This is a genomic window from Streptomyces avidinii (assembly GCF_014650695.1).
Lineage (GTDB): Bacteria > Actinomycetota > Actinomycetes > Streptomycetales > Streptomycetaceae > Streptomyces > Streptomyces avidinii.
Window position 1 is genome coordinate 87,201 of record NZ_BMVL01000010.1, and the last position, 53,392, is coordinate 140,592.

The 53,392-nt window shown below is 72.0% G+C and carries 56 protein-coding genes; 37 read left to right on the forward strand and 19 right to left on the reverse strand.

All coding sequences use genetic code 11. The features are described from left to right. Positions 1–147 precede the first annotated feature (147 nt). From IE257_RS25075 to IE257_RS25120, 10 genes are all read left to right on the forward strand, one after another. On the forward strand, positions 148–1,074 hold the full coding sequence (locus tag IE257_RS25075; protein WP_189972195.1) for a GNAT family N-acetyltransferase: 927 nt from the start codon (positions 148–150) through the stop codon (positions 1,072–1,074). 107 nt (positions 1,075–1,181) lie between these two features. After that, entirely contained in the window at positions 1,182–2,813 is a 1,632-nt protein-coding gene (locus IE257_RS25080; RefSeq protein ID WP_189972196.1) for a peptide ABC transporter substrate-binding protein, read from the forward strand. Between the two features lie 31 nt (positions 2,814–2,844). Beyond that, complete coding sequence (locus IE257_RS25085; RefSeq protein ID WP_189972197.1) at positions 2,845–3,768, forward strand: ABC transporter permease; 924 nt, start codon at positions 2,845–2,847, stop codon at positions 3,766–3,768. Beyond that, on the forward strand, positions 3,761–4,774 hold the full coding sequence (locus IE257_RS25090) for an ABC transporter permease (RefSeq protein WP_189972198.1): 1,014 nt from the start codon (positions 3,761–3,763) through the stop codon (positions 4,772–4,774). Before IE257_RS25085 ends, IE257_RS25090 begins: the two co-directional genes overlap by 8 nt. A 12-nt stretch (positions 4,775–4,786) precedes the next feature. Then, positions 4,787–5,770, forward strand: coding sequence for an ABC transporter ATP-binding protein (locus tag IE257_RS25095; protein WP_189972199.1), 984 nt, complete (start codon positions 4,787–4,789; stop codon positions 5,768–5,770). Then, a complete protein-coding gene (locus IE257_RS25100; protein WP_189972200.1) occupies positions 5,763–6,857 on the forward strand; it encodes an ABC transporter ATP-binding protein in 1,095 nt (364 codons plus the stop codon). The genes IE257_RS25095 and IE257_RS25100 overlap by 8 nt, the downstream gene beginning before the upstream one ends. A 351-nt stretch (positions 6,858–7,208) precedes the next feature. After that, on the forward strand, positions 7,209–7,403 hold the full coding sequence (locus tag IE257_RS25105) for a hypothetical protein (protein WP_030012369.1): 195 nt from the start codon (positions 7,209–7,211) through the stop codon (positions 7,401–7,403). A gap of 24 nt (positions 7,404–7,427) precedes the next feature. Next, on the forward strand, positions 7,428–8,321 hold the full coding sequence (gene mshB / locus IE257_RS25110) for an N-acetyl-1-D-myo-inositol-2-amino-2-deoxy-alpha-D-glucopyranoside deacetylase (RefSeq protein ID WP_189972201.1): 894 nt from the start codon (positions 7,428–7,430) through the stop codon (positions 8,319–8,321). Continuing rightward, on the forward strand, positions 8,318–8,701 hold the full coding sequence (locus IE257_RS25115) for a DUF6113 family protein (protein ID WP_189972202.1): 384 nt from the start codon (positions 8,318–8,320) through the stop codon (positions 8,699–8,701). The genes mshB and IE257_RS25115 overlap by 4 nt, the downstream gene beginning before the upstream one ends. Before the next feature lie 205 nt (positions 8,702–8,906). After that, a complete protein-coding gene (locus IE257_RS25120) occupies positions 8,907–10,913 on the forward strand; it encodes a peptidoglycan binding domain-containing protein (protein WP_189972203.1) in 2,007 nt (668 codons plus the stop codon). A gap of 118 nt (positions 10,914–11,031) precedes the next feature. Here the strand turns inward: IE257_RS25120 and IE257_RS25125 are convergent, their stop codons facing one another. Both IE257_RS25125 and IE257_RS25130 read right to left on the reverse strand, forming a co-directional pair. Next, positions 11,032–11,826: a transglutaminase family protein gene (locus IE257_RS25125; protein WP_229920648.1), complete on the reverse strand. Its 795-nt coding sequence runs from the start codon at positions 11,824–11,826 to the stop codon at positions 11,032–11,034. After that, a complete protein-coding gene (locus IE257_RS25130; RefSeq protein ID WP_189972205.1) occupies positions 11,823–12,809 on the reverse strand; it encodes a GNAT family N-acetyltransferase in 987 nt (328 codons plus the stop codon). The genes IE257_RS25125 and IE257_RS25130 overlap by 4 nt, the downstream gene beginning before the upstream one ends. 117 nt (positions 12,810–12,926) lie before the next feature. On the opposite strand from IE257_RS25130, the gene fdxA reads away from it, so the two are divergent. Beyond that, on the forward strand, positions 12,927–13,256 hold the full coding sequence (fdxA, locus tag IE257_RS25135) for a ferredoxin (protein ID WP_030011906.1): 330 nt from the start codon (positions 12,927–12,929) through the stop codon (positions 13,254–13,256). A gap of 108 nt (positions 13,257–13,364) precedes the next feature. Then, positions 13,365–14,459: a succinyldiaminopimelate transaminase gene (gene dapC, locus IE257_RS25140; RefSeq protein ID WP_189972206.1), complete on the forward strand. Its 1,095-nt coding sequence runs from the start codon at positions 13,365–13,367 to the stop codon at positions 14,457–14,459. A gap of 78 nt (positions 14,460–14,537) precedes the next feature. Here the strand turns inward: dapC and IE257_RS25145 are convergent, their stop codons facing one another. Next, positions 14,538–14,882 carry an ATP-binding protein gene (locus tag IE257_RS25145; RefSeq protein WP_189972207.1) on the reverse strand — a complete coding sequence of 115 codons (345 nt, stop codon included), beginning with the start codon at positions 14,880–14,882 and terminating at the stop codon, positions 14,538–14,540. Positions 14,883–15,134: 252 nt separating this feature from the next. Next, entirely contained in the window at positions 15,135–16,115 is a 981-nt protein-coding gene (locus IE257_RS25150) for a hypothetical protein (protein WP_189972208.1), read from the reverse strand. 87 nt (positions 16,116–16,202) lie between these two features. On the opposite strand from IE257_RS25150, the gene dapE reads away from it, so the two are divergent. Next, positions 16,203–17,282 carry a succinyl-diaminopimelate desuccinylase gene (gene dapE / locus IE257_RS25155; protein ID WP_189972209.1) on the forward strand — a complete coding sequence of 360 codons (1,080 nt, stop codon included), beginning with the start codon at positions 16,203–16,205 and terminating at the stop codon, positions 17,280–17,282. A 64-nt stretch (positions 17,283–17,346) separates the two neighbouring features. Further along, positions 17,347–18,114 (forward strand): LOG family protein, encoded by a 768-nt coding sequence (locus IE257_RS25160; protein ID WP_189972210.1) that lies wholly within the window; start codon positions 17,347–17,349, stop codon positions 18,112–18,114. 113 nt (positions 18,115–18,227) lie between these two features. On the opposite strand, the gene folP is transcribed toward IE257_RS25160, so the two are convergent. Then, positions 18,228–19,088, reverse strand: coding sequence for a dihydropteroate synthase (gene folP / locus IE257_RS25165; protein ID WP_189972211.1), 861 nt, complete (start codon positions 19,086–19,088; stop codon positions 18,228–18,230). A gap of 76 nt (positions 19,089–19,164) precedes the next feature. On the opposite strand from folP, the gene IE257_RS25170 reads away from it, so the two are divergent. Then, positions 19,165–19,524 carry a DivIVA domain-containing protein gene (locus IE257_RS25170; protein ID WP_189972212.1) on the forward strand — a complete coding sequence of 120 codons (360 nt, stop codon included), beginning with the start codon at positions 19,165–19,167 and terminating at the stop codon, positions 19,522–19,524. Then, entirely contained in the window at positions 19,521–20,105 is a 585-nt protein-coding gene (locus IE257_RS25175; RefSeq protein WP_189972213.1) for a DNA-3-methyladenine glycosylase I, read from the forward strand. Before IE257_RS25170 ends, IE257_RS25175 begins: the two co-directional genes overlap by 4 nt. 29 nt (positions 20,106–20,134) lie before the next feature. On the opposite strand, the gene chcB is transcribed toward IE257_RS25175, so the two are convergent. Beyond that, positions 20,135–20,938 (reverse strand): 2-cyclohexenylcarbonyl CoA isomerase, encoded by an 804-nt coding sequence (gene chcB / locus IE257_RS25180; protein ID WP_189972214.1) that lies wholly within the window; start codon positions 20,936–20,938, stop codon positions 20,135–20,137. Positions 20,939–21,271: 333 nt separating this feature from the next. Here chcB and IE257_RS25185 point away from each other — a divergent pair, with 333 nt between their 5' ends. Together IE257_RS25185 and IE257_RS25190 are read left to right on the forward strand one after the other, a co-directional pair. Continuing rightward, positions 21,272–21,439 (forward strand): DUF3117 domain-containing protein, encoded by a 168-nt coding sequence (locus tag IE257_RS25185; RefSeq protein ID WP_003966491.1) that lies wholly within the window; start codon positions 21,272–21,274, stop codon positions 21,437–21,439. A 129-nt stretch (positions 21,440–21,568) separates the two neighbouring features. Beyond that, the gene (locus IE257_RS25190; RefSeq protein ID WP_189972215.1) at positions 21,569–22,186 is read left to right on the forward strand and encodes a hypothetical protein; all 618 of its coding nucleotides are present in this window, start codon (positions 21,569–21,571) and stop codon (positions 22,184–22,186) included. A 49-nt stretch (positions 22,187–22,235) separates the two neighbouring features. On the opposite strand, the gene IE257_RS25195 is transcribed toward IE257_RS25190, so the two are convergent. Continuing rightward, positions 22,236–22,898 carry an O-methyltransferase gene (locus IE257_RS25195; protein WP_030385883.1) on the reverse strand — a complete coding sequence of 221 codons (663 nt, stop codon included), beginning with the start codon at positions 22,896–22,898 and terminating at the stop codon, positions 22,236–22,238. 178 nt (positions 22,899–23,076) lie between these two features. Here IE257_RS25195 and sigE point away from each other — a divergent pair, with 178 nt between their 5' ends. From sigE to IE257_RS25220, 5 genes are all read left to right on the forward strand, one after another. Beyond that, complete coding sequence (sigE, locus tag IE257_RS25200) at positions 23,077–23,856, forward strand: RNA polymerase sigma factor SigE (protein ID WP_189972216.1); 780 nt, start codon at positions 23,077–23,079, stop codon at positions 23,854–23,856. After that, positions 23,853–24,509: a zf-HC2 domain-containing protein gene (locus IE257_RS25205; protein ID WP_189972217.1), complete on the forward strand. Its 657-nt coding sequence runs from the start codon at positions 23,853–23,855 to the stop codon at positions 24,507–24,509. The genes sigE and IE257_RS25205 overlap by 4 nt, the downstream gene beginning before the upstream one ends. A gap of 54 nt (positions 24,510–24,563) precedes the next feature. Continuing rightward, positions 24,564–25,943: a S1C family serine protease gene (locus tag IE257_RS25210; protein WP_189972218.1), complete on the forward strand. Its 1,380-nt coding sequence runs from the start codon at positions 24,564–24,566 to the stop codon at positions 25,941–25,943. A gap of 118 nt (positions 25,944–26,061) precedes the next feature. Then, entirely contained in the window at positions 26,062–26,511 is a 450-nt protein-coding gene (locus tag IE257_RS25215) for a sec-independent translocase (protein WP_189972219.1), read from the forward strand. A 139-nt stretch (positions 26,512–26,650) separates the two neighbouring features. After that, positions 26,651–27,379, forward strand: a complete 729-nt coding sequence (locus tag IE257_RS25220; RefSeq protein ID WP_189972220.1) for a hypothetical protein — start codon at positions 26,651–26,653, stop codon at positions 27,377–27,379. 110 nt (positions 27,380–27,489) lie between these two features. On the opposite strand, the gene IE257_RS25225 is transcribed toward IE257_RS25220, so the two are convergent. The 3 genes from IE257_RS25225 to IE257_RS25235 all read right to left on the reverse strand — a co-directional run bounded on the left by IE257_RS25225 (position 27,490) and on the right by IE257_RS25235 (position 30,647). After that, positions 27,490–28,650 (reverse strand): Mrp/NBP35 family ATP-binding protein, encoded by a 1,161-nt coding sequence (locus IE257_RS25225; RefSeq protein ID WP_189972221.1) that lies wholly within the window; start codon positions 28,648–28,650, stop codon positions 27,490–27,492. A gap of 43 nt (positions 28,651–28,693) precedes the next feature. Then, a complete protein-coding gene (locus IE257_RS25230) occupies positions 28,694–29,269 on the reverse strand; it encodes a DUF1003 domain-containing protein (protein WP_372453137.1) in 576 nt (191 codons plus the stop codon). A 106-nt stretch (positions 29,270–29,375) separates the two neighbouring features. After that, entirely contained in the window at positions 29,376–30,647 is a 1,272-nt protein-coding gene (locus IE257_RS25235; protein ID WP_189972222.1) for a magnesium transporter MgtE N-terminal domain-containing protein, read from the reverse strand. Positions 30,648–30,834: 187 nt separating this feature from the next. Between IE257_RS25235 and IE257_RS25240 the strand changes: the two genes are divergently transcribed. Next, on the forward strand, positions 30,835–31,626 hold the full coding sequence (locus IE257_RS25240; protein ID WP_229920649.1) for a hypothetical protein: 792 nt from the start codon (positions 30,835–30,837) through the stop codon (positions 31,624–31,626). A gap of 2 nt (positions 31,627–31,628) precedes the next feature. Here the strand turns inward: IE257_RS25240 and IE257_RS25245 are convergent, their stop codons facing one another. Together IE257_RS25245 and IE257_RS25250 are read right to left on the reverse strand one after the other, a co-directional pair. Beyond that, positions 31,629–32,144, reverse strand: coding sequence for a hypothetical protein (locus tag IE257_RS25245; protein WP_189972223.1), 516 nt, complete (start codon positions 32,142–32,144; stop codon positions 31,629–31,631). A 58-nt stretch (positions 32,145–32,202) separates the two neighbouring features. After that, the gene (locus tag IE257_RS25250) at positions 32,203–33,318 is read right to left on the reverse strand and encodes a magnesium and cobalt transport protein CorA (RefSeq protein ID WP_189972224.1); all 1,116 of its coding nucleotides are present in this window, start codon (positions 33,316–33,318) and stop codon (positions 32,203–32,205) included. A 390-nt stretch (positions 33,319–33,708) separates the two neighbouring features. Between IE257_RS25250 and IE257_RS25255 the strand changes: the two genes are divergently transcribed. From IE257_RS25255 to IE257_RS25270, 4 genes are all read left to right on the forward strand, one after another. Beyond that, a complete protein-coding gene (locus IE257_RS25255; RefSeq protein WP_079406035.1) occupies positions 33,709–34,293 on the forward strand; it encodes a suppressor of fused domain protein in 585 nt (194 codons plus the stop codon). A 59-nt stretch (positions 34,294–34,352) separates the two neighbouring features. Continuing rightward, positions 34,353–34,997, forward strand: coding sequence for a DUF6758 family protein (locus tag IE257_RS25260; protein ID WP_189972225.1), 645 nt, complete (start codon positions 34,353–34,355; stop codon positions 34,995–34,997). Between the two features lie 62 nt (positions 34,998–35,059). Then, complete coding sequence (locus tag IE257_RS25265; RefSeq protein WP_189972226.1) at positions 35,060–35,923, forward strand: PHP domain-containing protein; 864 nt, start codon at positions 35,060–35,062, stop codon at positions 35,921–35,923. 75 nt (positions 35,924–35,998) lie between these two features. Next, positions 35,999–36,604 (forward strand): MarC family protein, encoded by a 606-nt coding sequence (locus tag IE257_RS25270; RefSeq protein WP_189972227.1) that lies wholly within the window; start codon positions 35,999–36,001, stop codon positions 36,602–36,604. 73 nt (positions 36,605–36,677) lie between these two features. On the opposite strand, the gene IE257_RS25275 is transcribed toward IE257_RS25270, so the two are convergent. The 3 genes from IE257_RS25275 to IE257_RS25285 form a co-directional block, all read right to left on the reverse strand. Further along, positions 36,678–36,830 (reverse strand): DUF8834 family protein, encoded by a 153-nt coding sequence (locus tag IE257_RS25275; protein ID WP_189972228.1) that lies wholly within the window; start codon positions 36,828–36,830, stop codon positions 36,678–36,680. A gap of 93 nt (positions 36,831–36,923) precedes the next feature. Continuing rightward, complete coding sequence (locus IE257_RS25280; protein ID WP_189972229.1) at positions 36,924–37,784, reverse strand: alpha/beta fold hydrolase; 861 nt, start codon at positions 37,782–37,784, stop codon at positions 36,924–36,926. Positions 37,785–37,891: 107 nt separating this feature from the next. Beyond that, positions 37,892–39,835 (reverse strand): DEAD/DEAH box helicase, encoded by a 1,944-nt coding sequence (locus tag IE257_RS25285; RefSeq protein WP_229920650.1) that lies wholly within the window; start codon positions 39,833–39,835, stop codon positions 37,892–37,894. Between the two features lie 471 nt (positions 39,836–40,306). On the opposite strand from IE257_RS25285, the gene IE257_RS25290 reads away from it, so the two are divergent. Further along, the gene (locus IE257_RS25290; RefSeq protein WP_189972230.1) at positions 40,307–41,065 is read left to right on the forward strand and encodes a ferritin-like fold-containing protein; all 759 of its coding nucleotides are present in this window, start codon (positions 40,307–40,309) and stop codon (positions 41,063–41,065) included. 125 nt (positions 41,066–41,190) lie between these two features. Here the strand turns inward: IE257_RS25290 and IE257_RS25295 are convergent, their stop codons facing one another. The 4 genes from IE257_RS25295 to IE257_RS25310 all read right to left on the reverse strand — a co-directional run bounded on the left by IE257_RS25295 (position 41,191) and on the right by IE257_RS25310 (position 43,029). Further along, positions 41,191–41,493, reverse strand: a complete 303-nt coding sequence (locus tag IE257_RS25295; RefSeq protein ID WP_372453130.1) for a hypothetical protein — start codon at positions 41,491–41,493, stop codon at positions 41,191–41,193. Between the two features lie 109 nt (positions 41,494–41,602). Continuing rightward, entirely contained in the window at positions 41,603–41,830 is a 228-nt protein-coding gene (locus tag IE257_RS25300) for a DUF3107 domain-containing protein (protein ID WP_030011334.1), read from the reverse strand. A 161-nt stretch (positions 41,831–41,991) separates the two neighbouring features. Beyond that, complete coding sequence (locus tag IE257_RS25305) at positions 41,992–42,630, reverse strand: TetR/AcrR family transcriptional regulator (RefSeq protein ID WP_030385903.1); 639 nt, start codon at positions 42,628–42,630, stop codon at positions 41,992–41,994. A gap of 183 nt (positions 42,631–42,813) precedes the next feature. Next, positions 42,814–43,029, reverse strand: coding sequence for an Rv3202a family protein (locus tag IE257_RS25310; RefSeq protein ID WP_052873867.1), 216 nt, complete (start codon positions 43,027–43,029; stop codon positions 42,814–42,816). 148 nt (positions 43,030–43,177) lie between these two features. Here IE257_RS25310 and IE257_RS25315 point away from each other — a divergent pair, with 148 nt between their 5' ends. The 8 genes from IE257_RS25315 to IE257_RS25345 all read left to right on the forward strand — a co-directional run bounded on the left by IE257_RS25315 (position 43,178) and on the right by IE257_RS25345 (position 53,238). Beyond that, complete coding sequence (locus IE257_RS25315; protein ID WP_189972231.1) at positions 43,178–44,173, forward strand: alpha/beta fold hydrolase; 996 nt, start codon at positions 43,178–43,180, stop codon at positions 44,171–44,173. 5 nt (positions 44,174–44,178) lie between these two features. Further along, positions 44,179–45,594: a DUF3152 domain-containing protein gene (locus tag IE257_RS25320; RefSeq protein ID WP_189972232.1), complete on the forward strand. Its 1,416-nt coding sequence runs from the start codon at positions 44,179–44,181 to the stop codon at positions 45,592–45,594. 79 nt (positions 45,595–45,673) lie between these two features. After that, on the forward strand, positions 45,674–45,769 hold the full coding sequence (locus tag IE257_RS39515) for an Ms4533A family Cys-rich leader peptide (protein WP_372453129.1): 96 nt from the start codon (positions 45,674–45,676) through the stop codon (positions 45,767–45,769). A gap of 174 nt (positions 45,770–45,943) precedes the next feature. Further along, entirely contained in the window at positions 45,944–47,695 is a 1,752-nt protein-coding gene (locus tag IE257_RS25325) for an ABC transporter substrate-binding protein (RefSeq protein WP_189972233.1), read from the forward strand. Between the two features lie 2 nt (positions 47,696–47,697). Beyond that, positions 47,698–48,690: an ABC transporter permease gene (locus IE257_RS25330; RefSeq protein ID WP_372453136.1), complete on the forward strand. Its 993-nt coding sequence runs from the start codon at positions 47,698–47,700 to the stop codon at positions 48,688–48,690. Further along, positions 48,687–49,703, forward strand: coding sequence for an ABC transporter permease (locus IE257_RS25335; RefSeq protein ID WP_229920651.1), 1,017 nt, complete (start codon positions 48,687–48,689; stop codon positions 49,701–49,703). The genes IE257_RS25330 and IE257_RS25335 overlap by 4 nt, the downstream gene beginning before the upstream one ends. Further along, complete coding sequence (locus IE257_RS25340; RefSeq protein WP_373301862.1) at positions 49,700–51,463, forward strand: dipeptide ABC transporter ATP-binding protein; 1,764 nt, start codon at positions 49,700–49,702, stop codon at positions 51,461–51,463. Before IE257_RS25335 ends, IE257_RS25340 begins: the two co-directional genes overlap by 4 nt. 164 nt (positions 51,464–51,627) lie before the next feature. Next, positions 51,628–53,238 (forward strand): DUF3492 domain-containing protein, encoded by a 1,611-nt coding sequence (locus tag IE257_RS25345; RefSeq protein ID WP_189972235.1) that lies wholly within the window; start codon positions 51,628–51,630, stop codon positions 53,236–53,238. Positions 53,239–53,392: the final 154 nt, after the last annotated feature.

Here is a 53,392-nt window from a genome sequence, read left to right on the forward strand (position 1 = left end):
CGGCCGCTTTCCGTCGTGGGCCCGGGCGACGCGCCCTGCGGGGCCGCGGCCGGCGCCATCCGGGCGCTCACCCCCCGGGGGGCGGTTCCCGCCCGGCACTGCGGAAACCGGTTGCGGCCCCGGGAGCCGGGGACGGAGAGTGACGGCATGACCCTCACCGTACGGCCCGCCGGGCCCGGGGACGCGTCCGACATCTGCGCCCTGCTCAATGCCGTCGACATGATCGAGATCGGCCGCCCGGAGACCGATCTCGGAACCGTCGAGTCCGATCTCAACGCCCCCGACGTGGACCTGGCCACCGATTCCTGGCTCGCCCACCAGGACGGCCGGCTCGTGGCCTACGCCCTCGTCTGGGCGGACTCCGGCCCGGGCCGCGTCGATGGGGACCACTACGTACTGCCCGGCCACTCCGAGGCCGCCGTCCTGCTGCTGGAGCGCATGGAGGCCCGGGCCCGGGAGCTGACCGCCGGTCAGGGCGTCCTGAGACTCCAGCTGAACGTGGAGCCCACCCTCGACCTGCCCCTCCTCACCGGGCGCGGCTACCGCACGATCCGCCGCTACCAGGTCATGACCCGCTCACTGGCACCGGACGCCGACCCGGCGCCGACCCCTCCGACCGGGCTCGCCCTGCGCCACTGCGGCGACGACGAGGCCGACCGCCGCCGCGCCCACGCCCTGGTCGAGCGGACCTTCGCCGCGCACTTCGGCCATGTGGACCGCCCGTACGAGAACTGGCTCGACCACATGGACGGCCGCAAGCTCGACTGGTCGCTGGTGTGGATCGCGAGCCTGCCCGGCCACGGCGACGCGGCCGTGCTGCTGACCCGGGACGACCGCACGAGCATGGCCTGGGTCAGCCACATCGGGGTGGCCGAGGAGGTGCGCGGCCGCGGCATCGGGGGCTTCCTGCTGCGGCACGGCTTCGCCGTGTACGCCGGGCGCGGCCGGGACACCGTAGGCCTCGGCGTCGACACGCACAACGCGACCGGCGCGCTCGCGCTGTACGAGGCGCACGGCATGGGCCTGCACTACGCGGTCGACTCCTGGGAGCTGGCTTTGCACCCCCAGGGGTGACAGGGGCGTGACGCGCGGGTGCAATCGGTCCAACCATGAGTGCACGGGACCCCACATAGGGTGACATTGGCCCCTAAGCGAGTCTTGGGATCCCTAGGAGGCACTCCATGCGCGGAGCCACCCACGCCAAGTGGGCCGCAGGTGCGGTGGCCGTCGCCCTCGCGGCGACGGCCTGCGGCGGCGGAAGCGACAGCGGCGGGGGTGGTGGCGAGGCGGGCATCGTCAGCTCCTCGTGGGGTGACCCGCAGAACCCGCTGGAGCCGGCCAACACCAATGAGGTGCAGGGCGGCAAGGTCCTCGACATGCTCTTCCGGGGGCTCAAGCGCTACGACCCGAAGACCGGCGAGGCCCTCGACATGGTCGCCGAGAAAATCGATACGACGGACAGTCAGAACTTCACCATCACTCTGAAGGACGGCTGGAAGTTCAGCAACGACGAGCCCGTCACCGCGCAATCCTTCGTGGATGCCTGGAACTACGGCGCGGACGTGCGCAACAAGCAGAACAACTCGCCGTTCTTCTCCGACATCGTCGGTTACGCGGACGTCCACCCCACCTCCGGTGAGCCCAAGGCCAAGACGATGTCCGGACTGGTCGTCAAGGACGCGAAGACCTTCACCGTCGCCCTGAAGAACAAGTTCTCCACCTGGCCCGAGACCCTCGGCTACCAGGCCTTCTCCCCGCTGCCCAAGGCCTTCTTCACGGACCACGCCGGCTGGCTGAACAAGCCGATCGGCAACGGCCCGTACACGGTGGACTCGTACACCAAGGGCACCGGCATGCAGCTGCGCAAGTGGGACACCTACCCAGGTCCGGACAAGGCGCAGAACGGCGGTGTGGACCTGAAGGTCTACACCGACAACAACACCGCCTACACCGACCTGATCTCCGGCAACCTCGACCTCGTCGACGACGTCCCGGCGCAGCAGCTGAAGAACGTCAAGAACGACCTGGGCGACCGGTACATCAACCAGCCGGCCCTCATCATCCAGACCCTCACCTTCCCGCTGTACGACCCGCAGTGGAGCAAGGAGGGGATGGAGAACGTGCGCCGCGGGATCTCGATGGCGATCAACCGCGACGAGATCACCAAGCAGATCTTCCGCGATACCCGCACCCCGGCCAAGGACTGGACCTCACCGGCCCTCGGCGAGAAGGGCGGCTTCTCCTCCACGGTCTGCGGCGACGCCTGCGTCTACGACCCGGCGGCGGCCAAGAAGCTCATCACGGACGCCGGCGGGCTCCCCGGCGGCAAGGTCACACTGACCTCCAACGTGGACACCGGCTCGCACCGCGACTGGATGGACGCCGTCTGCAACAGCATCAACAACGCCCTGGGTGAGGGCCCGGTCTGCACGGTCAATCCGATCGGCACCTTCGCCGACTTCCGCAACCAGCAGAGCAGCTTCAAGCTGACCGGCCCCTTCCGCTCCGGCTGGCAGGCCGACTACCCGCTGATCCAGAACTTCCTCCAGCCCCTCTACTACACCGGCGCGTCCTCCAACTACGGGAAGTTCAGCAACCCGGAGTTCGACAAGCTCGTCGACGAGGCCAACCAGGAGAGCGACGCGGCCAAGGCGGTCGCGAAGTTCCAGGACTCCGAGAAGATCCTCGCCGCGCAGATGCCGTCCATCCCGCTCTGGTACCAGAACGGCAGCGCGGGCTACGCCGAGCGGCTCTCGGACGTGGCGCTCAACCAGTTCAGCGTCCCCGTCTACGACCAGATCAAGGTCGGCTGACCCACGTTTCGGATCGATCCTGGAGCAGTCCATGGGACGTTATGTGATCCGGCGGCTGCTCCAGATGATCCCGGTGTTCATCGGCAGCACGTTCCTGATCTTCTTCATGGTGTACGCGCTGGGTGACCCGGTCGCCGCCCTCTTCGGCGACAAGGCGCCCGACCCTGCCACCGCCGCCCGCATCCGCAAGGACCTGTACCTCGACCAGCCGCTGTGGAAGCAGTACCTCCACTACATGGGGCAGATCTTCCAGGGCGACTTCGGCACGGCCTTCAACGGCCAGCCGGTCACCGAGCTGATGGCCAGCGCCTTCCCCGTCACCCTGCGCCTGACCATCGTCGCGATCTTCTTCGAGATCGTCATCGGCATCACCCTCGGAGTGATCAGCGGCCTGCGCCGCGGCCGGTCCGTCGACACCAGCGTGCTGGTGCTCACCCTCGTCGTCATCTCCGTGCCGACCTTCGTGACGGGCTATCTGCTCCAGTACCTCTTCGGCGTCAAATGGGGCTGGGTCCGGCCCACCGTCTCCCCGGACGCTCCCTTCGGCGAGCTGATCCTGCCCGGCATCGTGCTCGCGCTGGTCTCCCTCGCCTACGTCACCCGGCTCTCCCGCACCTCCATCGCCGAGAACGTCAAGGCGGACTACGTGCGCACCGCCGTCGCCAAGGGGCTGCCGCGCCGCCGGGTCGTCACCCGCCACCTGCTGCGCAACTCGCTCATCCCCGTCGTCACCTTCATCGGCACCGACATCGGCGCCCTGATGGGCGGCGCGATCGTCACCGAGCGGATCTTCAACATCCACGGCGTCGGCTACCAGCTCTACCAGGGCATCCTGCGCAACAACTCGCCCACCGTCGTCGGCTTCGTGACCATCCTCGTCATCGTCTTCCTGCTGGCGAACCTGCTCGTCGACCTGCTCTACGCGGTCCTGGACCCGAGGATCCGTTATGCCTGAGCACAACGAGCCCGCCTACGACCCGCTGCAACCAGGAGAGGGGGAGGCCATCGCACCCACCGGCCAGGGCGGGCCCATGGATCTGGCGCTGGACGAGGCCGAGAGTCTGGAGAAGACCCTCGGCGACGACTCCACCGGGCCCGGACCCGGACCGCAGGAGAAGCCCCGCTCCCTGTGGTCCGACGCCTGGCACCAGCTGCGCCGCAACCCCGTCTTCATCATCTCCTCGCTGATGATCCTCTTCCTCGTGATCATCTCCATCTGGCCGCAGCTCATCGCGAGCGGCGACCCGCTCCAGTGCGACCTGTCCAAGTCGCAGCAGGGATCCTCCCCGGGCCACCCGTTCGGCTACGACACCCAGGGCTGCGACGTGTACACCCGTACCGTCTACGGGGCCCGCGCCTCCATCACCGTCGGCGTGTGCGCCACCCTCGGCGCCGCCTTCCTCGGCTCGCTGCTCGGCGGTCTCGCCGGCTTCTTCGGCGGCTGGGGCGACGCGCTGCTCTCCCGGGTCGCGGACATCTTCTTCGGCATCCCCGTCGTCCTCGGCGGCCTGGTCTTCCTGTCCGTGGTCACCAGCACCACCGTCTGGCCGGTGGTCGGCTTCATCGTGCTCCTCGGCTGGCCGCAGATCGCCCGCATCGGCCGCGGCTCCGTCATCACCGCCAAACAGAACGACTACGTCCAGGCCGCCCGGGCCCTCGGCGCCGGCAACAGCCGGATGATGCTCCGGCACGTGGCGCCCAATGCCATCGCCCCGGTCATCGTCGTCGCCACCATCGCGCTGGGCACGTACATCGCCCTGGAGGCCACCCTGTCCTTCCTCGGCGTCGGCCTGCGCCCGCCCACCGTCTCCTGGGGCATCGACATCTCCAACGCGGCCTCGCAGATCCGCAACGCCCCCCACATGCTGCTCTGGCCGGCGGGCGCGCTGAGCCTGACCGTGCTCGCGTTCATCATGCTCGGCGACGCGGTGCGCGACGCCCTCGACCCCAAGCTGCGCTGAGGAGCCCCGCACATGCTGCTCGAAGTCCGCGATCTGCACGTGGAATTCAAGACGCGCGACGGAGTCGCCAGGGCCGTCAACGGCGTCAACTACTCGGTGGCCGAGGGTGAGACGCTCGCCGTACTCGGTGAGTCCGGCTCCGGCAAGTCGGTGACCGCCCAGGCCGTGATGGGCATCCTCGACATGCCGCCGGGCCGGATCGCGGGCGGAGAGATCCTGTTCAAGGGCAAGGACCTCCTCAGGATGAAGGAGGAGGAGCGGCGCAGGATCCGCGGCGCCGAGATGGCGATGATCTTCCAGGACGCGCTGTCCTCCCTGAATCCGGTGCTGAGCGTCGGCGCGCAGCTCGGGGAGATGTACGAGGTCCACCGCGGGATGTCCCGCAAGGACGCCAAGGGCAAGGCCGTCGAGCTGATGGACCGGGTGAAGATCCCGGCGGCCAAGGAGCGGGTGGGGGACTACCCGCACCAGTTCTCGGGCGGTATGCGCCAGCGCATCATGATCGCGATGGCGCTGGCCCTGGAACCCTCGCTGATCATCGCGGACGAGCCGACGACCGCCCTGGACGTCACCGTGCAGGCCCAGGTGATGGATCTGCTGGCCGAGCTCCAGCGCGAGCTGAACATGGGCCTCATCCTGATCACCCACGACCTGGGCGTGGTCGCGGACGTGGCCGACAAGATCGCGGTCATGTACGCGGGCCGGATCGTCGAGGCGGCCCCGGTCCACGAGATCTACAAGGCGCCCGCGCACCCGTACACGCGCGGCCTGCTCGACTCGATCCCGCGCCTGGACCAGAAGGGCCAGGAGCTGTACGCCATCAAGGGCCTGCCGCCGAACCTGCTGGCCATTCCGCCCGGCTGCGCCTTCAACCCACGCTGTCCCATGGCCCAGGCGGTGTGCCGCACCGACGTCCCGCCGCTGTACCGGGTGACCGAGTCCCCGGTGGAGCGGACCAGCGCCTGCCACTTCTGGAAGGAGTGCCTCCATGGCTGAGTCCCTTCTGGAAGTGAAGGACCTGGTCAAGCACTACCCGCTGACCCGGGGCATCGTCTTCCGCAAGCAGGTCGGCGCGGTCAAGGCCGTCGACGGGGTCTCCTTCGACCTGCGCGCCGGCGAGACGCTGGGCATCGTCGGCGAGTCCGGCTGCGGGAAGTCGACCGTGGCCAAGATGCTCGTCAACCTGGAGCGGCCCACGGCCGGTGCGATCTCCTACAAGGGCGAGGACATCACCAAGCTGTCGGGGCGCGCGCTGAAGGCCGTGCGCCGCAACATCCAGATGGTCTTCCAGGACCCGTACACGTCGCTGAACCCGCGCATGACGGTCGGCGACATCATCGGGGAGCCCTACGAGATCCATCCCGAGGTGGCTCCCAAGGGCTCGCGCCGCCAGAAGGTCCAGGAGCTCCTGGACGTCGTCGGCCTGAACCCGGAGTACATCAACCGGTACCCGCACCAGTTCTCCGGCGGTCAGCGCCAGCGCATCGGCATCGCCCGCGGCCTGGCCCTGCAGCCCGAGATCATCGTCGCCGACGAGCCCGTCTCGGCACTCGACGTCTCCGTCCAGGCGCAGGTCATCAACCTGCTGGACCGGCTCCAGAGCGAATTCGACCTGTCCTACGTCTTCATCGCGCACGACCTCTCGATCGTCCGGCACATCTCCGACCGCGTCGGCGTCATGTACCTGGGCCGGATCGTCGAGATCGGCACCGACAGCCAGATCTACGACCATCCCACCCACCCGTACACGCAGGCGCTGCTCTCCGCCGTCCCGGTCCCGGACCCGGACGCGCGCGCCCACCGGGAACGGATCATCCTCACCGGCGACGTGCCCTCCCCGGCCAACCCGCCGTCGGGCTGCCCCTTCCGCACCCGCTGCTGGAAGGCCGAGCCCCGCTGCACGGCGGAGGTCCCGCTGCTCGCGGTGCCCCGGGCCTTCCCCTCGGGACCGGCGGCGCACCCCTCCGCCTGCCACTTCGCGGCCGAGAAGCAGGTGGTCCCGCTGTCGGACCGGCCGCCCACGCCCCCGCCCCCACCGCCCCCGCCGCCCTCCCCGCCTGTGGATCCGCTGACGAAGGAATAGCCTCCGACAGATCATTTCCGGCCACCGCTGCACGTCCGGCGGGAGGGCGTCCGCCGCACCAGCAACTCGGTTAACGTGGGGGCAACTTGACCGTTTCTGCCCCGAGATCTGAGGCGTGCAACCTGGATGCCGTGCGGCCGTGCGGGTGCCGACAGCCGGCCGGGGAGGCGTACAGCCTCGCCGGCCGGCCTCCCCGTGACCCCACTCATGCGCGGCATGCGCCCCTCGTGCTGCCGGATTTCGATCGATGCGCTGGTACGGATAGTTATGATCCGTAGCGCACGGTGGGTATGAGTCCTGCCGAGCACGAATACGCGTACCGATGTCCGCTCGACGTGGAGGTGAAACGCCGTGGCACTCTCGATCTCCGCCGTGGTGCTGCTGGCGATCATCGTCTTCCTGCTGGTCCGACGGGCGGGCCTGAAGGCGGGACATGCGGTGGTCTGCGTACTGCTCGGCTTCTACCTGGCGAGTTCCACTATCGCCCCGACCCTCAGTCAGCTCACCTCGAACGTGGCGAGCATGATCAGTGGCCTCAAGTTCTAGGCCTGGCCTCGTAGGCTGGGTCCCATGAACGGTCTTCCCGCCCGTCGTCTGCTCCTCGTGCACGCGCACCCCGACGACGAGTCGATCAACAACGGCGTCACCATGGCCAAGTACGCGGCCGAGGGTGCCCACGTCGCGCTGGTGACCTGCACCCTCGGCGAGGAGGGTGAGGTCATCCCGCCGGGCCTCGCCCATCTGGCGGCCGATCGCGACGACACCCTCGGCGCCCACCGCGTCGGCGAGCTCGCGGCGGCCATGGCCGAACTGGGGGTCCACGACCACCGGTTCCTCGGCGGCCCCGGCCGCTTCCGCGACTCCGGGATGATGGGCGCCCCGCAGAACCACCACCCCGAGGCATTCTGGTCCGCCGACGTGGACGAGGCCGCCGGGTACCTCGTGGAGGTGATCCGGGAGCTGCGCCCGCAGGTGCTCGTCACCTACGACCCGGACGGCGGATACGGGCACCCCGACCACATCCAGGCCCACCGGGTCGCCATGCGCGCCGTCGAACTGGCCGCGGAGACCGCCTTCCGGCGCGACCTCGGGACACCCCACAGGGTCGGGAAGATCTACTGGAACCGCGTCCCGCGCTCGGTGGTCGAGGAGGGCTTCGCCCGGCTGCGCGCCGCCGGCGAGGTGTCCTTCCCCGGGGTGGGCTCGCCCGAGGACGTGCCGGGGGTCGTCGCCGACGAGCGGATCACCGCCGAGATCGACGCCAAGGACACTTTCGTGGCGGCGAAGGCGGCCGCCATGCGGGCCCACGCCACCCAGATCGCCGTGGACGGGCCCTTCTTCGCCCTCTCCAACGACCTGGCCCAGCCGCTTTTCACCCGCGAGTACTACGAACTGGTCGCGGGCCGGGCGGGCGTCCCGGCGGGCGAGCGCGAGCACGACCTCTTCGCGGGGGTGCAGTCATGAGCGGCGCGGCGACGGCCGGACGGATCGCCGGCTGCCTGGCTCTGCTGGTCCTGGGCGCACTGACCGGCGCGGCCGGCTGGCTGGTGGTGGACCTGTGGTTCCCCGGCGGTCTGCTGCTCGCCCTGCTGGCCGTCCTCGGGCTGTTCCTCGGTGGCCGGATCGCCCTGGGGACCGGCTTCGGCGTCGGCGGCGCCGCGGCCGGCTGGTTCCTCTCGTACGTGATGCTCAGCGTTCCGCGTCCCGAGGGAGACTTCCTCCTCAGTTCGTCCGGAATCGGCATGTACGTCTACCTTTTGGGTGGGACCGTTCTCGCTGTGATGTGTGCCACGATGCGCGGCCCGCTGGATCGGCCGGTTTCGGCCGCGCGGCCTGCCAAGTGACGTGGTGTCGGACCTCGTAGGGACATCCGCAGAGGGAAGTGCGCAGGGGCTCGCCGGGCGGTTCAGAGGGGTTTGGCGGGGGCTATGAGGAACCCCTGATTCCCGGCAGTCAGTTGCGTGCGGGCGACGGCCAGTATGGTGGACGGGCCGCCGAGCTGCCCGCGCACGGTATGACGGGCGGCGGAGCCAACCGGGAGAACCTGCCTTGAGTCGTGAAACCGACAGTTCGTCCTCCGGGCCCAAGGGGCACGGTGGAGCCGCCTACCCCTCGGGGACACCGCCGTATGGAACCGGCCAGTACCCGTCCACGGACGCTGCGGCGACCGCTCCGGAGGAGAACTCTGTGACCTCGAAGCCGTCCACGCCCGATTCCGACGGGCCCAAGACCGAGACCACCCTGACGACCCGGATCCGGATCAACATCCCGGGTTCGCGGCCGATCCCGCCGGTGGTCGTGCGCAAGGCGATGGGCACCAACTCCGGCCCGGCCGGAGCCGGGGAGCAGACCGCGCCCGAGTCGAAGGCCGCTCCGGCGGCCGGGCCGCCGCTCGCGCAGCGGCGGGGCCCGCAGCCGACCCGGATCGAGGCCGCGCCGGAGCCGGACCGTGCCCAGCCGCCGGCGCCCGCCCCGGCCGGGGCCGAGGAGCCGGCCAGCAACTGGTTCGCCCCGCGCAAGCCGGCCGCCCAGGCGCCGGCCCCCGCCGCGGCGCAGATGCCGCCGGCCGCGGCCGCGCCGCCGTCCGCCCAGCGGCCGTTGCCCACCCGCACGCCGTCCCCGACGCCGACTCCGACGCCCACCCCGCCGCCGGCCGGGCCCGGCGCGGGCTATGCCGCGCCGCCGCGCACCCAGGCCCCGCCGGTGCCCGCGCCGGACGCCGCCTTCGCACCGCCGCGCACCCCGCCGCCGCCGGTGAGGGACTACGGCCAGGACTTCGCCCAGGCCCCCGCACCCGCCCCCACGGCCCCGCTGCCCGGCGGCCCGGGCGTCGGCACGACCCAGGGCTTCCCTGCGTACGGGAACGACATGGTCGACGCCGGCCCTGTGACCGAGGCCTTCCCGGCCTACGGCAGCGGCCCCGCCGGACCCACCGGCGGCCCCGGCTTCGGGACCGGCCCCGGCGGCGGCCCGGCCGGCGCGCCCGGTTTCGACGAGGCGCCGCAGTGGCCCGGCCCCGACCTGGACGGGCCGCTGCCCACCCCGGTACCGGCGCCCGCGCCGGCCTCCTCGCGCTCCGGGTCCGCGCAGCCGAAGGCCACCGCCAAGCCCGCCAAGAAGGGCCGCTCCAAGCTGGTCCTGCTCGGCGGCGCGCTCTTCGGACTCGTCGGCGTGGCCTACGGGGCCGGGCTGCTCCTGAACCACTCCGACGTCCCCAAGGGCACCACCGTGCTCGGCGTCGACATCAGCGGCAGCCGTGACGAGGCCGTCTCCAAGCTCCAGACGGCCTTCGGCACCCGCGCCGCCGCCCCGATCCAGCTCAGCGTCGGCGGCAAGCCGGTCGAGCTGAAGCCGGAGAAGGCCGGCCTGACGCTGGACGCCCAGACCACCGTCCGCAACGCGGCCGGCAGCGACTACAACCCGATCACGGTCATCGGCTCGCTCCTCGGCAACGAGCGCGTCGCCGAACCCGTGATGCCGACCGACGAGGAGAAGCTCCAGGTCGCGCTCCAGGAGCTCGCGGGCACGTCCGGATCCGTCACCGAGGCCACGATCAAGTTCGACACGGGCAAGGCCGTCGCCGTCCCCGGTGCCCCCGGCACCGCGCTGGACGTGGACGCCTCCGTCCAGCTGGTGGCCAAGGCCTTCAAGGACCAGGTCGCCACCGGCAAGGCGGCCGTGGCCGAACTGCCGACCACCACCAGGCCGCCGTCCGTCGGCCAGGCCGAACTGGACCGGGCCATGAAGGAGTTCGCCGAGCCCGCGATGTCCGCCAACGCCGTCGTCAAGGTGGGCACCAAGTCCATCGCGTTCGGCAGCAAGTCCCTGCCGAAGTTCCTCAGCATGTCGCCCGTGGACGGCCGCATGACCGAGAAGTTCGACCTGGAGGCGCTGAAGGCGACCTACGGGAACACCTTCGACGGGGTTCTGATCACCCGCGGCACCGGTGACAAGACGGCCGTCACCCCGCAGGACATCGCCGGCGCCCTCGGCAAGGCGCTGCGCGGCAAGACCACGGCCGAGCGCACCGTGGTCGTCGACACCAACCCCAGCTAGACCGTCTCTTGTGGACCAGTGCCCCCGCCCGGATCCGGGCGGGGGCACTGCCACGTCCACCGCATGACGCCGGTCGTCCGGCACGCACGAGGCCGCAGTGGCCCGGCGGAGCCCCGGTTCAGTTCAGCAGGGCGCGGGCGGAGGCGGCCTCCGCGTGGATGCGGGCCGCCGCGTCGGCGTCCACCGCGGACACCACCCCGGCGTACGCGTCCAGCTCGGCGGCCCCTTCCTGGAAGGAACCCCGCTCCACCAGCAGCCGCGCCCGCTCGTAGCGCAGCGCCGCCGGATGCGACGGCAGCAGCAGCGACAGCTCCACCGCCCACAGCGCCACCCCCGACTGCTCCGGGCGGGCCGAGGCCCACGCCCGGATGTTGGCCAGGATCCGCAGCACGATGTCCAGCGTCCGGGCCGGCTCGCGCGGACCCGAGGCCAGCTCCGCCGGCCCGGTGCCCAGGGAGGCGCCGCCCGCGAACGGGTCCACCACCACGCCCTCCTCCGGGTCGCCGAAGCCCACCACGAAGTGCCCCGGCAGCCCCAGCCCGTACACCGGAGCCCCGGCCCGGCGGGCCACCTCCAGCCACACCACCGACAGCAGGATCGGCAGCCCGCGCCGCCGCCTCAGTACCTCGTGCAGCAGCGAGGACGACAGCCGGTCGTAGTCCGCCGGGGTGCCGTGGAACCCGAGGCGCCCGCCCAGCAGTTCCGTCACCGCGTTCGCCCACGCCCGCCCGCCGCGCAGCCCGAACGGCAGCATCCCGGCCAGCCGGTCCAACTCGATCTGCGCCCAGTCCATGGCCCGCTCGTCCAGCTCCGGATCGCCCTCGGCGGCCAGCAGCAGGCACAGCAGCGCCAGGTCGGGCCGCTCGGCACGGGCCTCGGCCGCGAACTGCTCCCGCCGGGCCGCCGGACTCACGCCGCCGCCCGGTAGTGGTGGTACGTGTGGTGCGTGGCGAAGCCCAGCCCGTCGTACAGCGCCCGTGCCCCCGGATTGTCCGTCTCGACCTGGAGCCACGCCGCCGACGCGCCCTCCTCCAGCGCCCGCCGGGCCAGCGCGGCCATCACCGCCGTCGCCAGACCCTCCCGCCGGTGCGCGGGATCGACCGTCACCGCCGCGAAGCCGGCCCACCGGCCGTCCACCACGCACCGCCCGACGGCCCGGCCGCCGGGCAGCGCCGCGAACCACACCGACGGCCCTTCCACCAGCATCCGCCGGGCCAGGTCCAGGTCGCTCACCTTCCCGTAGCGCCCGAGCCAGTCCTCGTCCGGGGCACGGGTCAGACGTACGGCCCCGGCCGCGGGCGCGTCCACGTCGCCCACCGGCGCCAGCGCCCCGATCCGTACCTCCGCCGACACCTCGGACGCCCAGCCGCGCCGCTCCAGCTCCGCAGCGAGCACCTCCTGGGTGCCGGCGGCTCCCGTCGCGACCTGCACATAGGCAGGAAGGGATCGTTCCGCGTACCACGCGGTCACTCGCGCGAGTGCTTCGTCCAGCGGTATGCCCGGGTCGCCGAGCGGCAGCACGGAGTTGGCCCGCCGGGTGAAACCGGCGGCCGCCCGCAGCGTCCACCCGCCCAGCTGCTCGCTCTCCAGCGGCTGCCAGGCCCGCGCCGCCACCCTCGAGAGCTCCTCGAAGGAGGCCGCGGGACCCCGCCGCCGGGCCGGCGCCGGAGGCACGATCTTGCCCGCCACCAGCGAGGATTCCGCGATGCGGACGGATTGTCCGTTCTTCTTTGTGATCAGCAGCACACCCTGGTCCCAGGATGTGAGAACCCCGACCGTGTCCGTGAACTCGGGTGATCCGCTCAGTCCGGCCTCCACCCGTCGTACAGAGACTCGTTTACCCACGTCAGCCGGGGTGATTCGGACCTCCAGCAGCCCTCCGGCAGTGATTTCCACAGCTCTGTCCGCCCCTCCTGTTCGGATCGTGCCCGGGAACGGAGATACTAGGTGCGGGCATCGACGACGCCGCGCTCCCGCGCGATATGGAAAGCCCTACCGAGGAGGAACGAGAGCGTGACCTACGTCATCGCGGAGCCTTGTGTCGACGTCAAGGACAAGGCATGCATCGAAGAGTGCCCCGTCGACTGCATCTACGAGGGCCAGCGGTCCTTGTACATCCACCCGGACGAATGCGTCGACTGTGGTGCGTGTGAGCCGGTCTGCCCGGTCGAGGCCATCTTCTACGAGGACGACACCCCGGAGGAGTGGAAGGACTACTACAAGGCGAACGTCGAGTTCTTCGACGAGCTCGGTTCGCCCGGTGGTGCCTCCAAGCTGGGCCTGATCGAGCGCGACCACCCCTTCGTCGCGGCGCTGCCCGCCGGTATCAACGGCGAGCACTGACCTTCACGTCAGACGCGCCCCTCGGTCCCGTACGGCCTTCCCGCCGCACGGGACCGACGTGTTTCCGGCACCCGTACACACCAGCACTCAGAGAGAGCAGAGACCACCGTGGCCGCAGTATCCGACCGTCTTCCCGCCTTCCCCTGGGACAAGCTGGAGCCGTACAAGGCCACGGCGGCGGCCCACGCGGACGGCATCGTCGACCTGTCGGTCGGCACGCCCGTGGACCCGGTCCCGCAGCTGATCCGGCGCGCCCTGATCGAGGCCGCCGACTCCCCGGGCTACCCGACGGTGTGGGGCACGGTCGCCCTGCGCGACGCGATCACCGGCTGGGTGCGCGGACGCCTCGGGGCGAGCGCCGCCGAGCACCGCAACGTGCTGCCGGTCGTCGGCTCCAAGGAACTGGTGGCCTGGCTGCCGACCCAGCTGGGCCTGGGCGCCGGCGACAAGGTCGCCTACCCCCGGCTCGCCTACCCGACGTACGAGGTCGGCGCGCGGCTGTGCGGCGCCGAGGCCGTCGTCTACGACGACCCTACCGAGCTCGACCCGGCCGGCGTGAAGCTGCTGTGGCTCAACTCCCCGTCCAACCCCACCGGCAAGGTCCTCGCCAAGGAGGAGCTCGTCCGGATCGTGGCCTGGGCGCGCGAGCACGGGATCCTGCTCTTCAGCGACGAGTGCTACCTGGAGCTGGGCTGGGAGGCCGAGCCGGTCTCCGTGCTCCACGACGACGTGTGCGGCGGCTCGTACGAGGGCATCGTCGCGGTCCACTCCCTGTCCAAGCGCTCCAACCTGGCCGGCTACCGGGCGGCCTTCGTCGCCGGTGACGCGGACGTGCTGCGCGAGCTGCTGGAGATCCGCAAGCACGGCGGCATGATGACCCCCGCCCCGGTGCAGGCGGCCACGGTCGCAGCCCTCGGCGACGACGCCCACGTCGAGGAGCAGCGCGAGCGCTACGCGGCCCGCCGCGCGGCACTGCGCACGGCCCTGGAGGCACACGGCTTCCGGGTCGAGCACAGCGAGGCCAGCCTCTACCTGTGGGTCACCCGCGACGAGCCCTGCTGGGACACCGTCGCCCATCTCGCGGGCCTGGGCATCCTGGTCGCGCCGGGCGACTTCTACGGCGAGGCGGGTGCGCGGTTCGTGCGCGTGGCCTTCACCGCCACCGACGAGCGCGTGGAGGCTGCGGTCAAGCGCCTCGGCTGACCGGTCGGCCGTGACGGTGCAAACGCCCGAGGGGGCCGGGAGTTCGCACTCCCGGCCCCCTCGGCGGTTCCTGCGGCGTCAGCCGCCGAGCGGCAGGCCGCCGGGCAGTCCCGCCGGCAGGACGCCGGACGTCGGCAGCGAGGAGACCGGCAGCTCCTGCGCCGCGGGCAGCCCGCCGAGCAGGCCCTGCGCGGTGCCGGCCACGTCGGCCGCGGGGGCCGGCAGGGTCTTGGCGGCGCCACCCACGGCGTCCGTGGCCGCGTCCGTGGTCGCGGCGCCGTCCGCGGCGGTGAGCTGGCCCAGCTGCGGCACGGACTCCAGACCGGCGGCACTGGCCGCGCCGGCCGCACCGACCACGGGCGCTGCCCCGGCTGCGATCAGCAGCGCGGCACGGGCGATCCGACGGGTCAGGGGGAGAGACATGTTGCTCCTAAGCGGTAGCGGCTGAGTACGCCCTGCTAACCGCTCCCGGGGCGGGTGGAGTTGCGGTGCCGGTGGGTAAAGGATCGGTAACGCATCGTTTAATCGGCTTCCGCGACAAGCGCATTGGATATGCGCCGACCTGGGGTTCCGTCCGGATCCGGGATCCGCGACCCGCTACACGGATCCCCCCGCAGGAGTGATCACTCGCACGTGAGCCCGGGTGCCCCCGGCGCGTGCCCCGGGCGGAGCGGATCAGCGGGCCATGAAGATCCGTACCTCGCCCGGCCGCGCGCCGTAGGGGTCTTCCTCGCCGTTCTTGGCCCCCACCGCGCCCATGTCCTGCCACCGTCCCCGGTCCTGCCCGCCGACCCAGCCGTGCCGGTCGTACGACACGCGGGAGATGCCCATCGCCTTCGCGTTGGCCACCGCCCAGTGGGCCATGGCCCGGCTGCGGCGGACCACGGCCTCGTCGCCGCCCCTCTTCTCCACCAGGGTGACCTCGACCTCCGGGGCCGCCTGGCCCCCGCCGCTGTTCCGGCCGGCCTGGCCGCCCTGCGGGGGCAGCGTGTGCATCCCGTCCTTGCCGAAGATCCGGACCAGGTCGGCCCGTACCCGCTCAGGGTCGCCCGGCCCCGCCGGCGCCGGCCCGCCGCAGTTCAGGGTGCCGCCGCCGGCGAAGGCCGCCGTCAGCACCGTCGCGTCCGGCTCGTGCTTCGCGTACGCCTGCGGGAACCCGCTGCGCTGCACCTTCTGCGCGGCCACCGTCAGCGGCAGCCGCGAGTACCCCTCCACGTCCACGAGGTGGTCGTAGAAGATTCCGGCCGAATAGACCGGGTCCGTGATCTGCTCCGGGGTGCCCCAGCCCATCGAGGGCCGCTGCTGGAACAGACCCAGCGAGTCCCGGTCGCCGTGGTCGAGGTTGCGCAGCGCGGACTCCTGCATGGCGGTCGCCAGCGCGATGGTCACGGCCCGGTCCGGCAGGCCCTTGGCGACGCCGACGGCCGCTATCGTCGCCGCGTTCGCCGCCTGCTCCGGAGACATTTCGTACGATTCGGAGGTACTGTCCTCCCCGACCGGATCCACGCTGGCCACGCAGAACGGGGCACCGCCGCCACCGTTCGAATCGCGCTGCACGGCGAAGTAGCCGGCCACCGCGAGGAGAACGAACAGGCCGACGGCCGCCCGGAGCAGCCGGCGGCGGCGACGAGGACGGGGTTCACGGGTCTCGGACACGCGGCCCACCGTACTTGAGCCATATGACGCGTCCACCGGCCGGACGTACGAGGCTTCGCCGCAGCCCGGGGCGTTAGGGTCAGCTCCATGTCCGAATCCGAGCTGGACCTCACCCAGGACGCCGCCGAGCTGACCGCCCGGCTCGTCGACATTCCGTCCGTGAGCGGCGACGAGAAGGTACTCGCCGACCTCGTGGAACACGCGTTGCGCGGCTTGGCGCACCTGACCGTGGACCGCTTCGGCAACAACGTCGTCGCCCGCACGAACCTCGGCCGCGGCGAGCGCGTCGTACTCGCCGGCCACCTCGACACCGTGCCGATCGCCGACAACGTCCCCTCCCGCCTCGACGAGAACGACGTGCTCTGGGGCTGCGGCACCACCGACATGAAGTCCGGTGTCGCCGTGCAGCTGCGCATCGCCGCGACCGTACCCGAGCCGAACCGGGACCTCACCTTCGTCTTCTACGACCAGGAGGAGGTCGCCGCCGACCTCAACGGCCTCGGCAAGGTCGCAGGCGCCCACCCCGACTGGCTGACGGGCGACTTCGCGGTCCTGCTGGAACCCTCGAACGCCGAGGTCGAGGGCGGCTGCCAGGGCACCCTGCGCGTCCTGCTGCGCACCGCCGGCGAGCGCGCCCACTCCGCCCGCAGCTGGATGGGCTCCAACGCCATCCACTCGGCGAGCCCGATCCTCGCCCGGCTCGCGGCCTACGAGCCGCGCAAGCCGGTCATCGACGGCCTGGAGTACCACGAGGGCCTCAACGCGGTGCGCATCGAGGGCGGCGTCGCCAACAACGTCATCCCCGACGCGTGCACGGTGACGGTCAACTTCCGCTACGCCCCCGACCGCACCGAGGCCGAGGCCCTGGCCCACGTACGGGAGGTGTTCGCGGACTGCGACATCGCCGAGTTCGTGGTCGACGACTCCTCGCCCGGCGCCCTCCCCGGCCTTTCCCACCCGGCCGCCGAGGCCTTCATGGAGGCGGTCGGCGGCCGCGCCATGCCCAAGTTCGGCTGGACGGACGTCTCCCGCTTCAGCGCCCTCGGGGTCCCGGCGGTCAACTACGGCCCGGGCGACGCCCTGCTGGCGCACAAGGTCGACGAACGCGTCGAGACGAAGGCGATCCTGCACTGCGAGGAACGACTCCGCGCCTGGCTGACCTCCTGAATTCCGCTTCTCGTCACCTTTGTGCGCCTACCCTGATCCAACGATCAGCAGGAGGGAGCACAGCATGGGCAACCACGGCAGTCCCGAGGGTTCCGCTCGTCGTCGGCCCGAGGAGCAGCAGCTCGGGCCGGTGCTGAGGAGGCGCAGTCAGGTGCAGGAGGGCAGTACGACGGACCAGCGGCTGCTGGATTCCGCCGGGCCCTCCGAGTGGGTGCACACCGATCCCTGGCGGGTCCTGCGCATCCAGTCGGAGTTCATCGAGGGCTTCGGCACGCTCGCCGAGCTGCCGCCCGCGATCAGCGTGTTCGGATCGGCCCGTACGCCGGAGGGCTCGCCCGAGTACGACGCGGGCGTACGGATCGGCAGCGCGCTGGTCGACGCCGGCTTCGCCGTGATCACCGGTGGCGGTCCGGGAGCGATGGAGGCGGCCAACCGGGGCGCCCGCGAGGCGAACGGCATCTCGGTCGGCCTCGGCATCGAGCTCCCCTTCGAGCAGGGGCTCAACCAGCACGTCGATCTCGGGCTGAACTTCCGGTACTTCTTCGTCCGCAAGACGATGTTCGTGAAGTACAGCCAGGGCTTCGTCGTCCTGCCGGGCGGCCTGGGCACCCTGGACGAGCTGTTCGAGGCGCTGACCCTGGTCCAGACCCAGAAGATCACCCGCTTCCCGATCGTGCTGTTCGGCACGGAGTACTGGAGCGGCCTGATCGACTGGCTGAAGGGCACGGTGATCGCCCAGGGCAAGGCCTCGGAGAAGGACCTCTACCTGTTCCACGTCACGGACGACGTGGACGAGGCGATCGCACTGGTGACGAAGGAAGTCGGCAAGTAGCACCCCCCGGCCCGGGCCGTCTCCGGCCCGGGCCCCGACCCGGCACCGGAAGGCGACCGGCCGTCGGGGCCTCGGGCCGGGCCGCGGCGGGCGACCGTGTCGGCCGTCGGCCCTCAGGCCAGGCCGCGGCGGGCGACCGCCGGGGGCCGGTGGCCCTGGATCGAGCGGACCATGTCCAGGATCTGCCGGGTCTCCTCGACCTCGTGGACGCGGTAGACCTGCGCGCCGAGCCAGGCCGAGACCGCGGTCGTGGCCAGGGTGCCCAGCAGGCGCTCCTTGACCGGCTTGTCGAGGGTCTCCCCGACGAAGTCCTTGTTGGACAGGGAGACCAGCACCGGCCACCCCGTGGCCGTCATCTCGTCCAGGCGGCGCGTGGCCTCCAGCGAGTGCCGGGTGTTCTTCCCGAAGTCGTGACCGGGGTCGATCATGATGGCGTCCCGGCGGACGCCCAGCGCCGCCGCCCGCTCCGCCAGCCCGACCGTCACGCGCAGGACGTCCTCCATGATGTCCTCGTACGCGATCCGGTGCGGCCGGGTGCGCGGTTCGACACCGCCCGCGTGGGTGCAGACCAGGCCCGCGCCGTGGCGTGCGGCGACCTCCGCCAGCTTCGGGTCGACGCCGCCCCAGGCGTCGTTGAGGACATCGGCGCCCGCCTCGCACACCGCCTCGCCGACCTCGTGCCGCCAGGTGTCCACACTGATCACCACGTCCGGGTGGCGGCGCCGGACCTCGGCCACGAAACCGACCGTGCGCCGCGCCTCCTCCGCCGCGTCCACGTGCTCGCCCGGGCCCGCCTTGACACCGCCGATGTCGATGATCGCGGCGCCCTCGGCGATCGCGTGCTCGACCCGGTCCAGCGCCGGCTCGTCGCGGAACGTCGCGCCCTGGTCGTAGAACGAGTCCGGCGTCCGGTTCACGATGGCCATGATGACCGGCTCGTGGGTGTCGAACTCACGCCTGCCCAGTCGCAGCATTCTGCTCTTTCCTCCTTCGGCGACCCTTGCGCCTCGCCAGCGACCTTAACCTGGTGGCCGGAGTCTCTCAGGGGAGTTGATCGTGTTCTTCTTCTTGATGATCGCGCTGGTCGTGGTCGTGGCAGCGGTCACCCTGGCGGTGATCGGCGGCGGCTCGGAGGCCGTCCTGCCGGAAGCGGAGCCGGACCGGGTGGCGGACGGGCTGCCGGAGACCCGGCCCGTGGTGCGGGCGGACATCGACGCGCTGCGACTGCCGGTCGCCCCGCGCGGGTACCGGATGGCCGAGGTGGACGACGTACTGGAGCGGCTCGCGGCCGAACTGGCCGAGCGGGACGCGCGGATCGCGCAGCTGAGCGCCGCGGCGGCGGCGCCCGCGGCCGCCGCCCCGGCGGACGCGCCCGGGCACGTCGACCTCAGCAAGGGCGGTGAGCGGTGAGCGGTCCGGTGGCGGGCGCGGACGGGCTGCTGCGCTGCCCGTGGGGGCTCTCCACCCCGGACTACGTCGCCTACCACGACACCGAGTGGGGCCGTCCGGTCCACGGCGACGACGCCCTGTACGAGCGGCTGTGCCTGGAGGCCTTCCAGTCGGGGCTGTCGTGGCTGACGATCCTGCGGCGCCGCGAGGGGTTCCGCAAAGCCTTCCGCGACTTCTCGATCGCGGCGGTCGCGGAGTTCGACGACCGCGACGCCGAGCGGCTGCTGGCCGACGAGGGGATCATCCGCAACCGGGCCAAGATCGAGGCCACGCTGGCCAACGCGAAGGTCCTCGCCGGATGGGAGCCGGGGGAGCTGGACACCCTGATCTGGTCCCACGCCCCCGAGGAACCGGGAGCGGCCCCGCCGACGGTCACCGAGGTCCCGGCGGTCACACCGGAGTCCACGGCCCTCGCCAAGGCGCTGAAGAAGGCCGGCGTCCGCTTCGTCGGCCCCACGACGGCCTACGCCCTGATGCAGGCCTGCGGCCTGGTCAACGACCATCTGGCCGACTGCGCCTTCCGCGACCCGGCCACGGCCTAGCCGGGCCGGTCCGGGTCGCGGCACGCGGTTCAGCGGCCGAGGTACTTCGGCGGCTGCTTCGCGAGGAAGGCCTGGACGGCGATGGCGTGGTCCTCGGAGGCCCCCGCACGGGTCTGGAGGGCGTCCTCGCGGGCCAGGGCCTCGGAGAGCGAGTGGGAGGCCCCGTAGGCCAGGGACTCCTTCAGCGCGGCGTACGCGACCGTCGGGCCGGCGGCCAGGGTGCGGGCCACGGCCTCCGCCTCGGCGTGCAGGGACTCCGAGGGCACCAGACGGTTGACGATGCCGAGCTCGTACGCCTCCTGCGCCTTGATCGAACGCGGGAAGAGCAGCAGGTCCGAGGCGCGGGAGGCGCCGATCAGCCGGGGCAGGGTCCACGAGACCCCGGAGTCGGCGGTCAGCGCCACGCCGGCGAACGAGGTGTTGAAGGAGGCGGTGTCGGCGACGACCCGGAAGTCCGCCGCCAGCGCGAAGCCGAAGCCCGCTCCGGCCGCCACGCCGTTGACCCCGGCCACCACGGGCTTCGGCATCTCGGTGAGCGCCCGCACGATCGGGTTGTAGTGGTCGGCGACCGTGCTCATGGTCAGCGAGGTACCGGTCTCGCGGTCCGAGGCGAGGTTCCCGATGTGCTCCTTCAGGTCCTGGCCCACGCAGAAGGCCCGGTCGCCGGCCGCGGTGAGCAGGACGGCCCGTACCGCTTCGTCCGCGGCCGCCGCCCGGACCGCGTCGCGCAGGGCGACCTTGGCCTCGGTGTTCATCGCGTTCATCGCGTCCGGGCGGTTGATCGTGATGGTGGCGAGTCCGTCGGTCACTTCGTAGAGCACGCTGTCGGCCATGGCAGGGGGTCCCCCTTCGTCGCGGGCTTGGCTACCGGTCGGTACTGTCCGGTACAAGGGTCAGCATGGCGGACCGGACGTGGCACGCACATGTGATGTGCGTCAAAGAAAGCGGATGCCGCTTTCCCGGTGCGGCGGCGAAGTATCGCAGGCGGATCCCCGAAATGAGTGGTTTTGGCCGAGCGCGTTGCCCAAGCGTTCCCGGGCGATGTTGGTCATCGGGTCCTGACATGCGGGATAATGGCTGGGAAGCAATGTGTTCGATGCCGGGTACTAGGCGCCTGAATGGGGCCGTCGGCTGACGATGAGCTGGTTTCAGGAAGGGGAACGAGCATGGCGGCCATGAAGCCGCGGACGGGCGACGGCCCGCTCGAGGTCACCAAGGAGGGGCGGGGCATCGTCATGCGCGTACCGCTCGAGGGCGGCGGTCGGCTTGTCGTCGAGCTGACCCCTGATGAGGCGGACGCCCTGGGTGACGCCCTGAAGAAGGTCGTCGGCTGACCCCCCGGGGACACTGACAGCACTTCCACCTTCTGCGTTTCTGCATTCTCTGCGCTGCCCCGACCGCGATGCGCGGCCGGGGCAGCGTTGTGTCGTCCTCCCCGGACCCGACCATTCCGGAGCCGTGCCGTGACCTTCGCGCCGCCCGCGCCTCCCGCCTTCGCCGACTGCACGCCCCGCCAGAAGGCCGCCCGGATCCTCTCCGACGTGCTGGCCCCGGCGAACCTGGTGGTCGCGCTGCTGCTGTTCGTCGGACGGCACAGCACCACGTCGTGGGCCGGGTTCGGCTGGGGTCTGTTCGCCGCCCTGTTCTGCGGGGTGGTCCCGATCGGGATCATCGCCCTGGGTGTCCGCCGGGGCGCGCTGACCGACCAGCACATACGGGTGCGGCGCCAGCGGGTCGTCCCGATGGTCCTGAGCCTGGTCTCCGTCGTTGCCGGGATCGCCCTCCTGCACGTCCTGGGCGCCCCCCGGGAGGTGTTCGCGCTCGTCGTCGCGATGCTGGTGGGCCTCGTGTCCTCGCTGCTGGTCACGGTCGTCTGGCAGATATCGATCCACATGTCGGTGGCGGGCGGCACCGTGATGATCCTGCTGCTCGTCCTCGGGGCCCCGGCGCTGCCCGCGGCCCTGGTCGCCGCCGCCGTGGGCTGGTCCCGGCTGGTGCTGAAGGCGCACACCCCGGCCCAGCTCCTCGCAGGCACCGCGCTCGGCGGCACGGCGGCCCTCACCTACGCCCTCCTGAGCTGATCCCGAGCCGGTGACGGGACCCGCGGGCGGGCCCGGGTGCTCCGCGGCGTCAGCGGCGCACGGCGCACAGCAGGCCGTCGCCCACCGGGAGCAGCGCGGCCTCCAGGGCGGGGCTCTCGCGGACGCTGCGCAGCAGCTCGCGGACGCGCAGCACCTCCACCGGCTGGGCCGCGGAGTCGACCGTACGGCCGTCGGAGAAGACCCCCTCGAAGCACACCAGTCCGCCGGGGCGCAGCAGCCGCAACGATTCGGCGAGGTAGTCGAGGGACTCGGAGGGGTCCCCGTCGCAGAAGACGAGGTCGTACCCGCCGTCGGCGAGCCGGGGGAGTACGTCCAGGGCGCGGCCCGGGATGAAGCGGGCGCGGTTGCCCGCGAAGCCTGCGGCGCGGAAGGCCTGGCGGGCGAAGGCCTGCCGGTCCGCCTCGGGATCCACGGTGGTCAGCACCCCGTCGGGGCGCATTCCGTGCAGGAGGTGAATGCCGGAGACGCCGGTTCCGGTGCCGATCTCGGCGACCGCCTTGGCGTCCGCGGTGGCGGCCAGCAGGCGCAGCGCGGCCCCGGTCCCGGGCGAGACGGACCTCAGGCCCGCTTCCCTGGACCGGTCGCGGGCCCATCGCAGAGCGTCGTCCTCGGCGACAAACGCGTCGGCGAACGCCCAGCTCGTCTGCCGGTTGCCGGTAATGACCCTCTCCTGTCCCCATAGTTGGCGCAACGGTGACTGTATCCGTTGACGTCGGGAACCCGCAGATGGGACCGGGCGTTGTGCAGGGTGGAAGCGGGATCAGAAGGGACGCCGCCGGGCAGATCGACGGCAGGGACCGCTCCTGGGCCTAAGTCTCGCGTAAAGATACTGCAAAAACGCTTATCCGGAGCTGACAGAGGGGGTGGCTATGGTAGGGACTCCGCTGGACACCACCAGAGCCGATAGGGGAGGTGCGGCTGCGCCTGTGGATCGTGGGGGCATATTGAGACGCCTCTTCTGGTCGGCCGGTGAGCCGAAATCCGTGACCTACATTGCTGACCGCTTCCACACCGCAGACACCGCAACCACCGCGAGCTTTGCCGCCGATGCGGGCTCCCAGGCGTGGACCCCCCCTTCGTGGGAGGAGATCGTCAGCACGCACAGCGCGCGGGTCTACCGCCTTGCCTACCGTCTTACGGGCAACCAGCACGACGCCGAGGATCTGACCCAGGAGGTCTTCGTCCGCGTCTTCCGCTCGCTGTCCACGTACACCCCGGGCACGTTCGAGGGCTGGCTGCACCGCATCACCACGAACCTGTTCCTGGACATGGTCCGCCGCAAGCAGCGGATCCGCTTCGACGCGCTCGGTGACGACGCCGCCGACCGGCTGCCGAGCCGTGAGCCGTCGCCCCAGCAGGTGCTGCACGACACGCACTTCGACGCGGACGTGCAGCAGGCGCTGGACACCCTCGCCCCCGAATTCCGCGCCGCCGTGGTGCTCTGTGACATCGAGGGCCTGTCGTACGAGGAGATCGCCGCGACGCTCGGCGTGAAGCTCGGCACCGTGCGCAGCCGTATCCACCGGGGCCGTTCCCACCTGCGCAAGGCGCTCAAGCACCGGTCCCCCGAGGCCCGCGCCGAGCAGCGCGCCCTGGCCGGGGTGGCGATGGGTGCCCCCGGCGCCGGGGGAGAGGGCGGAGCCGAGTGAGCGAAGTCAGTCCGTCCCCCGCCGAACAGCACCTGGGCGACCGGCTCGCCGCACTCGTCGACGGGGAGCTGAAGCACGACGCCCGCGAGCGGGTCCTGGCCCACCTGGCGACCTGTGCCAAGTGCAAGGCCGAGGCCGATGCCCAGCGCCGTCTGAAGACCATGTTCGTGGAGAGCGCGCCGCCGCCGCTGTCCGCCGGGCTGCTTGCGCGGCTGCAGGGACTGCCCGGTGGCGGTCTCGACGACCCGTCCGGCCCCGCCGGTCCGCCCGGCACCGCCGCGGGCGACCCGTTCGAGGCGTTCGCGTACGGGCTGCCGGTCGCCGCCCGTCCGCAGCAGCAGGAGGGTTTCCGTATCCACGAGGTGGGCCGTCCGCGCCGCCGGTTCGCCTTCGTGGCAGCCGGAGCCGTCTCGCTGGCCGCACTCGCGCTCGGCGGCTCACTGCCGCTGGAGGCGGACCAGAACCTCCGCGGGGACTCACCGGCCCCGGCCTCCCGGCCCGGTCCCGCCCTGCCCGTGACCGATGCGGGCGCCCGGGACCGCCTGCCCACCCCGGCGGCCGTCCCCAGCCTCATGTCGGCCGTCGCGACCCCGCTGCCGCCGCTCCGGCCCTCCCCGCAGACTCCGGCCCGTCCGGTCTCCCTGCTGCGCTGACGCGGGACCTGATTGAATCTGCGGCACATGCGCATAGGTACGCGGGGAGCGCCCATGGCCGACAGGCAGCAGACCGATCCGGCTCCGCAGTGGTGGAGCCGGCCCGAGGGGACGGCCGACGGCGGCCGTCGCGAGGGCGTTCCCGCGCCGCGGCCCGGAGCAGGGGACGAGGCGGGCGCCGACGGCGGCGTACCGGTCCAGGATGCGGCGCCCGCCCAGGACGCGGCGCCCGCCCAGGATGCGGCCCCCGCCCAGGACGCGGGGGACGCGGCCCGCCCGGTGCGGTACGACCCGTGGGCCGTGGAGCCCCTCCAGGTCGTGGACCGGGGCCGGGAGCCGCGCGGGATCCGGCTGTGGCAGGTGGTGGCCCTCGCAGTCGGGACGGCGCTGTTCGCCGGCGGGATCGGCGGCTACCTCGGCGTGCTCGCCGAGCGGCAGAGCAGCACCCGGCTGGAGCTGCCCCAGGCGGCCGCCGCAGACAAGGGCCGGGCCCCCGAGAGCGTCGCCGGGATCGCCGCCACCGCCCTGCCCGGGGTGGTGACCCTGCACGTGCGGGGCGCGAAGGGCAGCGGCACGGGTACCGGCTTCGTGCTCGACCAGCAGGGCCACATCCTGACCAACAACCACGTGGTCGCCGACTCCAAGGAGATAGCGGTCACCTTCAGCACCGGCGAGAGCGTCACCGCCGAGCTGGTCGGCCGCGACTCCGGCTACGACCTGGCCGTGGTCAAGGTCAGCGGGGTGCGCGGGCTCCAGCCGCTGAGCCTGGGGAACTCCGAGAACGTGAAGGTCGGCGACCCGGTGGTGGCCATCGGCGCGCCGTTCGACCTCTCCAACACCGTCACCGCCGGCATCATCAGCGCCACCGGCCGGCCCGTCACGGCAGGCGGCGACAAGGGGGACGGCAGCGACATCAGCTATGTCGACGCACTGCAGACGGACGCCCCCATCAACCCGGGGAACTCCGGCGGTCCCCTCCTCGACTCCAAGGCCCACGTGGTCGGCATCAACAGCGCGATCCGTGGGGCCGACAAGGACGACCCCACCCGGCAGGGCGGCTCCATCGGCCTCGGCTTCGCCATCCCCATCAACCAGGGCAAGCGTGTCGCCGAGGAGCTCATCCGCACCGGCCGCGCCACGCACCCCGTCATCGGGGTCACCCTCGACATGGACTACACGGGCGACGGAGCCCGGGTCGGGGACAAGGGCGAGGACGGCAAGCCGTCCGTGGTCGCCGGCGGGCCGGGCGCGCGCGCCGGGATCAGGGCCGGGGACGTGATCACCAAGGTCGACGGCCAGCGGGTACGCGGCGGTGACGAGCTGATCATCAAGATCCGGGCCCACCGCCCGGGCGACCCGCTGACCCTCACGGTGCTCCGCGACGGCCGCGAAAGCACACTGAAAGTGGTCCTCGGATCGGCGAACGGCTCATGATCCTGTCATGACGGCCGGGTGAAACCGCGGCGGAGGCGGTACGTAGGTATGGGCCCGTGGACAACGGCGGGTACCGTGTGTCGGGGCCCGAAGTGATAGAGAGTCGAGGAGCGGCAAGGTGTTCAACGACATAGGCGCACTCGAACTTGTCACGATCGTGGTGCTCGGCATTCTCGTCTTCGGACCGGACAAGCTGCCCAAGGTCATTCAGGACGTCACGGGCTTCATCCGGAAGATCCGTGCGTTCTCGGACAGTGCGAAGCATGACATCCGCTCCGAACTCGGCCCCGAATTCAAGGATTTCGAATTCGAGGACCTCAATCCGAAGACCTTCATCCGCAAGCAGCTGACCGAGAACGAGGACCTCAAGGAGATCCGCAGCAGCTTCGATCTCCGCAAGGAGCTGAACGACGTCTCGGATGCCGTCAAGAGCTCGGCTGCCGACGGCGATCCGGCCTCCCCGGCGGCCGCCGCCGCCACGCCCGCCGTGACCGGCCCGGACCTGCTGAAGAAGCCCGCCGCACCCGCCGTGGACCAGCGCTCGCGCTTCGACGCCGACGCCACCTGACGCGCGGCCTGCCCGGCGATCCGCGGTCGGATGGCTATCCTCCATCTGTCCGGATGGCAGGACGCCCGAGGGAGGGGGTCCCCCCAGCGCAGCGAGGGGGAGGGCCGTTCCGGACCCCACGGAACGAGAGGCCGCCCAGATGGAGACGACGAGCAGCAGCCGGGTAGGGGCGCAGACCGCGGAGGCCCTCGCCCCCGCCGCACCCGCCCAGGAGCCGGATACCGGCCCAGAGAGTCATACGCAGCCACAGGAGGCCGCCGCGCCCGTACCGGCGGCCCGCCGGACGGCCGACGGGTTCCTGGCCGCAGACTTCCCCTGGTACGGGCTGGACGGGGCCTTCACCGGCCCCCGCTGGCTCATGCAGGTGGCCGTAGCCGCCGACGGCACCGTGGAGCACGGCTCCACCGGCCACGGGGACGAGCCCTCCGCCCGGGGCGAGATCGCCACCGGCGAGAAGGAGCGCTTCGCGGTGGTCATCACCGTGGCGAGCAACCCGCTGCGCCGCAGCGGGGACGGCACCGGCGTGCTGGAGGCCACCTCGGTCGCCTCGGCGGCCTGGCTGGCCGGCTCCGGGCTGCTGGCGTACAGCTGGCCCGGACAGATGGACCACTCGCTGCGCGACGACTGGCTTGACCAGCAGACCGAGGCCGCCTGGGAGCTGGCGGACGACCTGGCCGGTGAGGACTGGTCCACGCTGTCGCTGCCGGTGGACGGGGAGCCGACGCCGTTCCACTACCGCGAGTCGGAGTTCGGGTGGGTGCTGGCCGGATCCACCGGGAGCGGCGTCCACCTGGGTGCGTACGGCCGCGGCATGAGCGCGTACGGGCTCGGCTTCGCCGCGATCGCGGACCTCGGTGCGTACGAGTGACCAGTGGCCAGTGACGAGTGACCCGTGGCGGGTAGCGACGGGACCGGTACACCGGTACGCGGAAGGGCGCCGCTCGGCGAGCGGCGCCCTTCCGCGTGGTGCGGGACCGGTCAGAACTTGTTGCGCGGGGTGATGCCCAGGGACATGCCCGAGAGGCCGCGCGCACGGCCGCCCAGCTTGCCCGCGATCGCGCGCAGGGCCGCGCCGGCCGGGGAGTCCGGGTCGGACAGGACCACGGGCTTGCCCTCGTCGCCGCCCTCGCGCAGCCGGACGTCGATCGGGATCGAGCCCAGTACGGGCACCGTCGCGCCGACCGTCTTGGTCAGCCCGTCGGCGACCTTCTGGCCACCGCCCGAGCCGAAGACGTCCACCATCTCGTCGCAGTGCGGGCACGGCAGGCCCGACATGTTCTCCACGACGCCGACGATCTTCTGGTGGGTCTGCACGGCGATCGAGCCGGCCCGCTCCGCGACCTCGGCCGCGGCCTGCTGCGGGGTGGTGACGACGAGGATCTCGGCGTTCGGCACCAGCTGGGCCACGGAGATCGCGATGTCACCCGTACCCGGCGGGAGGTCGAGGAGCAGCACGTCCAGGTCGCCCCAGAACACGTCGGCCAGGAACTGCTGGAGCGCACGGTGCAGCATGGGACCGCGCCACACCACCGGGGCGTTGCCCGGGGTGAACATGCCGATGGAGATGACCTTCACGCCGTGCGCCGACGGCGGCATGATCATGTTCTCGACCTGGGTCGGACGCCCGTCCACACCCAGCATGCGGGGCACGCTGTGGCCGTAGATGTCCGCGTCGACCACGCCGACCTTCAGGCCGTCCGCCGCCATCGCCGCGGCCAGGTTCACCGTGACGGAGGACTTGCCGACGCCGCCCTTGCCGGACGCGACCGCGTACACACGGGTCAGCGAGCCCGGCTTGGCGAAGGGCACCTCCCGCTCGGCGGTACCGCCGCGCAGCGTGGCCGCCAGGTCCTTGCGCTGCTCGTCGCTCATCACGTCCAGGGTGACGGCGACGGAGGTGACGCCGGCGACCTTCTCGACGGCCTCGGTGACGTTCTTCGTGATGGTCTCGCGCATGGGGCAGCCCGACACCGTGAGGTAGACCGTGACGGCGACGGCGCCGCCCTCGCCGATCTCCACCGATTTGACCATGCCGAGCTCGGTGATCGGCCGGTGGATCTCGGGGTCGTTCACCGTCGCCAGCGCGTCCAGGATCGCGTCCTGCTCAGGCACGGCGGCGGAGCTTGTGTCGGTAGCCATGTACCCGATGGTACGGCTCGGTAGCAGGCCGCAGGTAAGCCTCTCAGCGGTCGCCTTCGTCACGTTCGGCGGGGAATAGACGCCGCTCGTCCATCTCCTTGATCAGGTCCTGGAACTCGGACCTGATCCAGTCGCGCGTGGCGACCTCGCCCAGGCCCATCCGCAGGGCGGCGATCTCCCGGGTCAGGTACTCCGTGTCGGCGATGGACCGCTCGTTCTGCTTGCGGTCCTGCTCGTGCGTGACCCGGTCGCGGTCGTCCTGCCGGTTTTGCGCGAGCAGGATCAGCGGAGCCGCGTAGGAGGCCTGCAGCGACAGCATCAGCGTCAGGAAGATGAACGGGTACGGGTCGAACCGCAGGCCGTCCGGCGCGAAGATGTTCCACAGCACCCAGACGATGATGACCAGGGTCATCCAGACGATGAACCGGCCGGTGCCCAGGAAGCGCGCCACGCGCTCCGACAGCCGCCCGAAGGCCTCCGGGTCGTACTCGGGCAGCAGCGACCGGCGCGGTGCGCGCGGCTGGTCCAGGCGCACCCGCGAGCGCGTCAGCGCGCTCGACCCGGTGCCCGACGACTTCCCCGCTCGCTCGCCGGAACGTTCCGCCGCGTCCGCCGCCAGCCCGTGCTCGCGCGCCTGAACCCGCGCCTGTTCGCGCCGCTCCCGGATCTGCTCGCGGCGCCGCTCGCGCGCCTGCTCGCCGCGCCCCCGGTCGAAGCGTCCTCGTTCAGCGGCCACCGACGGCCTCCTCGGAATGGAAGTCCGTCTCCCGCCAGTCGTCCGGCAGCAGGTGGTCCAGCACGTCGTCGACGGTGACCGCGCCCAGCAGCGAGCCGCTCTCGTCGACGACCGGCACCGCCACCATGTTGTAGGCGGCGAGGTGCGTGGTGACCGCGGGCAGCGAGGCGTTCGGCCGCAGCGGCGGCAGGTCCGTGTCCACGATGGAGCTGACCAGCGTGAACGGGGGGTCGCGCAGCAACCGCTGGAAGTGCACCGTGCCCAGGTACTTGCCCGTCGGCGTCTCGTCCGGCGGCCGGCACACGTACACCTGCGCCGCCAGCGCCGGCGACAGGTCCGCCTGCCGTACGCGGGCCAGCGCGTCCGCGACCGTCGCGTCGGGCCGCAGCACGATCGGCTCCGTGGTCATCAGGCCGCCGGCGGTGTTCTCCTCGTAGGACAGCAGGCGGCGCACATCGGCCGCGTCGTCCGGCTGCATCAGCGTCAGCAGCCGTTCCTTGTCGTCCTCGGGCAGCTCGGACAGCAGGTCGGCCGCGTCGTCGGGGTCCATCGCCTCCAGGACGTCGGCGGCGCGCTCCTCCTTCAGCTTGCCGAGGATCTCCACCTGCTCGTCCTCGGGCAGCTCCTCCAGCACGTCCGCGAGCCGGTCGTCGTCGAGGGCGTTGGCCACCTCGGCGCGCCGCTTCGGCGTCAGGTGGTGCAGGACGTTCGCCACGTCCGCCGGGCGCATCTGCTCGAAGGTGGCGACCAGGTTCTCGGCGCCCTGGCCGTGCTCCTCCAGCGAGAAGCCGGTCACCGCCGACCACTCCACCGTCAGGGTCTCGCCGCGCCGGCGCAGCGCCCCCGACTTGCCCTTCCGTACGAAGATCCGGTCGATCTCCCAGTCCCGGCGGGCCGGCAGCTGCTGGATGGCCACGTCCAGGACGGTGACCTCCTCGCTGCTCGCGACCAGCGTCACCCGCCGGTCCAGCAGCTCGCCCAGGACCAGGCGTTCGGTGGGGCGCTGCTCGAAGCGCCGCATGTTGACGACACCGGTGGTGATGACCTGCCCGGACTCCACGCCGGTGACCCGGGTCATCGGCAGGAAGATCCGCCGCCGGCTGACGACCTCGACCACCAGGCCCAGCAGCCGCGGCGGACGGCCGCCGACCCGGAGCATCGCCACGAGGTCGCGGACCCGGCCGACCTGGTCGCCGTTGGGGTCGAAGACGGGCACACCCGACAGATGCGAAACGAAGATCCGCGGGGCGCCTGCAGCCATCCGAGCGCCTCCTAGTGCGTCGATCAAGAGTCGTGCCGTGCCTCAGGCTAGCCCGTGCCGCGGCCAAGCGTCCTGGTGGGGCGGTCCGCCCGGGGGCCGGTGCACTCCGGGGCGCGGTCGCGGGGCGAAGCGTACGGGCGGGTACGCTGCCTGCTGCTCGCAGACGACCGACGAGAGGCACCTACCCGTGACCGCCTACTTCCCTGCCGCGCGGCTGCGCCGGGCCGCCTTCATCGGTGCGCTGTGCGCAGGCCTCGCCGTCACCGGTACGGGCTGCGGGGACGATCCCGACGAGGGCACGAACGGCGTCGGCAAGCTCTCCGCCGACAAGATCGAGGCGAAGGCGAAGGCGGCCGCCACGGAGGCCGACTCGGTGCACCTGTCCGGCACCCTGGTCAGCGGCGGCAAGTCCTTCACGCTCGACATGCGGCTGAAGGCGGACGGCGGCTCCGGCGAGGTGAAGTCGAAGGACGACACCTTCCAGCTGCTGCGGGTGGGGGAGCAGCTGTACCTGAAGGCGAGCGCGGCGTTCTGGGGCCAGTCCGACTCGGCCGGCAAGCTCGGCGACAAGTACGTGAAGGTGCCCGAGGGCGACCCCTCGTACAAGCAGTTCCGCGGCTTCACCGACATGGACGTGCTGCTGGACGGGCTGCTCGGGCTGGAGGGGAAGCTCGCCAAGGGCTCGTACACCAAGGTCGGGCACACCCGCGCCGTCCAGGTCACCGCGAACGAGGGCAAGGGCGGAAAGCTCTCGGTCTCGCTGGAGGGGACCCCGTACCCGTTGATGATGGAGCGGGCGGGCGGCGCCGGCCGGGTGGAACTCGCGGAGTGGGGCAAAACCTTCCCGCTGGAGGCGCCCGCGCAGGACCAGACGGTCGACTACGGGTCCCAGCTGCCCACGACCAAGGACCAGGGCGGCGACTCCGCCCCGGCCCCCTCGAAGGGCTCCGGCCAGGGCGCGAACCCGACCAAGCCCTAGGGTCAGCCCCGGGCGGCCTTCTTCCGCTTCAGCAGCAGCTTCGGCAGGCCCGCCGGGATCGCCCGGCGCGTCGTCGCCGGGGACGGCAGCGGGGTCGCGACCAGCGAGCCGTCCGGCAGCCGGTCCCGGACCGACTCCGGTTCCAGCCGCAGCAGCCGGCACTCCCGCGCCCACCGCTCGGTCATGTTCTCCGAGTCGGGCGCGTTCAGCCGTTTGCCCTTGAGCTCGGCGACCGCCGCCGCCCACTCCTCGCTGCGGGGCGCGATCTCCCGCACCGTCGCCGTCCAGGCCACCAGCCGGCCGCCCTTGTCCTTGCTCCGTACGGTCACCTCGGCGGTCGCGCCGTCCGCCAGCCCCGGGAACGGCTGCTCGCCGGGCCCGTCGCCCAGCACGTGGGCCGCGCCCTCCACCCAGGCGTGCCACAGGGCGCGGTCGGCCCCGCCGCCGCGCACCCAGATCAGGCCGGACTTCTTGGTGGCCTCCTCGACGAGGGCGAGGTCGAGCGTGCTGAGAGTCATGCCGACAGCGTAGGGGGTCGCTCCCCGCGCGCGAGCGGGCGTCCGGGACGGGCCCGGGTCACAGCCACCCGTGGCGGCGCAGCGCGCGGTGGATGGTGAAGCAGGAGGCGGCGATCGCGGCCATCACCATCGGATAGCCGTAGCGCCAGTGGAGTTCGGGCATGTGCTCGAAGTTCATGCCGTACACCCCGCAGATCATCGTCGGCACGGCGATGATCGCCGCCCAGGAAGTGATCTTGCGCATGTCCTCGTTCTGGGCGACCGTCGCCTGCGCGAGATTGGCCTGGAGGATCGAGTTCAGCAGTTCGTCGAAGCCGACCACCTGCTCGTGCACCCGCGCCAGGTGGTCGGCGACGTCCCGGAAGTACTTCTGGATGTCCGGGTCGACCAGTCGCATCGGTCGCTCGCTCAGCAGCTCCATCGGCCGCAGCAGCGGTGATACCGCCCGCTTGAACTCCAGGACCTCGCGCTTGAGCTGGTAGATGCGGCCCGCGTCACCGCCGCGCGCACTGCCCTTGGCGGGCGCCGCGAACACCTCGCTCTCCACCTCGTCGATGTCGTCCTGCACCGCCGCGGCGACCGCGATGTAGCCGTCGACGACGTGGTCGGCGAGGGAGTGCAGGACCGCCGAGGGGCCCTTGGCGAGGAGGTCCGGGTCGTCCTGGAGGCGGTGGCGCAGCCCCTTGAGGGACCCCTGCCCGCCGTGCCGGACGGTGATGACGAAGTCGGGGCCGGTGAAGCACATCACCTCGCCGGTCTCCACCACCTCGCTGGTGGCGGTCAGTTCGGCGTGGTCGACGTAGTGGATCGTCTTGAAGACGGTGAAGAGGGTGTCGTCGTAGCGCTCCAGCTTCGGCCGCTGGTGCGCGTGCACCGCGTCCTCCACGGCCAGCGGGTGCAGTCCGAAGGTGGCTGCGATCCCGGCGAACTCCGCCTCGGTCGGCTCGTGCAGGCCGATCCAGGCGAATCCGCCGTCCTCGCGGACCCGGCGGATCGCCTCACGGGGCGTCAGACACGCCGGACCCAGTACGCGCCTGCCGCCCCGGTACACGGCGCAGTCGACCACCGCGCTGCTCGCCGAGGGGTCGCGGGTGGCGTCGTAGCCGGGCTGTACGGGGGTGGCCCTGCGCAGGGACGGACGAACGGCCGCACGCAGGTAGGGCAGCATCGACATGGCAGGCTCCTTCTCGCGCACGGCTGCGGACCGTACGGGTGGGAGACCCTCCACCGCGGGCGGGCAGGCCCAGGCAGGGGGAGGGAACAGGACGGGAGGACAACGTTCTGCCGTCGCTCTTCTACTGATCAGCGGATCAGGGGGATCGAGCGGATCAAAGGGGGCGGGATGCGCCCGTCACAGAAGTGGAAGAGCGATTGGTACTGCACGATCGACTTCGGTCCACCGCAGCCCCACCTCCTCCGGCCGGTCCCCCGTGAGGGACGTCCTGTATCCGGGGCGCTGAGACACCGCTTCTGCGTGCGGCCCCGAACAGCTGTCAACACTATCAGCCGACGGATGGTCAAGACCCGCCCTTTACCCGGCTGATACGAGTTCTATGCTCGCTTCATGGCAGAAATTCTGGCTCTTGTGGAGGCCCGGCTGCGGACGGCGTTCGGTGAACCCGACGCCCGAGCCGCCGTCACCTTCCTGGGCACCGACCGCATCGAGGTACTCCGTTTCGCCGAGGGCGACCTCGTGCGGTACGCGACCCTGGGGATGTCCGCCCATCCGATGACCGATCCGACCGCCGTGGTCGCCGACCCCGTACGGGGCCCGCGCGCCGAGTTGGTGCTGACCGTACGGGCCGGGCTGGCGGCCACCGACAAACTCCTGCGGCCGCTCGCGGTGCTGGCCGCCTCCCCCCAGGTCGAGGGGCTGATCGTGGCCCCCGGCGCCTCGCTGGACGTGGGCGAGCCGCTCTGGGACGGGGCCCCCTTCAGCTCGGTGCTCGTGGCGGAACCGGGCGGTCTGGTCGAGGACCTGGAACTCGACGAGCCCATGGACCCGGTGCACTTCCTGCCGCTGCTGCCGATGACGGCGAACGAGGCGGCCTGGAAGCGCGTGCACGGGGCCGCCGCCCTCCAGGAGCGCTGGCTCGCGCGCGGGACCGACCTGAGAGACCCTGTGCGTACCGCTGTCGCACTGGACTGACAGCCCGGACGGGTGAGCTGCCTTGACGGGGGGCCGGGCGGGGAGGAGCGTGGCTTCCTATGAGGGGTGAACCAAGTTGCCCGAAGTGCGGCGGCCGGGTCAGGGCGCCCGGACTCTTCTCCGACTCCTGGCAGTGCGCGGTGCACGGCGCCGTCCACCCCCTGCAACCCGTCATCCCGCCGAGCGTCGAAGGCCTGAGCGTGGTGGCGCACCGGGCCCGGGTGCCCGTGTGGATGCCCTGGCCGCTGCCGGTGGGGTGGCTGTTCACGGGCGTCGCGTCCGCCGGTGACGACCGCAGCGGCGGCCGGGCGACGGCGGTGGCCTGTTCCGGTCCCGGCCCGCTGGGCGGCATCGGCGAGCTGCTGCTGATCGCGGAGGAGCTGGGCGTGGGCCTCGGCGCGCGGTACGCGGGCATCGACGGCCCGGATCCCGGCTCGTCCATCGACGTGTCGGCGCCGCCCCACGCCAAGGTGGTCGCCGCCGGCCGCCCGACACCGCTGTGGCACGTCAAGGGCGGCCCCGACGACCGGGCCGTCTTCGCCGGTGAGGCGCGCGGCCTGTGGCTATGGGCGATCGTCTGGCCGGAGCAGTCCGGCCTCCTGATGTACGACGAGCTCGTCCTCACCGACCTGCGCGACGCGGGCGCCGAGGTCGAGCTCCTTCCGTGCGGGGCCCTGAGCCCGCGCATCCTGGGCCCTGCCTGAGGGGCCCCTTCGCCCGGTTATCCTGGAGTGTCCCCCGTTCGTGCGACCCATGGAGCCAGGCTGTGCGCATCGACCTGCACGCCCACTCCACGGCCTCCGACGGTACGGACACCCCCGCCGAGCTGGTGCGCAATGCCGCCGGCGCGGGGCTGGACGTGGTGGCGCTGACCGACCACGACACCGTGCGCGGACACGGCGAGGCCCTCGCGGCCCTGCCCGCCGGGCTGACGCTGGTGACCGGGGCCGAACTCTCCTGCCGCCTCGACGGGGTCGGCGTGCACATGCTCGCGTACCTCTTCGACCCCGAGGAGCCCGAGTTCGCCCGGGAGCGGGAGCTCGTCCGCGACGACCGCACCCCGCGCGCCCGGACCATGGTCGGCAAGCTCCAGGGCCTCGGCGTCGACGTCACCTGGGAGCAGGTGGCCCGGATCGCCGGCGACGGCTCGGTCGGGCGGCCGCACATCGCCACCGCCCTCGTCGAACTGGGCGTCGTACGCACCGTCTCGGACGCCTTCACGCCGGACTGGCTGGCCGACGGAGGCCGCGCGTACGCCGAGAAGCACGAGCTCGACCCCTTCGAGGCCGTACGCCTGGTCAAGGCGGCCGGTGGTGTCACCGTCCTCGCCCACCCCGCCGCCGTCAAGCGCGGCCGCTGCGTGTCCGAGTCGGCGCTGGCCGACCTGGCCGGCGTGGGTCTGGACGGCATCGAGGTGGACCACATGGACCACGACGGCGACACCCGCGCTCGGCTGCGCGGCCTGGCGGCCGAGCTCGGCCTGCTGGCCACCGGGTCCAGCGACTACCACGGCAGCCGCAAGACCTGCCGCCTCGGCGAGTTCACGACCGACCCCGAGATCTACGGCGAGATCACGCGCCGCGCCACCGGGGCCTTCCCGGTGCCGGGCGCCGGCGGACGCGAGCGCTGACCGGCCGGATCCGGCCCGCTCCACCCGTCCCCCCTTCTTCCTTCGCGACACCCCTCTCTCCTGCAAGGCATCACTGTGTTTGATTTCGCCGTCTTCGGATCCCTTTTTCTCACGCTTTTCGTGATTATGGACCCCCCGGGGATCACGCCGATCTTCCTCGCCCTGACCTCCGGCCGCCCCGTCAAGGTGCAGCGCCGCATGGCCTGGCAGGCCGTCTGCGTGGCCTTCGGCGTCATCGCCGTCTTCGGTCTCTGCGGCCAGCAGATCCTGGACTACCTGCACGTCTCCGTTCCGGCGCTGATGATCGCCGGCGGTCTGCTGCTCCTGCTCATCGCGCTGGACCTGCTCACCGGCAAGACCGACGAGCCGAAGCAGACCAAGGACGTCAACGTCGCCCTGGTTCCGCTGGGCATGCCGCTGCTCGCCGGACCCGGTGCGATCGTGTCCGTCATCCTGGCCGTGCAGAAGGCGGACGGCGCCGCCGGGCAGGTCTCGGTCTGGGCCGCGATCGCCGCCATGCACGTCGTGCTGTGGATCACGATGCGCTACTCGCTCGTGATCATCCGGGTCATCAAGGACGGCGGTGTCGTCCTCGTCACCCGGCTCGCGGGCATGATGCTCTCGGCGATCGCCGTCCAGCAGATCATCAACGGCGTGCTCCAGGTCGTCCGGGGCAGCTGACGCCCCGGCCGCTCATGCGAACGCCCCCGCACCGGGATCGGTGCGGGGGCGCGAACGTTTTTCGTGCGGTGCGTCAGCAGGACGCACTCTCGGCCGGTCGGATCAGGATGCGCTGGCCGACGGCTGCGGCCTGCTGCACGATCCGGTTGACGGAGGCCGCGTCGACGACGGTGCTGTCCAGGGCGGACCCGTCGACGTCGTCAAGGCGCAGAATCTCGAAGCGCATGGGGCTTCTCCCTTCGTCAGTGTTTCTCCTTGCACTGGGTCAACGAAGTGTAGGCCGCAATCATTCCCTACGCTAAGGAAATTTTTTGACTCCCTAACTACACGCTCTGCAGGAGTCCCAGAACGAGGCCAGCGCACGGGCCGTCGTGGCCGGATCCTCGGCGTTCGGGGAGTGGTCCGTCCCCGGCACGATCACCCGCCGCGCACCCAGCCGCCGGGCCGTCTCGTCCAGCAGCGGCACCGGCCAGGCCTGGTCCACCGCCCCGGACAGCACCAGCTTCGGCAGGTCGACCCGGCTCAGCTCCGCGATCCGGTCGGGTTCGCAGATCAGCGTCCGGCCGGTGGCGATCAGCTGCTCGGGGACGGTGGCCAGCCACCGCTCGCGCAGGAAGTCCGCGAGCTCGGGGGAGTCCGCGACCGCGTCCTCGGGATCGTGGGCCCGCATCGCCGCCCAGATCCCGGGCATGTCGTCGCCCATCGCCTCCAGTGCGGCCACCAGCAGCTTCGTCCGGGACTGCTGCTCCTCGGAGATCGCGGCCGGCCCGCTGCTCATCAGGGTCAGCGATGCGAACGGAGAGCGATCGCGCAGCACGGCGGCGCGCGAGATCAGCCCGCCGAGCGAGTGACCGACCAGGTGCACGCGGTCCCCGCCCAGCGCGCGGACCTGCGCGAGGACGTCCCGCGCCAGCTCCTCCAGGGCGTACGGGGCCTCCTCGCGCGGGCCCGGGGTCTCGTGCTGGCCGCGGCCGTCCACGGCGACGACCCGGTATCCGGCGGTGGCCAGCGGCTCCAGGAGACCGATGAAGTCCTCCTTGCTGCCCGTGAAGCCGGGGACCAGCAGGGCGGTGCCCCGGACCGGCTCACCGGCTTCGTGCACGGCGAAGGAGCCGCGGTCGGTGTCGAGGCGGTACGCGCGGGCGGCGGCGGGCAGGGTCAGGCGCGGCGGCTTGCTCATGGCCCGAGGTTACCGGCCCGTACGGAGCCGGGCACGGCCCGGGCAGGCCGATGGCCCCGGCCCCCTCGAAAGGGGACCGGGGCCATCGGCTCGGTACTGCGTGAGGCCTACGCCTCGGGCGCGGCGGCCGCGACCTTGCGGGTACGGGTCCGCTTCGGCTTGGCCGGGGCCTCCTCGGTCGCGGTGGCGGCCTCGGCGACCGCAGCGGCCTCCGGGGCGGCCGCTGCGACCTTGCGGGTGCGGGTGCGCTTCGGCTTGACCGCAGCCTCCTCCGCGACCGCGACGGCCTCGGCGACGACCGGAGCGGCCTCCGCGACCTTGCGGGTGCGGGTCCGCTTCGGCTTGACCGGAGCCTCCTCGGCGACCGGGGCGACCTCGGCGACCGGGATCACCGCGACGGACGCGACGGCAGGGGCGGACTTGCGGGTGGGCGTGCGCCGGGCCCTGACGGGCTCGACCAGCGGCGGCATCTGGAAGTCCGGCTCCGGGGCGGTCTCGACGACCTTGCGGGTGCGGACGCGCTTCGGCCTGGCCGGAGCCTCCTCGGCCACCGGGGCGGCCTCGGCGGCCGGGGCCGGAGCCTCGGCGACCGGCGCGGCCACGGGGGTCTGCGTCGGCACCGCAGCCACGCGGGTGCGGCGGCGGCGCGGACGGCGCGGCTCGTCGGCGGCCGGGGCCGCGGGGGCCTCGGGAGCCTGGACCGGGGTCACCGCGGCGGTGGCCTCGGCGCCCTCGGCGAGCTCGGATCCGCCCCGCGTACGGCGGCGCTGGCGCGGCGTACGGGTACGGGCCGGACGCTCCTCGGTCACCACGGCGGCAGCCGCCGGGCCGGAGCGGCCGCCACGGCCACCGCGGCCGCCGGTCTCGCCCAGGTCCTCCAGGTTCTCGGCCTTCAGGCCGGCCCGCGTGCGCTCGGCGCGCGGCAGGATGCCCTTGGTGCCGGCCGGGATGTTCAGCTGCTCGAACAGGTGCGGCGACGTGGAGTACGTCTCGACCGGGTCGTGGAAGTCCAGCTCCAGCGCCTTGTTGATCAGCTGCCAGCGCGGGATGTCGTCCCAGTCGACCAGGGTGACGGCGATGCCCTTGTTGCCCGCGCGGCCGGTGCGGCCCACGCGGTGCAGGAAGGTCTTCTCGTCCTCCGGCGTCTGGTAGTTGATGACGTGGGTCACACCCTCGACATCGATGCCGCGCGCGGCGACGTCCGTGCACACCAGCACGTCGACCTTGCCGTTGCGGAACGCGCGCAGCGCCTGCTCGCGCGCACCCTGGCCCAGGTCGCCGTGGACGGCGCCCGAGGCGAAGCCGCGCTTCTCCAGCTGCTCGGCGATGTCGGCCGCCGTGCGCTTGGTACGGCAGAAGATCATGGCCAGGCCACGGCCCTCGGCCTGCAGGATGCGGGAGACGAGCTCCGGCTTGTCCATGTTGTGCGCACGGAAGACGTGCTGCGTGGTGTTGGCGACGGTCGCGCCCTCGCCGTCCTCGGAGACGGCGCGGATGTGGGTCGGCTGCGTCATGTAGCGGCGGGCCAGGCCGATGACCGCACCCGGCATGGTCGCCGAGAACAGCATCGTCTGACGCTTCGCGGGCAGGTAGGCCATGATCTTCTCGACGTCGGGCAGGAAGCCCAGGTCGAGCATCTCGTCGGCCTCGTCCAGGACGAGGGCCTTGACGTGCGAGAGGTCGAGCTTCTTCTGCCCGGCCAGGTCGAGCAGGCGGCCCGGGGTGCCGACGATGATGTCGACGCCCTTCTTGAGCGCCTCGACCTGGGGCTCGTACGCGCGGCCGCCGTATATGGCGAGGACGCGGACGTTGCGGACCTTGCCCGCGGTCAGGAGGTCGTTGGTGACCTGGGTGCACAGCTCGCGGGTCGGAACCACCACGAGGGCCTGCGGGGCGTCGGTCAGCTGCGCGGGGGTGGCGCGGCCGGCCTCGACGTCCGCCGGGACGACGACCCGCTCCAGCAGGGGAAGGCCGAAACCGAGCGTCTTGCCGGTGCCGGTCTTGGCCTGGCCGATGACGTCCGTGCCGGAGAGGGCGACGGGGAGGGTCATCTCCTGGATCGGGAAGGGGGACACAATGCCGACGGCCTCAAGGGCTTCGGCCGTCTCGGGAAAGACCCCGAGGTCTCGGAACGTAGTCAGGGTGCTGCCTCTTCTGTGAGACGCGGCGCGAGGCGGCGAGGGGGGTCGTACCGTGCTGTGCTTGCAGTACTGCTACGTACGAAGCTGCGCGGGACCACTAGCCTTCGCTCAGGCGCATCTGCCGCTGAGGGGGCCCCTCGTGGGAGGCGGTACGCATGAACGTACGCACCACACCGAGGGCGGTCGGTTGGAGCCGATCGGGCCACCGACCGGGCATCCTTATTCGGATGGCCCGCCGAAAATTCGGCAGGCGCATTACCACTGTACCCCGGAATCGCGCAGGTGTGTCGGGTGAATTCACCGGGTAGGCGCGTTTGGCTGGACAGGCAAGGATCCGGCGTGGTGCCTTGGAGGCCCATTCGGCGGGCTATTGTGCGGAGCATGTCGACCGTAGAAAACGCCTCGCCCGCCGACGACAGCGCCCCCACCGAAGCCGTGGGTATCGCCGCCCAGGACTGGGCCGCCGCCTCTGCCTCGCCGCAGTACCGGGCGGCCGTCGTGGACCTCCTCGGCGCGCTCGCGTACGGAGAGCTCGCGGCCTTCGAGCGCCTCGCGGAGGACGCGAAGCTCGCGCCCACCCTGGACGACAAGGCGGAGCTCGCCGCGATGGCCTCCGCCGAGTTCCACCACTTCGAGCGGCTGCGGGACCGGCTCGCGGCGATCGAGGTCGAGCCCACCGCCGCCATGGAGCCCTTCGCGAAGGGCGTGGACGACTTCCACCGCCAGACCGCGCCGTCGGACTGGCTGGAGGGCCTGGTCAAGGCCTACGTCGGTGACTCCATCGCCAGTGACTTCTACCGTGAGGTCGCCTCGCACCTGGACAACGACACCCGCGCGCTCGTGCTCGGCGTGCTCGACGACACCGGCCACGGCAACTTCGCCGTCGAGAAGGTGCGCGCCGCGATCGAGGCGGACCCGCGCTGCGGCGGCCGGCTCGCGCTGTGGGCCCGCCGGCTGATGGGGGAGGCCCTCTCCCAGGCCCAGCGCGTGGTCGCCGAGCGCGACGCGCTCTCGACCATGCTGGTCGGCGGCGTCGACGGGATGGCGGCGGGCTTCGACCTGGCGGCCGTCGGCGAGATGTTCACCCGGATCACCAAGGCGCACACCAAGCGGATGGCGGCCCTCGGCCTCGCCGCCTGACGCACGGTCCCTGCGGCTCCGTACCGCTCGATACGTCGGCCCCGGCGCGCTGTGTGCGTGCCGGGGCCGACGTACGTGGTTCGGGGGCGGGATCAGGGGGCAGGGGGCAGGGTCAGGGATCCCGGTCAGCCCCGCGACGGGAGCGAAAACGGAGTCCTGTGGGACTGCCTGCGGGGCCCTGCGGCCGGACGGAGCAGCAGCGACAGCACCACGGCCGACACCAGCACGCCACCGATGAGGGTCGCGGTCAGGGTGTTGTGCCCGGGGCCCAGCGCGAAGTGGGTGAGATACGCCCCGAACAGCGCTCCCAGCACCCCGCTGACCAGCACCACTCTGACGGAAGGCAACCGGCTCGCGAGCACTCGGGCGGCCGTCGCGGACAGGGCGAGGCCCAACAGAGCGGAGCCGAGCACTTCCAGCAGCAGCATCAGGTCTCTCCCATACGTCAGGGCAAACCGGGTCACTGCGGTCCTACCCGAAGCGGAAGAAACAGAAACGGCCCGGTGGGATCAACCACCGGGCCGTTTCCAACAGTTCTCAGAGCGCGCCGAAGCCGACCTTGCGCACGCTCGGCTCGCCCAGGTCGACATACGACAGGCGGTCGGACGGCACCAGGACCTTGCGGCCCTTGTTGTCGGTGAGGCTCAGGAGCGGCGCGGTGCCGGACAGCGCGGCGGTGACGATGCTCTCCAGCTCCTCGGCGCTCAGGTCGCTCTCCAGCACGATCTCCCGGGGTGCGTGCTGCACGCCGATCTTGACCTCCACGGCTTTGTCCCTCCGACGATCCGTTCGCGCGATCAGCCGCGCCGTACGCGGTCCACATTAGCCCGGAGAGGGGACGCCGACCGCGCAGAGCGGACACGCTCGCAGCGAACAGCCGCCGCAGCGGCCGGCGGAGACCGCCGGCGCTGCCGCGATCCGGTCCGTCAGGACTCGGTGCCGTGCAGCGGGAAGCCGGCGATGCCGCGCCAGGCCAGGGAGGTCAGCAGGCCGACCGCCGTGTCGCGGGCGACCGGGCTCTCGCTGGAGAGCCAGTAGCGGGCCACGACCTGCGAGACCCCGCCCAGGCCCACGGCCAGCAGCATCGACTCGTCCTTGGACAGGCCGGTGTCCTCGGCGATGACGTCGGAGATGGCCTCGGCGCACTGGAGGGAGACCCGGTCGACGCGCTCGCGCACGGCCGGCTCGTTCGTCAGGTCGGACTCGAAGACCAGCCGGAAGGCGCCGCCCTCCTCCTCCACGTACGCGAAGTAGGCGTCCATGGTGGCCGCCACGCGCAGTTTGTTGTCCGTCGTCGACGCGAGGGCGGTGCGCACGGCCAGCAGCAGGGCCTCGCAGTGCTGGTCCAGCAGCGCCAGGTACAGGTCGAGCTTGCCGGGGAAGTGCTGGTACAGCACCGGCTTGCTCACGCCGGCCCGCTCGGCGATGTCGTCCATCGCCGCCGCGTGGTACCCCTGCGCGACGAAAACTTCCTGGGCCGCGCCCAGGAGCTGGTTGCGCCGGGCTCGGCGCGGCAGTCGCGTGCCCCGCGGACGCGCTGCCTCGGTCTGCTCGATGGCTGTCACGCCGCCTCCCACTTTCTCTTAGAACACAGTGCGCTCTGCGCCGCGCGGCCATCGTACTTTTCGGTAACCGAATCTGGAGGGTTCAAGCCGAGTTTTCTCGCGGTACGGACGGCCCGGAGGCGCTGGTCAGCGGTTTGATCAGCAGTTTGGTCGATGCTCGGTCGGCGCTCGGTCGACCGGGGGTCAGCGGTAGTCGTCCTCGTCCAGTGGCACCACCCGAGCCTGCTCGGCAGCATCGCCGTCCGTGGCCTCGCCCGCCGCGCCGGCCGTGATCGGGTCGTCCTCGTCCGGCCGGAGTTCGGCCAGCTGCTCCGCCACATCCGCCTCGGGCGCCTCAGGATCGAGGGTTTCCGGAAACTGCTCCCGGAAGGTGTCCGGCTCCGCAGGGTCGACAGTCATGCCGCTCCCCTCGCTTCCTTGTGTTCACTTACGAGCCTAGGAGGATCGCCGATCCACCGCTATACGGATCCACGCTTCTTCGCATCGGCCTGTTTTTGTGATGGCGAACACAAGAAGTGGAGCGTGATCGTCTCGTAACATTGCCCGCATGTCTTCGACCGAGCTGCCGGGCGTACGCTCCACCACCGAGCCGTCCTCCCCGGTGGGCGCCGTTCGGGTGGCCGAGGGTGAGCAGCTGCGCACCGTGACCCTGCCCGGGCTGGAGCTGGCCGTCCGGGACCGGCCGCCCCTGCGTACCGGACTGCCGCCCGCCCTCTTCGTGCACGGACTCGGCGGTTCCTCGCAGAACTGGTCGGACCTCATGGCGCAGCTGGCCGACACCGTCGACGGCGAGGCCCTGGACCTGCCCGGCTTCGGCTGGTCCCCACCACCCGCAGACCGGGACTACTCCGTCACCGCCTTCGCCCGCGTCGTCATCCGGCACCTCGACGCCGCCGGGCGCGGTCCGGTCCACCTGTTCGGGAACTCCCTCGGCGGAGCCGTCTCCACCCGCGTCGCGGCCGTCCGGCCCGACCTCGTGCGCACCTTGACCCTGATCTCGCCCGCCCTGCCCGAAGTGCGCGTGCAGAAGTCGGCCGTGCCGACCGCGCTGCTCGCCGTTCCCGGTGTGGCCGCGCTCTTCAGCCGGATGATGCGGGGGATCGGCGCCGAGCAGCGCACCCGGGGGGTGACGGAGCTCTGCTACGGAGACCCCTCCCGGGTGACGCCCGATGGATTCCGCAACGCCGTGGAGGAGATGGAGCGGCGGATGGCCCTCCCGTACTTCTGGGAGGCGATGACCCGCTCCTCCCGCGGCATCGTCGACGCGTACACCCTCGGTGGCCAGCACGGACTGTGGCGGCAGGCGCAGCGCGTTCTCGCACCCTCCCTGTTGGTCTACGGTGGCCGGGACCAGCTGGTCTCGTACCGGATGGCGCACAGGGCGGCCGCCGCCTTCCGCGGTTCGCGGCTGCTGTGTCTGCCCGAGGCCGGACACGTGGCGATGATGGAGTACCCCGGGGCGGTGGCCGCCGCCTTCCGGGAGCTGCTGAACGACACCGGAACGGGCGCGAGTGACCGAGATACCGAAAACGGCAGAGGCTGAGGACCGTGGGACGACATAGTCGCAAGGCCCCTGCTCCGGCACCCGCCCCGGCACCGGCCCCCGTCCGGCCGCAGCCCGAGCCCGCACCGCTGCCGTTCGAGGAGCCGCCCGCCGCGTACTGGCCCGAGCCGACCGTCACCCACCACGGGTACGTGTCCCAGGACCGGCCCGTCACCGGCGCGCGCACCGGGGGACACCCCCAGCAGTACGAGTCCGGCGGCGCCTGGGGATCCCGCCCCGACTCCCGGTACGGCGACTGGCACGGGGTGCGGCGCCCGCCCGGCGCCACCACGGGCACCACCGCCCCCACCGCCACCGTGTCGGCCCCCGCCGCCCTCATGGACTCGGACACCCCGGCCTTCGGCACGCCCGCGGTGGGCTTCCCGCAGGTCGTGCTGACGCCGCCGGGCGTCCCCGCGCCCACCCCCGTACCGGCGCACGACTTCGATCTCGACCCCGTCACCTCCACCGGCGCGCACCGCCGCGTGCCCGGGCCGCGGGGGCCCGTCGATCCGATGGTGCCCCCGGACGCGGACGCGGACGCGGGCGCGGGCGCGGACGCGTCGGCCGAGGAGCCGCCCGCCCGCGGCCTGAAGGTCCGTACGTACACCGGCATGGCCGCCGCGGCCGTCACCACCGTCATCGCCGTCGTCGTCGCGGGCCAGGTGCTCATGGACACGGACGGCGGCCGGGCCGGGGCGCAGGCCGCCGCCGGCGACAGCCGCGCCGACGAGGGCGCCTCCCGCTCGGACGGCCGCTCGATGCCGCCGCAGGCGGCCGCTCCCGCGGCGCCGTCCGCCCACGCCCCCGCGCCGGAGCTGACGTACGAGCAGAAGATGGCACAGCAACTGCCGCTCGACGCGAAGCTCGCGGGCCCCGGGACCTTCGACACCGTGCCCGGGGTGGCCAAGGCGCCCGGCAAGGGCAAGCTCGTGCGCTACCGGGTGGACGTCGAGCAGGGCCTGGACCTGGACCCGCAGCTCTTCGCCGAGGCCGTCCACCGCACCCTCAACGACCCGCGCAGCTGGTCCCACAACGGCGAGCGGACCTTCGAGCGGGTGCCGGGCGGCGAGGCCGACTTCGTGATAACCCTGGCCAGCCCCGGGACCACCGGGGTCTGGTGCGCCAAGTCCGATCTGGACACCACCGTCGAAAACGTCTCCTGCGACTCCGCGAGCACCGAGCGGGTGATGATCAACGCGTTCCGCTGGGCGCAGGGGTCCGCCACGTACGGGCCGGAGCAGATGTTCGCCTACCGGCAGATGCTCATCAACCACGAGGTCGGGCACCGGCTCGGGCACGCCCACGTGAACTGCCGGACGCCGGGCGCGCTCGCGCCGATCATGCAGCAGCAGACCAAGTCACTGAACATCAACGGCATCGAGTGCAAGGCCAACCCCTGGGTCTTCCCCGGGAATTGACTCCGCGCGCGGCCCCGCCCGTCGACCGGGCGGGGATCCGCGTTGACAATCCGTCCGATCATCGGCCATCGTTCTCCGCATGTCGCACCACCACACCATGACCGCGAGCGCCGCCATTGAGCGCGCGCTGCTCGGTGTGACCGCGCACAGCGTGGCCGACATTCTCTGTCGCTGAGCCTGCCCGCAAGCGCCGCGACGACCCTCTTCGAGTTCCTTCGCCGCGCCCGGGTGTACGTACGCCCGCAGGCGCGGCTTCCTCATGTTCCGGTGCCCCCTCGGTACCGCTGTCGACCGCTGCCCCTCGCGTGGCCCTTCCGCCCTTCCTTCACGCCGAGAGGTCTTCACACCCATGTCTTCCGCCGGACCCGACCGTCATCTCATAGCGCGCCGCGTGGCCGCCGTCACCGTCAGCCTCGTCCTGGCCGGGGGCGCCGTGGCCTGCGGCCCCGAGGACGGTGCGGACAAGGCCGGTTCCGGCGGCAAGCCGGGCGCCGCCGGGGGTGCGCCGCAGCGGGGCGGCACCCTGACCGTCCTCAACTCCGAGCCGCAGAGCGACTTCGACCCGGCCCGGCTCTACACCTCGGGCGGCGGAAACGTTCCTTCGCTGGTCTTCCGCACCCTGACCACCCGCAACCGCGAGGACGGCGCGGCCGGCACCAAGGTCGTTCCCGACCTGGCCACCGACACCGGAAAGCCCAACGCCGACGCCACCGAGTGGACGTACACGCTGAAGGACGGGCTGAAGTACGAGGACGGCTCCCCGATCACCAGCGCCGACATCAAGTACGGCATCGAGCGGTCCTTCGCCGCCGAACTGTCGGGCGGCGCCCCCTACCTGCGGGACTGGCTGGTCGGCGGGGACGCGTACGAGGGCCCGTACAAGGACGGCGGCAAGGGCCTCGACTCGATCGTCGTGCCCGACCCGAAGACGATCGTCTTCAAACTCCGCAAGTCCGAGGGCGAGTTCCCCTTCGTTGCCACCCAGACGCAGTTCGCGCCCGTCCCCAAGGCCAAGGACACCGGGGTCAAGTACGAGGAGCACCCCGTCTCCTCCGGCCCGTACAAGGTCGTCAAGAACGACAACGACGGCGAGCACCTCACCCTGGAGCGCAACGAGCACTGGGACGAGAAGACCGACGAGGAGCGCAAGGCCTACCCGGACAAGATCGACGTCCGCTCCGGCCTGGACGCCGCCGTCATCAACCAGCGCCTGACCACCAGCTCCGGACCCGACGCCGCCGCCATCACCACCGACACCAACCTGGGCCCGGCCGAGCTCGCCCAGATCGGCGACAACAAGGAGCTCGCGGGCCGCGTCGGCACCGGCCACTTCGGCTACATCAACTACCTGGCCCTCAACCCGAAGGTGGCCCCCTTCGACAACCCGAAGGTGCGCCAGGCCATCTCCTACGCCATCAACCGCACCAGCGTGATCAACGCCGCCGGCGGATCCGCGCTCGCCGAGCCGGCCACCACCTTCCTGCCCGAACGCGAGGCCTTCGGCTTCACCCCGTACGACCACTTCCCGGCGGGGAAGACCGGCGACCCGGCCAAGGCCAAGGAGCTGCTCAAGGAGGCCGGCTTCCCCGACGGCCTCTCCATCACCCTGACCCACTCCACCGCGCAGAACCGCCAGACCAGCCCCGAGGTCGCCACGGCGGTGCAGCAGGCGCTGGCCGCCGCCGGGATCACCGTCAAGCTGGAGGGCCTGGAGAACAACGCCTTCAACGAGAAGCGCTGGGACGTCAAGAACACCCCCGGGTTCTTCCTCTCCCGCTGGGGCGCCGACTGGCCCTCCGGCGCCCCCTTCCTCGCGCCGATCTTCGACGGCCGACAGATCGTCACCAACGGCTCCAACTACAACCACGCGCAGCTGAACGACCAGGCCGTGAACGCCGAGATCGACGAGATCGCCAAGCTGACCGACCTCGCGGCGGCCGGCAAGCGCTGGGGCGCACTCGACAAGAAGATCGGTGAGCAGGCCCTGGACGTGCCGCTCTTCCACCCGGTCTACAAGCGGCTCGTCGGCAAGGACGTCAAGAACGTCGTCATCAGCGACTGGACCGGCGTCCTCGACGTCTCGCAGGTCTCCGTCAAGTGAGCATCGCCCTCAAGCAGTCGGCACCTGAGCAGCCGGTGCCCGCGCCCGGGGGCCTCGCCCCGGGCGCGGGCGCCGCGCGCCAGGTCTGGCGGCGCGTGCGCCGACGCCCGGCGGCCCTCGCGGCCGGCGGGGTGCTGGCCCTGCTCGTCCTCCTCGCCCTCGCCGCGCCCCTGCTCGCCCAGCTCACCGGCCAGGACCCGAACGCGTACCACGACGACCTCGTCGACTCGGCGCGCGGCGGGGTCCCCCTGGGCTCCTTCGGCGGGATCTCCGCCGACCACTGGCTCGGCGTCGAGCCGGGCACCGGTCGCGACCTGCTGACCCGGCTCCTGTACGGCGCACGGATCTCCCTGCTCGTCGCCCTGGGCGCCGTCGTCGTCCAGACGCTCGTCGGGGTGGGCATCGGACTCGCCGCCGCGCTCGGCGGCCGGTTCGCGGGCCAGCTCATCGGCCGGTTCACCGACGTGATGATCGCGCTGCCGATGCTGGTCATCGGCATCGCCCTGACCGCCGTCGTCCCGCCCGACTTCCCGCGGCCGCTGCTGCTGATCCTGCTCATCGGACTGTTCGACTGGGGCGGCACCGCCCGGATGGTCCGCGCCCAGGCCCTCGCCCTGCAGGGCCTCGACTTCGTGGACGCCGCCCGGCTCTCGGGGCGGGGCAGGCTGGGCATCGCCCGCCGCGAGCTGCTGCCCTCGCTGGCCGCGCCCGTCATCACCATCGCCGCGATCAAGGTGCCCACCGCCATCGTGGCCGAGTCCTCGCTGTCCTTCCTCGGCGTCGGCGTCAAGCCGCCCACGCCCTCCTGGGGGCAGATGCTCTCCAGCGCACAGACCTGGTTCCGCGCCGACCCGACCTACGTCCTGCTCCCCGCGGGGCTGCTCTTCGTCACCGTGCTCGCCTTCACCGTCCTCGGTGACGCCGTCCGCACGGCCCTCGACCCGCGCGAAGGCTCCCGCCTGCGGGTCGGCACCAGAAAGGAGCGCACGGCGTGACCCTCCCCCAGCTACCGCCGGGGGTGCCCCCGGTGCTCAAACGGACCGGCGGGGCACTGCTCGTGCTGCTCACCCTGTCCGTCGTCGTCTACGCCCTCTTCTACCTCGCCCCCGGCGACCCCGCCCGCCTCGCCTGCGGAGAGCGCTGCAATCCGGCGCAGATCGCCCAGGTCCGCGAACAGCTCGGCCTGAACGACTCCGCCCTCACCCAGTACCTGCACTTCCTCCAGGGGCTGCTGGTGGGCCGGGACTACTCCGGCGGAGCCGGGCTGCTCCTGCACTGCGACGCGCCCTGCCTGGGATTCTCGTACCAGAACGACCAGCAGGTCACCGCCCTGATCCTGGACCGGCTGCCCGCCACCCTGTCGCTGGCACTGGGCGCGCTGGTGATCTGGCTGGTGGTCGGGGTCGGCGCCGGACTGCTGTCCGCGCTGCGCCGCGGCGGCATCACCGAGCGGGCCCTGACCGTCCTCACCCTCGCCGGGACCGGCACCCCCGTCTTCATCCTCGGGCTGCTGCTGCTCATGACCGTCTGCGCCTACCTCCAGTGGCTGCCGTTCCCGACGTACGTGCCGCTGACCGAGGACCCCGAGCAGTGGGCCTGGAACCTGCTCCTGCCGTGGGTGACGCTCGGCCTCTTCGAGAGCGCCAAGTACGCCCGCCTCACCCGCAGTTCGACCCTGGAGACACTCGCCGAGGACCACATCCGGACCTTCCGCGCCTACGGGGTGGGGGAGCGGGCCGTCGTCACCCGGCACGCCGTGCGCGGCGCCGTCGCCCCCGTGATCGCGCTCAGCGCCGTGGACTTCGGCACGATGATCGGCGGCGCCGTACTGACCGAGTCGCTGTTCGGTATCCCCGGTCTCGGCAAGACCCTCATCGACGGGGTACGACTCGTGGACCTGCCCGTCGTGGTGGGCGTCGTCCTCGCCATCGGCACGGCCGTGGTCCTCGCGGGCGCGATCGCAGACCTGTTGTACGCCGCCGCCGACCGAAGGGTGACCCTCGCATGACGCCATCGCTGGTGGAGGTCACCGACCTCGTGGTCGACTTCCCGGTCGGCGGCGCGGGGGAGTACGTACGGGCCGTCGACGAGGTCTCCTTCACCCTGGAGGCCGGCCGGGCCCTGGGGCTCGTGGGCGAGTCCGGCAGCGGCAAGTCCACCGTGGCCACGGCCCTGCTGGGACTGCACCGCGGCACGGGCGCCCGCCTCGGCGGCACCGTCCGGGTGGGCGGCACCGACGTGGCCGCCGCGTCGGCGGCCGAACTGCGCCGGCTGCGCGGCGGGACCGCCGCCATGGTCTTCCAGGACCCGCTGAGCTCCCTGGACCCCTACTACGCCATCGGCGACCAGATCGCCGAGGTCCACCGGATCCACGCCGACGTCTCCCGGCGGGCCGCCCGCGCGCGGGCCGTCGAGGTGCTCGACCGGGTGGGCATCCCGGACGCGGTACGCCGCTCCCGCGCGCGGCCGCACGAGTTCAGCGGAGGCATGCGGCAGCGGGCCCTCATCGCCATGGCACTGGCCTGCGAGCCGCAGCTGCTGATCGCCGACGAGCCGACCACAGCGCTGGACGTCACCGTCCAGGCCCAGATCCTCGACCTGCTGCACGGGCTCCGCGAGGAGCGCGGGCTCGGGCTGCTGCTGGTCACCCACGACGTGGGCGTGGCGGCGGAGAGCGTGGACGAGGTGCTGGTCATGCGGGGTGGCTGCGCCGTCGAGCGGGGGGAGGTGGGGGCGCTGCTCTCGGCACCCACCGCCCCGTACACCAAGGCCTTGCTGGCAGCGGTACCGAGGCTCGACGGGCCGCGCCGCTCCCGGGGCTCCGCCCCGCACCCCGTGCCTCGAACGCCGGCAGGGCCGGAGGCGTCCCCGGCGGTGTCCCCGGCGGGGCGGGACGGCGGGCCGGAAGCGCCGCCCGTCGTGGAGGCGTTCGGGCTGCGTCGGGAGTTCGGGCGGGGCCGGCGGAAGGTCGCCGCCGTCGCAGGGGTCTCCCTCGCCGTGCACGCCGGGGAGACCCTCGGGATCGTCGGCGAGAGCGGATCCGGCAAGAGCACCCTGGGTCGGATGCTGGTCGGACTGCTGGAGCCCGGCTCCGGGCAGGTCCGCCGGGACGGCGTCCCGGTCACCGGCATCGCGAGCGGTGTGCAGATGGTGTTCCAGGACCCGGCGTCCTCCCTCAACCCGCGCCGGTCCGTGGGCGAGTCCATCGCCGACCCGCTGCGCGCCGCCGGGGCACGGGACGCGGCAGCCGTGCGCGCCCGGGTGGAGGAGCTGCTGCTGCGCGTCGGGCTGGAGGCCGAGCACTACGACCGCTACCCGCACGAGTTCAGCGGTGGCCAGCGCCAGCGGGTGGGCATCGCGCGGGCGCTCGCGCCCCGGCCCCGGCTGATCGTCTGCGACGAGCCGGTCTCCGCCCTGGACGTGACCACCCAGGCACAGGTCACCGCCCTGCTGGCCGAGCTCCAGCGGGAGCTCGGCATCGCGCTCGTCTTCATCGCGCACGACCTGGCGGTGGTCCGTCAGGTCAGCGACCGGGTGGCCGTCATGCGGGCCGGCGAGATCGTCGAGGAGGGTCCGGTGGACGAGGTCTACGACCGCCCGGCCCACGCCACACCCGGCAGCTGCTGGCCGCCGTACCGGCACTCGATCCCGGGCTGGCCGCGGGCCGCCGCAGGTCGCGGCAGGAGGTCTTCGCCTAGGCGCTGCCCGGGTCCTTCCCCGGGTCCTTCCCCAGGCCCTCTCCGGGCCGTTCCGGGGCTGTACTTCTAGCGTGCTCGAACGCGAACCGTACGGGAAAGTTACGACTCTTCACCCCTTCCGGTGGCGCGACGGACAACCGTCCGTCGCGCCTTCGGCATATCCGCTTGAGTTCTCCGCGGCGGGTCGCCTGACCGAACGGCGACCGCCTGAACGGGAGATCGGGGGTGCCACTCGTGCGGATCGGACTGCTCACCGAAGGTGGTTATCCGTATGCGACGGGAGAGGCCAGGCTGTGGTGCGACCGGCTCGTGCGCGGGCTCCCGCAGCACGAGTTCGAGATCTACGCACTGAGCCGCAGCGCCGAGCAGGAACGCGCCCGGGTGCCACTGCCCGAGCATGTCACCCGGGTCCGGACAGCCCCCCTGTGGGCCCCCGCCGACGACGGGCGGAGCTACTCCCGGCGCGAGCGCCGGCGGTTCGTCGACTGCTTCAGGGAGTTGGTCCACGGGATCTGTGCCGGGCAGCCACAGCCCTTCGCCGCCGGGCTGTACGGACTCGCCGAACTCGCCCGTGAGCAGGGCGGGATGTACGCGGCGCTGCGCTCCGAATCCGCAGTGCGGGCCCTGGAGTCCGCCTGCCGGGCTCCCGGCGCCGCGCGCACCGTGGCGACCGCCCAGGTGAGCGACCTGCTGGAGTTCGTGGACGAACTGGAAGTCATGCTGCGGCCGTTGTCCCTCGACTGGTACGAGGAGCCGGGCGGCCTCGGCGAGGCCGACATCTGCCACGCGGCCGCGGGCGGCGTGGCGGCGATCCCCGGACTCCTGGCCAAACGCTTCTTCGGGGTCCCCCTGCTGGTCACCGAGTACGGGGTCCAGCTCCGCGCCCACTACCTGGCCCAGCTCGGCACCGGCGGCGAACCGGAGGCCCGCCCCGCCGTACGGGCCCTGCTCGCCGCCTTCCACCTGCGGCTGGCCACCGAGATCTACGCCCGCGCCGACTTCCTGACCCCCGGCAACGCTCACGCCCGGCGCTGGCAGGAGCGGTGCGGGGCCACCAGGGAGCGACTGCGGACCGTCTACCCGGGCATGGAGGCGGACCGATTCGCCACCGTCGGCGAGGCCCCCGACTGCGGGGACCCCGACACCCTGGTGTGGGTCGGCCGGATAGAGCCCGCCAAGGACCTCATCGCCCTGCTGCACTCCTTCGCGGAGATCCGCCGCGCGGCCCCCGGCACCCGGCTGCGGATCTTCGCCACCGCCGTGGCCCCCGGCTACCTCGCCGACTGCCGGTCCCTGGCCGCCCAGCTCTTCCCGGACGAGGCCGCCGACTCGGTCACCGTCGGGGAGAACCCGGTCACCTTCGAGGAGATCGGCGGACCCGAAGCCCCCACCTCCGCAGAGGCCTACGGCGCCGGGCGCGTCGTCGTGCTGTCCTCCGTGATCGAGGGGTTCCCCGTCACGCTCGCCGAGGCGATGCTCTGCGGGCGCGCCACCGTCTCCACCGACGTGGGCGCGGTGTACGAGGTCATCGGGGGCACCGGGCTCGTCGTCCCGCCGCGCAATCCCCGGGCACTCGCCGAGGCCTGCCTGTCCCTGCTGCAGGACCCCGAACGGGCACAGCGGCTCGGCTCCGCAGCCCGGGCGCGGGCCCTGGAGCTCTTCACGGTCGAGCAGAACGTCGCCGCCTTCCAGGACATCTACCTGCGTCTGCTGGCCAAGGGCTCCGCCCGGCCCGACGGCGAGATCCCCTTCGCCCGGCCCCCGGAGGCACGGGTGCCCGGCCACTGGACCAGCCCGACCTGGGCCGAGCCCCTGCCGGACTCGCCCTCGGAGGCCGCCGTATGACCACCGTCGACCCCGAGATCGCGCCCCCGCCGCGTTCAGCCCCGCTGGATTCAGCCTCGCCGGCGGCGCTTCCGGTCCGGCCGCTCTCCGCACATTCAGCCTCGCCGGCGTTTGAGGCGCGGGGGTCCGGGGGCAGCGCCCCCGGCAACGGCGC

What these genes read in the sequence shown, in the direction of transcription:
- IE257_RS25310 (WP_052873867.1), bottom strand. Translation starts at nt 43,029, where the DNA reads ATGACTGTCGACCCTGCGGAGCCGGACACCTTCCGGGAGCAGTTTCCG.
- IE257_RS25245 (WP_189972223.1), bottom strand. Translation starts at nt 32,144, where the DNA reads ATGACTCTCAGCACGCTCGACCTCGCCCTCGTCGAGGAGGCCACCAAG.
- IE257_RS25255 (WP_079406035.1), top strand. Translation starts at nt 33,709, where the DNA reads ATGGCAGAAATTCTGGCTCTTGTGGAGGCCCGGCTGCGGACGGCGTTC.
- IE257_RS25085 (WP_189972197.1), top strand. Translation starts at nt 2,845, where the DNA reads ATGGGACGTTATGTGATCCGGCGGCTGCTCCAGATGATCCCGGTGTTC.
- IE257_RS25340 (WP_373301862.1), top strand. Translation starts at nt 49,700, where the DNA reads ATGACGCCATCGCTGGTGGAGGTCACCGACCTCGTGGTCGACTTCCCG.
- mshB (WP_189972201.1), top strand. Translation starts at nt 7,428, where the DNA reads ATGAACGGTCTTCCCGCCCGTCGTCTGCTCCTCGTGCACGCGCACCCC.
- IE257_RS25325 (WP_189972233.1), top strand. Translation starts at nt 45,944, where the DNA reads ATGTCTTCCGCCGGACCCGACCGTCATCTCATAGCGCGCCGCGTGGCC.
- IE257_RS25080 (WP_189972196.1), top strand. Translation starts at nt 1,182, where the DNA reads ATGCGCGGAGCCACCCACGCCAAGTGGGCCGCAGGTGCGGTGGCCGTC.
- IE257_RS25220 (WP_189972220.1), top strand. Translation starts at nt 26,651, where the DNA reads ATGGAGACGACGAGCAGCAGCCGGGTAGGGGCGCAGACCGCGGAGGCC.
- IE257_RS25275 (WP_189972228.1), bottom strand. Translation starts at nt 36,830, where the DNA reads ATGCGCTTCGAGATTCTGCGCCTTGACGACGTCGACGGGTCCGCCCTG.
- chcB (WP_189972214.1), bottom strand. Translation starts at nt 20,938, where the DNA reads ATGGCCGACAGCGTGCTCTACGAAGTGACCGACGGACTCGCCACCATC.
- IE257_RS25295 (WP_372453130.1), bottom strand. Translation starts at nt 41,493, where the DNA reads ATGCTGCTGCTGGAAGTGCTCGGCTCCGCTCTGTTGGGCCTCGCCCTG.
- IE257_RS25095 (WP_189972199.1), top strand. Translation starts at nt 4,787, where the DNA reads ATGCTGCTCGAAGTCCGCGATCTGCACGTGGAATTCAAGACGCGCGAC.
- IE257_RS25315 (WP_189972231.1), top strand. Translation starts at nt 43,178, where the DNA reads ATGTCTTCGACCGAGCTGCCGGGCGTACGCTCCACCACCGAGCCGTCC.
- IE257_RS25225 (WP_189972221.1), bottom strand. Translation starts at nt 28,650, where the DNA reads ATGGCTACCGACACAAGCTCCGCCGCCGTGCCTGAGCAGGACGCGATC.
- IE257_RS25235 (WP_189972222.1), bottom strand. Translation starts at nt 30,647, where the DNA reads ATGGCTGCAGGCGCCCCGCGGATCTTCGTTTCGCATCTGTCGGGTGTG.
- IE257_RS25290 (WP_189972230.1), top strand. Translation starts at nt 40,307, where the DNA reads ATGTCGACCGTAGAAAACGCCTCGCCCGCCGACGACAGCGCCCCCACC.
- dapE (WP_189972209.1), top strand. Translation starts at nt 16,203, where the DNA reads ATGTCCGAATCCGAGCTGGACCTCACCCAGGACGCCGCCGAGCTGACC.
- IE257_RS25260 (WP_189972225.1), top strand. Translation starts at nt 34,353, where the DNA reads ATGAGGGGTGAACCAAGTTGCCCGAAGTGCGGCGGCCGGGTCAGGGCG.
- IE257_RS25100 (WP_189972200.1), top strand. Translation starts at nt 5,763, where the DNA reads ATGGCTGAGTCCCTTCTGGAAGTGAAGGACCTGGTCAAGCACTACCCG.
- IE257_RS25090 (WP_189972198.1), top strand. Translation starts at nt 3,761, where the DNA reads ATGCCTGAGCACAACGAGCCCGCCTACGACCCGCTGCAACCAGGAGAG.
- IE257_RS25210 (WP_189972218.1), top strand. Translation starts at nt 24,564, where the DNA reads ATGGCCGACAGGCAGCAGACCGATCCGGCTCCGCAGTGGTGGAGCCGG.
- IE257_RS25185 (WP_003966491.1), top strand. Translation starts at nt 21,272, where the DNA reads ATGGCGGCCATGAAGCCGCGGACGGGCGACGGCCCGCTCGAGGTCACC.
- IE257_RS39515 (WP_372453129.1), top strand. Translation starts at nt 45,674, where the DNA reads ATGTCGCACCACCACACCATGACCGCGAGCGCCGCCATTGAGCGCGCG.
- IE257_RS25280 (WP_189972229.1), bottom strand. Translation starts at nt 37,784, where the DNA reads ATGAGCAAGCCGCCGCGCCTGACCCTGCCCGCCGCCGCCCGCGCGTAC.
- IE257_RS25145 (WP_189972207.1), bottom strand. Translation starts at nt 14,882, where the DNA reads ATGTCTCTCCCCCTGACCCGTCGGATCGCCCGTGCCGCGCTGCTGATC.
- folP (WP_189972211.1), bottom strand. Translation starts at nt 19,088, where the DNA reads ATGCTGCGACTGGGCAGGCGTGAGTTCGACACCCACGAGCCGGTCATC.
- IE257_RS25075 (WP_189972195.1), top strand. Translation starts at nt 148, where the DNA reads ATGACCCTCACCGTACGGCCCGCCGGGCCCGGGGACGCGTCCGACATC.
- sigE (WP_189972216.1), top strand. Translation starts at nt 23,077, where the DNA reads ATGGTAGGGACTCCGCTGGACACCACCAGAGCCGATAGGGGAGGTGCG.
- IE257_RS25115 (WP_189972202.1), top strand. Translation starts at nt 8,318, where the DNA reads ATGAGCGGCGCGGCGACGGCCGGACGGATCGCCGGCTGCCTGGCTCTG.
- IE257_RS25250 (WP_189972224.1), bottom strand. Translation starts at nt 33,318, where the DNA reads ATGTCGATGCTGCCCTACCTGCGTGCGGCCGTTCGTCCGTCCCTGCGC.
- IE257_RS25285 (WP_229920650.1), bottom strand. Translation starts at nt 39,835, where the DNA reads ATGACCCTCCCCGTCGCCCTCTCCGGCACGGACGTCATCGGCCAGGCC.
- IE257_RS25160 (WP_189972210.1), top strand. Translation starts at nt 17,347, where the DNA reads ATGGGCAACCACGGCAGTCCCGAGGGTTCCGCTCGTCGTCGGCCCGAG.